The following is a 54,529-nucleotide window of genomic DNA, read 5'->3' on the forward strand; positions in this document are numbered from 1 at the left end:
AGAGGGGGGCCAGATTTCGTGTCGCATCTGGGCCAGTTTTCGCTGTCGCCTGACACTGCCAATTCACCTCTGGAAACTTTGTGGCCCGGCTGCAGGCTAAGGAGATCAAGATCAGCTGGTCGGGCCGAAAGCGCTGTTACGACAACATCCTGGTGGAGAGGCTGTGGCGAACGGTCAAGTATGAGGAGGTGTACCTGCGTGCCTACAGCGACGGCTGGGACGCTGAAATCAGCCTGGCCCGCTTCCTATGGAGGTATTGCCATGGAAGACCCCACAGTGCACTGGGAGGCAGAACTCCCCATGAGGTCTACACTGAGACCGAACCCTGTTCCTCCCGCCCAGGGTTAACGATGACAGGGGCCCAGGATGTCCAATAAAAGGCACCCACCTCATACTTCTCTCCATCTCTAAATCTTGTGAGTACTAGGATCTAGTACAGCTCTCCTCTCTGTTTATTTCGCGCCACAACTCAATTTTTGCCCTGAGCTGCTGGCCTTTGCAGAACTTTCCGCAACACCTGGAAAGCCCTCTAACAATGTTATCTATCGGCCTGTCCTCTTCAAATCCACAGTCACAACGGCAAACATATCGAGTCATCGTCATTCCCTTTCCTGGTGTGGTGCATTGCAAGAATGTCCAGGAATTGAACCTGGCCCCTGAGAGATCAACGATTGGATGGACAGGCGGACGACCCAAGTCGCGGCCATGCAACTTGTCTCACAATAGCTAATCAACGATGATGGAACTGTTCTACAGGTAAAAACAAGATTGAAAGAAATAGGAAATCCCGACCGGCCAAAGATTTCTAGTGGACTGCTCCGTGGAACCATGGCCCCCCCCCCTGCGGCCCCAAGGCGGCTCTGACGGCGGGCGCCTCGGACAGGCTCAGCGGATACAACATCTGTGCCCCTCGGCCCTCAGGGCAGATAACGGCGGGCATTGCACGTCTTGTAAGCGGTGGCCTGAGCGCTATCAGGCCAGTCCCGTCCGAATGCCAAGGTGGCGATGGCGGAATTAACCGGCTCGGAAGCCCAGATACCGCCGTTGGCTTTTAGACCAGCCCGGCAGAGAGTCCGCAAAACGCTCTCTTCATCAACGGTCAGAGCTTGGGCTGGCGAGATGAGGACTGCAGTCATCGACAGGGCCATGGCGACGACACCAACAGCAACCGAGCGACAATCCTGGTCAGATTTAGCGGTCACATTCAGCACAGATCAGCAACAGGGCAGTGGGAATAGCGCCGGCCCAAGACGGCTCTGATAGTGGGACCCATGCTGCTACTGGCTTCTCCCACATAAGAATAAGGTCATCTGCTCATGAAACGCTAGGAGCAATTCTAGAAAATAAGTCGTTTCATGAAAAATTGGCTCAGCCATGGCTTTGGTAAATCCTCCCCAAGAACAGTTCAGGCCAGTCCCAGGCGCTGCAGCTTCAGGGCGACGGTGGAAGGGCTCAGCGGCTTGCCGTTACGGGTGGTGCAGCCGGCGCCAGCCAGCGCAGCTGCCATTGCTCGCAAGCTGGCCCCCTGAGCTTTCAGTGCCGCCAGGAGCGGGCGCAGCTGCTCAGCTGCCGCCGTGGCCTGATCCCTCGCCGCATCGTTACGGGTGATGGTGTTGGGCCTGGCTGACTGGCACGCGGTCCAGGACGGTCTCGGACATGGAGGCGGGGTGCGTGTAGTTGGGACGGGAGGGGTCTATCGAGTATCAGAGCTGGGGTCTTGGCTTTGCTACCCGCTTAGACCAGGTGCGTCTGGTAAATACAACGCGCACTACGTCAGTATTGCGATTGACCACGCTAACTTCGGTTTCGCTATTTCCGTCGGAGCTACACGTTTTCTCTTTGAGCTCCTTGGGCTCGGTGCTGGTGCCAAGCAGCGAGTTCAGACTGAATATCTTACCCCTCTTATCAATCAACGTATAGCTGTCATCAGGAGGCGTCCTTTTTGCTTGGATGCGCCTCAATACACCTAGCAACCCAAGCCTGTCAATCTTCAGCTTTAATGTGCCACAACTGTAGATCTCGGTGTAGGTGGAGCCAGAGAGCGGCTCACCGCTAGAGCTAGAAAGTCTGCACGGGATTTCTGGGCCATTATCTACTTTAATCCCAGCTGTTGACCTAACTATGGACATCTCCGTGCCTGGTAGGTAAGGACACTCTCCAGCAAAGGACGCGGCAGGGGTGGCGAGAAGAAGGAGTGCAGCAGCAGCAGCAACCATGGGACGGGGGAGGGAAGGCCTCATGGGGTGGCGTGCGGTGGTTTAGGTGGACGTCGATGGACGTCCGGGGACATCCAGGAAAGGGTTGTGGCGCACGGAAAGCTCAATTTCCGCTCGCCCCCTTTGGCCCATGCCTCCCGCACATCTTGCGACGTCCTCGGACATCCGCCACCCCACGCTGGCCCCCGTTCCCTCCACCGACTGGCAGGCGTCTGCCCTGGCCCTGCGGTGGGCCGCCCAGGGGGGTGTGGACCCTTTGGCTGCTGCTCTCCAGGCCCAGCTGGGCGCCGAGACCCGCGCTGCCTACCGGAAGGACTGGCGCACCTTCACCGCCTGGCTGTCCACCAGGGCCTGGTGGACTGGATGCAGCTGTGGGACACGCCAGCCCGCGCCCTGCTCACCTAGTGGATTGCAGACCAGAGGCGTCAGGGCCTCAGCAGCAGACAGACGGGCGCCGTGGGCGTGTGCGTCGAGGGTTGGCCAAGGGGTGGTGCGGCAAGCCTTGACCAACCTCATTGCCAACCTTGCGCCAACCCAATAATCCTAGTCATAACAATGGATCTCGGGCGAGGTTGGTCAGAAGAAGAGGGGTTCGGATCTTTCTGCACGCCCTCGACCATCTCTCCGCCACCGCCTTGGGGCAGCGATGCGGAGAGATGCGGGCGGAGGTCCATCCCGACCAACCTTGGGGTTCAGGGGGGCAGGGTTGGTCCAAAGAACCTAGAGAGAGAGGGAGATTTAACCCTCTCTCTCTAGATTCCCGACCAACCCTCCATGGTTGGTCACGTGGTTGGCCACTGGGTTGATCGAAGGTTGGCCAACCTCCACCTCAACCAACCTTGGCCAACCCTGGACGAGGAATGGCAAGCCCCCAGATCGCAGTCACAAGTTGCGATCTGGGGGCTTGCTCCCGACGTGGCGCAGCGGCGGGTCAGCCGCGACGATCAGACGCAGAAAGCGGCCGCCAGCCCTGGTACTGCCACCCGCGCCCGTTGACGGTTGGTGTGACGACCCCGTACCCCCTAGAGGTCAGGGCCTGGGCGATTACCAGCGCCTGCTGGCCACTGGGGCGCGTACGGGACGGATGGCTCGTCCGCAGTCTCCCTAGCGGGATCGCCTCCCCCTCGCTGGCCAGCGCCCGCGACTGGAACGCCGCGACCATGGCCGCGTTCGGATCACTCACCTCCACCCGCGAGGCGCTGGTGTCGCTACTCACCACCTGCAGCAAGGCCCAGCCCCGCTGGACCGTTTCAACCTGCACGACCGGGGGGATGCGCGGCCGAACAATCGCCCTGTCGCCCTTGTCGCGTGGCGGGGTGTCGTCCAGGGCCTCCAAAACATGAAGGAGGCCGACGAAGCGCCCAAGCCGGCCGGCGTCCTTGCTGATCACCTTCCGATGGGCGCTGCCCGGCGGGTGCAGGAGACGGGCCTTCTCGATCTCAACCCGCAGGCTGCTGAACAGACGAAAGGCATCGTCGGAGAGTGTCAATCGGAAGTCGTTGCAAACGGCGGCGAGCGACAGCAGTTCGCAGAAGAAGGCATTGGCCTCCTCGGTGCGCTGAATTGCGGCGGGATCGCGTTCCTGGGGTGGGCTGTTGCGCACCTCGTTTTGGGTGACGATGCAGAACCGGGAGGCGAAGCCGACGCCGTCAGCGTCCGAGGTGGACTCCTTGTAGACCTCCGACTGAACGCAGACCAGCAGAGCTAGGCGGGAGGCGCCGTAGGAGTGGTTGCAGTCGTCCGTGGCTTTGCCGTCGACGGAACCGCCGCCGTCGTAGCTAGAGAGAAAGCAGCCACGAAGGGCCTTGCCTTCCTTGCTGTTTGCAGCGCTCAGGAGGGCATCCCCCTCGTCCTGAAAGACCATGGTGCTGCGGTTTGCCCACTTGTGCTGGAACATGGCCGCCGCGTTCTTCTTGACGCCCTGGTGCGTCAGATCCCCGCTGATGATGGTCTTTGGCTCGGACGGCATGGGGCCGGGGTGAGTGTTGCGGTTGCGATCCTGCTCCCAGGCGTCCATGGCCGTGCGCCACTCCTGCAGCGGCCCGTCCTCATAGGCGTTCTTCAGACGCTGCTGGACAGCCGTCTGCCAGTGCTTGAGGAACAGCCGCCCCATCAAAGAGGACTTGTTCTCGCCGGAGTGCATGACAACCAGCAGCCAAAGCGCCAGCGGCTGAGAGAACTCCTCCTCCTCCGAAAGGTGGATGGAACTCTCCAGGGGCAGCGCACCGGAGAAGGCGGTGGCGAACGTCAGGAACTTGAGCAGGGGCCTGTAGCTCTGGCGGGTGCTGACGGCGGAGAGGTGGCGGTAGAGGTTGGGGGGGATGATCGAGGCCAAGTCAACGTCAGCACCGCCGCAGGCTGCCGCGAGGGCGTCAATGCCCGCGAGGAAGGGGCAATCCTCGCCATCGGCGGGCGCAGCACCAGCACCGCCCCCCCAATCCCCGCCGTCCCCGCAGCTGGAGACGGTGGGCAGTGGAGCGGTTGCGGAATTACTGCTTCCGTTCCCGCCCCCCCCTCCACCCTCGCTGGCTGATCGGGCAGCTTGCGCACCGCGGCGGGTGTGCTCCGGTTTCTGCCGCTGTTGCTCAAAGGCGGCGGCATTGGTGGAGTGCCCCACCACATGGCCCCTCGGCGGTGTGTGTGGCTCCGCTGGCGGGGTTCCCTTGCCGTTACCGCTGGGCCTGCCGCCTCGGGTGTGGAACTGCAGGCGATCCAGCAGTTTGCCCTCGGGGGTCGAAGTGGTCGGGTTCCTGCCGGCCGCACCTTCGAATCTTTGCCATGCCTTGCCGTGGTCGAAGGGTTCCCCCTTGATCGTCTCGGGGCAGTTGCTTAGGTAGGCGGCATAGGCTTCTCTTGCGGTTTCGTCGGGCCTGGCACCCTGCTGGCGCAGCCAGGCTTCCACCGCCACCAGCTCAAGGCTGAGCCTCATGCCGTCGTCGTTGCAGTTGCCGGCGGTGCTGCCCTTGTCGATTAGATCGGCGGTCTCCCTCGACAGGAAGGAGCGGAAGGGCACGGCTACCCCCATCCCCATAACCTGGGGCTGGGCCTCCAGGGGCAACGTGGGGGCTGGTGCCCCGGTCTTGCGTGGCATCCGGTCCAGCAGCCAATCAGGGGCCTCGGCCAGCTCCACCCCCCACGGGTCCACCTCCAAAGGGGCGCAGCCCTCGACCCAGCGGTAGCCGCTCGTCTCGGGGTGGGCGCCGAGGATGACTGACTGCTGGCCAGTCCAGCGGATCTCCAGCGCGCCGTCCTTTGCCTGGCGGCGGTCAAGGTCGGCCCAGCGGTTGCCTGGCACCTTGAACGCGATCTGCCGGCGATGCGGCTTCCCGCTGGTCCAGCTGATCGAAGGCGGAAGGTCGGCGCTGGGTCTGCCGAACAGGTCCAGGAAGGTGGTTTCAGCCTCTGGGCCGTCGAAGTCGAGGGCCAGGGTTCCACCACTGATCGGGCCCAGCCGTAGGCCGATGGCGGGGGCCAGGGCGAGTGCCTCGGTGGTGAAGGCAGGCCAGTGGTTCCAGCCTTTGCCGCTCCCTGTAGCGGGGTCCCGGGGTCGTTTGTTGGTGCCGATTGGCAGCAAGGCTGGAAGCCAGGAAGATGGCAGAAGAGCCAGATCCGAAGCCGTAAACTGAGGGGTGGTTTTTTGTTGAACTCCCCCCGCCACAAACGAGGGGTTTTTCATGCTTCGAGCCCCGCCATGTCGTAGGTCTCGGCAGCGCGCTCAGCCTTCGCAGAAGCTGGCATCCCCTTGGTGGGGGTCCGCTCGATTAGGGTGGAGAGAACCGCTTCAGGATTCCAGCGGATGCGGTTAAGCGCTGGCTTGAAGTAGTGGAGCCCGACGATCAACTCGCCGCGATCGCGCATCCCCAACAATGAACTTCGCCCAATCCGCAGAAGGGCACATGTTTCGGCCGTTGTGGCCCATCTAGTAGTCGTGGACATTGAACCTTTTGGGTTCAGCAGCTGACCGGGAGTCCTTGCTCCCCCGCCCGCCTATGCCTCCGGTCGGATCTTCTCTCCCCTGGCAGCTGTTCCAGGCTGCGAATCGGGCCTTTGCGGAAAGATGAGAACTCCCTTTTGAAGGGTCAGATCTCTGTTTTCCGCTGGTTCCTCGATCAGGTGACGGGTGCTTCGCTATTACCTGCCATCAGTCAGGAGCCCCCGCTGGCTGCACCGCCATGGGCTTTTGGTTACCACCCCGCGTCTCTGATGAACTAATGGCGCGGGACAGCCGCAAGAAGATCCCCGGAGGCATCCGCTCTGCTCAACTCACACCATACACGTGGGGGCGAACCCTGGCAAACCCTACCGGTGGTGGTGCCCCACGCAGCTGGCCCAGAAGCTGGGAAGGCCGCCCCCCAGGGCGATGGTTCACACACATCTCACACGGGCCTGATTTGAGTGGTGAGTCTCAGGTCCTGTCTCAAGGTTGGAAAGCCTTGTGCTGGAATGGATTTGAGTCAATCGGGGCGACAGGATTCGAACCTGCGACCTAGTGCTCCCAAAGCACCCGCGCTACCAAGCTGCGCCACGCCCCGTTGGCCGCACTTTACCTGTCGGGGGACGTGGGCCTCAGCCCACACAGCCGGGCCAGCCGCCTGGATAGCGCAGGGTGCGCCAGTCACCGTGGGCGGTGCTCACCTCCACACCGATGCCGATCGGCTCTTCCCCGCTTCGGGTCTGTTCCTTCCACCAGGCAAGGGCCGCCTCCCAGGCGGCTTCCATCGAATCGAAGTGGTCATCGAGCACCGGGTGCGGCGAGCATTGCTGATCCACCAGCCGGTAGAGACGCTGGGACCCGGCGCGCTGGGCGGCGGAAGCCGGATGTAGGGAGGAGAACGCCATCGAGCGTACGCATGCACCATTCCATCCTGGAGCCTGTGCCAGCTGGTGACTGTCACCTTCATTACCGGACATGGTGGTGGGTGCCGCGGGACCCACCACCATGTCCTGGGGGCGTCAGTCGCTGACGGCGATGCAGTCGATTTCCACCCGGGCTCCCTTCGGCAGGGCCGCCACCTGCACGCAGGCCCGGGCCGGGGACACCCCGGCGCCGAAGGTCCCGGCGTAGAGCGCGTTCACCAGGGCGAAATCGGCGAGGTCGGTGAGGAACACCGTGGTGCGCACCACCTGCTGGGGGGAGCACCCCGCCGCTGCCAGCACCGCGCACAGATTGGCCAGCACCTGCACGGTTTCCGCCTCCACGTCCCCCCTTCCCACCAGCTCACCGGTGCTGGGGTCCAGGGCGATCTGTCCGGAGCAGAACAACAGCCCGCCGGCGCGCACCGCCTGGTTGTAGGGACCCACCGGTGCCGGAGCGGCGGCGGTGGTGATCGCCTCGGCGGTGCTGGCGCTGGCCATGGCGGGGCAGGATGGTGGGCTGAGCTTACGGTCCCCCTCCATCGTCAGACCCCCTTCGCACCCCTCGCTGGACGCTTCGGATCGCCCCCCGGTCACGGGGCCGCCGGCGCCCGCGGCAGGGGTCCTGCAGCGGTCGGGCGGGCACGCCCCCCTGGAGCGGGCCCGGCTGGAGGGGGTCTGGCACCGCTATGGCGGAGCTGGACGGGACTGGACCCTGCAGGGGGTCGACCTCACCCTGGGTGAGGGGGATCTGGTGGGTCTGCTCGGACCGTCCGGCTGCGGTAAGACGACCCTGCTGCGGCTGATCGCCGGCTTCGAGCGCCCCGAGCGGGGCCGGGTGCTGATCGACGGGCGCGAGGTGGCCGGTCCCCACGGCTGGCAACCCCCTGAGCGCCGGGGCGTCGGCATGTTGTTCCAGGACTACGCCCTGTTCCCGCATCTGGATGCCTGGGGCAACGTCGGCTTCGGACTGCGGCCCCGCCAGGACCGCCGCCGGGCCGCCTGGCTCCTGGATCTGCTCGGCCTCGCCGGGCTGGAGCGGCGCTATCCCCATGAGCTCTCCGGCGGCCAGCGTCAGCGCCTGGCCCTGGCCCGGGCCCTGGCGCCCGGGCCATCCCTGCTCCTGCTCGATGAACCCTTCTCCAACCTGGATGTGGAGGTACGTCAGCGCCTGCGCGCTGAACTGCCGGACGTGCTCAGCCGCTGCGGCGCCAGCGGGCTGATCGTCACCCACGACCCGGAGGAAGCCCTGGCGATCTGCGATCGCGTCGGCGTGCTGCAGGCTGGCCGGCTGCACCAGTGCGCCAGCCCCCGCGATCTGGTCACCGCCCCGGCGAGCGCTTTCGTCGGTCGGTTCGTGCTGCAGGCCAACCTGCTGCCGGCCAGCCGCTCGGGCGGCTGCATCCACACCGCCCTCGGCAGGCTGGAGCCCGCCGAACCTCAGCGGGCCCCGGCGGGTCAGCGGGATGAGCGGGCGCGGCCGGCCGGCCACGAGGACCCTTCTCCCCCCGACGCCCCCTGGCAGGAGAGCCCCCTGGAGGTGCTGGTGGGCCAGGACGCCCTCGAACTCGTGCCCGATCCCTCGGGGTCCGCCACGGTGACGGCCCGGGAATTTCTCGGTCGGGAATGGCTCTATCGGGTGCGGCTGGGGGGCGAGGCCGCCCCACTGCCCCCCCTGCGGCTGCGCCTGCCCCTGGAGCAGGACCATGGGATCGGTCTGCGCTGTCGCCTGCGGATCCGCCCGGGGGAGCAGCCGATCCTCTTCCCGTCCCGCCAGGCCCTGCGCCCCCTGCGGACGGATACCGGTGCCTGGGGCGGGTGTGGGGGGTCATGACCACTGGTCCTTGCTGCGGCGCAGCAGGGCGAGCCGGCCGGCGTCGGGGGCGGCCAGAAACAGGTTGGTGGCCTTCTCCAGCGCGATCGTGCTGGGGATCGTGGGGCGGCCTGAGCGCCTGAGCGCCTCCACGGCGAACAGGCGCTCGCGGATGGCCGTCCCCATCCCGGAGACCGCCCCGCTCGCCGCCGCCCAGCGCAGGTTGGCCAGGGTGTACTCGTGGGCGCACCAGACCCGGGTCTCCTCCGGCAGGGCCGCGAACCGCTGCAGCGACTGGTGCATCTGGGCGGGGGTGCCCTCGAACAGGCGCCCGCAGCCGCCGGCGAAGAGGGTGTCGCCGCAGAACAGCTCCGCCCCAGCCTCCCCGGTGGCCGGCAGATGAAAGGCCAGATGGGTGCGGGTGTGGCCCGGCACGGCGATCACCTCCACCGAGCGGCCCAGCAGGGTGAGGCGATCGCCCCCCGCCACCGGTTGGGTCTGGAACGGGATGCGGTCACGGTCGGCGGCGGCGGCGATCACGGCCGCAGCGGGCCAGCGGCGCAGCAGGGCGGGAGTGCCGCCGATGTGGTCGCTGTGGTGATGGGTCTGGAGCACCGCCACCAGTTCCAGTCCCCGCTGCTCCAGCCAGTCGATCACCGGATCGGCGACCGCCGGATCCACCACCACCGCCTCCGCTCCGTCGGAGAGCACGAAGATGTAATTGTCGCGGAGCACCGGAATCAGGTCCACCTGCCGCGCCGGTGCCCGCTGGCCGGTCTCGCTCCTCGACACTCCCATCGGTACAGTCCACGTTGCGGTGTACGCCCATGATCACCGTCGCGCTGGCCAAGGGAGCACTGCTCAAGGATTCGGTGCGGCGCTTCGCCGCCGCCGGTCTTGATTTCCGTGCCCTGCTCGACCCCGACAACCGCCAGTTGATGGTCCCCAGCCCCTGTGGCACCGCCCGGGCCCTGCTGGTGCGCAACGCCGATGTGCCGGTGTACGTGGCCTACGGCCAGGCCCAGCTGGGTGTGGTGGGGGACGACGTGCTGCGCGAACACCAGCTGCCGGTGGCCCCCCTGCTCGACCTCGGCTTCGGAGGCTGCCGCATGGCCGTGGCCGTCCGGAGCGACAGCGGCTACCGCCGGGTCGCCGACCTGCCCGCCCATTGCCGGGTAGCCAGCAAATTCGTGCGCTGCGCCGAAACCTTCTTCGACGCGCTGGACCTGCCGGTGGACCTGATCCATCTCACCGGGTCGGTGGAGCTCGGCCCGATCACCGGCATGTCGGAGGCGATCGTGGACCTGGTGGCCACTGGCCGCACTCTCCGGGAGAACGGCCTGGTGGCGATCGAGGATCTCTTCCACAGCACCGCTCGCCTGGTGGGCCATCCCCTCGCCCTGCGTCTTGATGGGGGCGCCCTGCAGGCCATCGTCGATCGCATCGCGGCCGCCGATCCGGCCTCCCGGCTGCTCACCCCGGCCGCCCCCCTGCACTGATGGCCGCCCTTGACCGCCAGCGCCTGCTGCGTCTGCTGCCCTATCTCCGCCGGGACCGGCGCCGCCTGACGCTGGTGCTGGTGCTGCTGGTGCCGGTGGCCCTGGCTGGTGCCATCCAGCCCCTGCTGGTGGGCCAGGCCATCTCCGTCCTGCGGGGGGAGCCCACCGTCTCCTGGCTGAGTGGCCTGAGTGTGTCCGCCGCGATGCGCACCCTGGTGCTGCTGCTGTTCGGGGCGGTCCTGGTGCGGCTGGCCTTGCAGGGGGCCCAGAGCTACAGCGTCCAGGCGGTCGGGCAGCGGCTCACCGCCAGCATCCGGGCCGATCTGTTCCGCCATGCGCTGGAGCTCTCCCTCCGCTTCCATGACCGCACCCCGGTCGGCAAGCTGCTCACCCGTCTCACCAGTGATGTCGATGCCCTCGCCGAGGTGTTCGGCAGCGGGGCCGTCGGGGTGATCGCCGATCTGGTCACCCTGCTGGTGATCGGTGTCACGATGGTCAGCATCGAGCCCCGCCTCGGCGCCCTGCTGCTGGTCAGCCAGGTGCCGGTGACCCTGGTGATCCTCTGGCTGCAGGGCCGGTTCCGCCGCTCCAACTACCGGGTGCGCGAGGAACTCAGCCAGCTCAATGCCGATCTGCAGGAGAACCTGCAGGGCCTCGAGGTGGTCCAGATGTTCCGCCGCGAGCGGACCAACAGCGATCGCTTCGCCGTCACCACCAACGCCTACCGCCAGGCCGTGGGGGGGACGATCTTCTTCGACAGCGCCATTTCCGCCTTCCTGGAGTGGGTGTCGCTCACCGCCGTGGCTGTGGTGCTGGCCCTCGGGGGCTGGATGGTCACCAGCGGCTCGATGGGGCTGGGTACCCTCACCACCTTCATCCTCTTCTCCCAGCGCCTGTTCGATCCCCTGCGCCAGTTGGCGGAACGCTTCACCCAGATCCAGGGGGGCCTCACCGCCCTCGAGCGGATCGGCGAGCTGCTGGAGCAGCCGATCGAGATCCAGGATCTGGAACCCTCCCGGCGCAGCCGGGCGGCCCTGCTCTCGGGAGAGCAGCGCGCCAGCGCCGGAGAGGTGATCTTCGAGAACGTCAGCTTCGCCTACCGGCCCGATGACCCGATCCTCACGGACCTGAGCTTCCGGATCCGCCCGGGCGAGCACGTCGCCCTGGTTGGCCCCACCGGCTCCGGCAAGACCACCGTGATCCGGCTGCTCTGCCGCCTCTACGAGCCGCAGCAGGGCCGGATCCTGCTCGATGGTGTCGACATCCGGGAGCTGCCCAGCCTCACCCTGCGCCAGAGGCTCGGGGTGGTTCTGCAGGACACCTTCCTGTTCAGCGGCAACGTGGCCGACAACCTGCGGCTCGATGCGGCGATCGAGCCGGCCGAGCTGGAGCGGCTCTGCCGTGAGCTGGGCCTGGAGCCCCTGCTGAGTCGCCTGCCCGACGGCCTCGACACCGAACTGCGGGAGCGGGGCGGCAACCTTTCCTCCGGAGAGCGGCAGCTGCTGGCGGTGGCCCGCGTCGCGATCCGCAATCCCTCGGTGCTGGTGATGGATGAGGCCACCGCCTTCCTGGATCCCTCCACCGAAGCCACGCTGCAGCGTGACCTCGACCGGCTGCTGCGGGCCCGCACGGCCATCGTGATCGCCCACCGCCTCGCCACCGTGGAGGCCGCTGACCGGATCCTGGTGCTGCGGCGGGGCCGGCTGATCGAGCAGGGCACCCATGGGGAACTGCGGCTCTCCGGCGGCCTCTACGCCCAGCTGGCCGAGCTGCAGGAGCAGGGCCTGGCCCGGCTCTGAGTCATCCTGCCCCGGGTGTCCCCCCGCCCCGGGCCACAAGCTGCTCCAGCCACCGATCGATCAGGGCCGCCAGGGGGCGGGGGGCTTCGAGCATCGGCAGATGTCCGCAGCCGTCAAGCACCGTCAGTTGATGGTCCGGCGCGTAGCCGGCCAGGTGGCGCACGTAGCGGAGTTCCATCACCCGGTCGCGGCTGCCGGCAATCCAGAGACTCGGCACCCGCAGCTGGGCCGTCAGGGACGGCAACTGCCGCACCGCCCCCCGGTTGGTGCTGCAGGCCAGCAGGCCGAGTGCCGCCCGGCGGTCCGCCAGCAGCGGGCTGCGGATCGCCCCGGTGCCCGGCAACCCCGCCAGCCAGCCCGGTCGAAGCCGCAGCAGGAGCGATCCCCCCTGCCGCAGCCGGGCGAAGGCCCGGGGCTGATACACGCCGCCGCCGGCCGCGATCTGGATCATCCCCAGCAGCCGCTGGCCCAGCAGGGCCGCCGCATGGAGGGCCACGCTACCGCCCAGGGAGTGCCCGATCAGCACCAGCGGCCGGTCCTGGGCCGCGGCCAGCCCATGGCCGGCCACCCAGCGTCCGTAGCTGGCCAGGCTCGGCTGCAGGCCCCGGGGGCGTGGCGTCTCCCCGAACCCCGGCAGATCCGGTGACCAGGTGCTCCAGCGGGGGCTCAGCTCGGCGACCAGGGGAGCCCAGAGCAGCCCCGAGAGCAGCCAGCCGTGCAGGCAGACCAGCAGCGGGGCCGGGCTGCCGACCGGCAGATCCCCGGCCCGCCTGGAGGCCTGGCAGCGGTCGAGGCGGAGCGCGTCCGGGATCACTCCCATCCGGGGGACTGCGCTCCAGCCTGCTATGGAACGGCCGGGATCGGGCAGGATCGTGCCATTGCGTTGCCTCGGCCGTCTGGTTTGGACTGCGACCCCCTCCTCGACAGTGTCTACGGCCCCGGCTGTCGCCTCTGCCCGAGCCCCAACCCCCAGCTGCAGCTCGTTCTCAGCCTGGATCGGGAGATCGATCTGATCGAGCTCGAGAAGCTCTGCGACGCGGTGGGCTGGAGCCGCCGGCCCCTGCGTCGGGTGCGCAAGGCGCTCCAGCACAGCCTGCTGCGGGTTGGCCTCTGGCGCCACGATCCGCGGCTGCCGCGCCTGGTGGGCTTCGCACGCTGCACCGGCGATGGCGTGCTGGAGGCCACGGTCTGGGACGTGGCGGTCCATCCGCTGTACCAGGGGGCCGGGCTGGGTCGTCAGCTGATGGCCTTTGTGCTCGACCGGCTCCGCCAGATGGAGGTGGAGCGGGTCAGCCTCTTCGCTGACCCCGATGTGGTGGGCTTCTACGAGTCCCAGGGCTGGGAACTGGAGCCGCGGCAGCGCCGCTGCGCCTTCTGGTATGCCCCCTGAATCCCCTCAGGGCTGCTTCGGCAGCTCCGCCGGCTTGAGGGAGATCTCCTGGTTCTGCTCGCCCCGGCGGATCCGGATGGTGAGCGGATCGCCCACCTTTCCCTGATCCACGGCCAGCTGCACCTCCGACGGATTCTTCACCGCCTTCCCTCCCACCGCCTCGATCAGGTCGCAGGGTTGGAGCCCCGCCTGGGAGGCCGGGCTGCCCTTGAGCACCTCCACCACCACCACACCCTCGATTTCCGGCAGTCGGCACTCCGCCGACGTGGCGTTGATCTCCCGCGCCAGCTGGGGGGTGAGCGCCTGCAGCCGCACACCGATGTAGGGATGGGAGGCGCGGCCCTTCTCGAGGATCTGCGCGGCGATCTGCTTGACCAGGTTGATCGGGATCGCGAAGCTCAGGCCGGCGCCGGGCGCCTGGCGGATGGCGGTGTTCACGCCGATCACCTGACCGCGGTCATTGATCAGGGGGCCGCCGCTGTTGCCCGGATTGACGGCGGCGTCGGTCTGGATGTAGGGAACCCGCTGGCCTTCCCCGATGGCATTGGTGCGCTGGATCGCGCTGATGATCCCGGCGGTCACGGTGTTGTCGAGTCCGAGGGGGTTGCCGATGGCGATCGCCCATTCCCCCGGGCGCACCCGGGCGGAGTTCCCCAGCGGAGCCACCGGCAGTCCCTCCGCCACCACCTTCACCACGGCAATGTCGGTGAGGGGGTCGCTGCCGAGCACCTTGCCGGTGAAGCTGCGGCCGTTGGAGAGGGTGACGCTCACCTCGTTGGCGCCCTCCACCACGTGGGCGTTGGTGAGCACCACCCCATCGGAGCGGGTGATGAAGCCGGAACCCTGACCCTGCTGCTGCTGGATTGACGGACCGCCGCCGAACAGGCCGCCCAGCGGGTTGATCACCCGTTTGACGGTGTCGATGCGGACCACGGCCGGCCCCACCTTGTTGACGGCGTTGACGATGAAATTGTTGCCGGGCTGCAGCGGGGCCGCCGGGGGCGCGTCGCTCACCTGGGGGCCCGGTTCGCTCGCACTCCGCTCCGGCAGCCCCGGCAGGTTCGGAATGCTGGGCATGTTGGGCAGGTTCACCCCGCAGCCTCCCAGCAGGAGTCCGCTCAGCCCGGCCGCCAGTCGGTGGGAGCGGGAGATCGCGGGTCGGGGCGACCGGTCAGGGTTCATGGGGGAGGTCCTGGATCCAGGCGGGGAGTCGCCTCATTAAAGACGGATGGGGAGGGGAGAGCTGCCTATATTCGGCCCCTGCGAGATGGGCGGACGGTGCAGCAGGGTGAGGAGCTGTGGCACCGGGTCCAGGAGGCACTGCAGGGCAATCTGAGCAAGCCCACCTTCGAGACCTGGATCCGTCCGGCCCGGTGCACCGCCTTCGCCCACGGAGAGCTGAGGCTGGAGGCACCCAACAGTTTTGCCAGTGGCTGGCTGCGCAAGAACTACCTCACCATGATCGCGGCGGTGGCCTCCGAGCTGGCGGGTCAGACGGTGCTGGTCGAGGTGGATACGGCCTCCCTGGCCGAGCTGCCCGCCCCCCTGGCCGCCGGCCTGGCCGGTGGCGGAACCGGGCCCGCCCCGTCGCCGGGCGCGGCTGCCGGAGGGCACCGGGTGACCGCGGCCACCGCCAGCGGGGAGACCCCCCGCCGGCCCGCCCCGGGCCTCAATCCCCGCTACGTGTTCAACCGTTTCGTGGTGGGGCCCAACAGCCGCATGGCCCACGCCGCCGCCCTGGCCGTGGCCGAAGCGCCGGGGCGGGAATTCAACCCGCTCTTCCTCTGCGGCGGGGTGGGTCTGGGCAAGACCCACCTGATGCAGGCGATCGGCCACTACCGCGTTGAGATCGATCCGGACGCCCGGGTCTTCTACGTCTCCACCGAGACCTTCACCAACGATCTGATCCAGGCGATCCGCAAGGACGGCATGCAGGCCTTCCGCGACCGCTACCGGGCCGCCGATCTGATCCTGGTGGACGACATCCAGTTCATCGAGGGCAAGGAATATACCCAGGAGGAGTTCTTCCACACCTTCAACGCCCTGCATGAGGCGGGTCGTCAGATCGTGATCGCCAGCGATCGCCCCCCCAGCCAGATCCCGCGGCTGCAGGAGCGGCTGATCTCGCGCTTCTCGATGGGACTGATCGCCGACATCCAGGCGCCGGACCTGGAGACGCGCATGGCGATCCTTCACAAGAAGGCCGAACAGGAGCGGATGGCCCTGCCCCGCGACCTGATCCAGTACCTGGCCGGCCGCTTCACCTCCAACATCCGGGAGCTGGAGGGGGCCCTAACCCGGGCCGTGGCCTTCGCCTCGATCACCGGCCTGCCGATGACGGTGGAATCGGTGGCGCCGATGCTCGATCCGGTCGGCAATGAGGTGGAGGTCACCCCTCAGCAGGTGGTCGAGAAGGTGTCCGAGGTGTTCGGCGTCGGGATCGAGGACATGCGCAGCAGCAGCCGCAAACGGGCCGTGAGCCAGGCGCGGCAGGTGGGCATGTATCTGATTCGCCAGAGCACGGATCTGAGCCTGCCCCGCATCGGCGATGTGTTCGGGGGCAAGGACCACAGCACGGTGATGTATGCGGTCGAGCAGGTGGAGAAGAAACTGGCGGTGGATCCCTCCCTGGCCCGCCAGATCCAGCAGGTGCGGGACCTGCTTCAGATCGACAGCCGCCGTCGCCGTTGAGCGGATCGGGCCCGCTCAGGTCAGGGGGAGGCTGGGGTCGAGCCCTTCCACCTCCCCCTGGAACACCCGGCTGGCGGTGATGTCCTCGGCCTGGATCGTGATCAGATCCCCCTTGGTGAGCCCACGTCCGTGGTGGTTGAACAGCCGGTTGGCCTGACGCATGCGGGCCCGGTCGATCGCGTTGCGGATCGAGCGGGCGTTGGCGAAGAAGGGCAACTGCATGCGCCGCTGGATGTACTCGAAGAAGGCGATGGTGGCCTCTTCGCTGAAGCGGTAGCTCTCGGCCGCCAGGATCAGCTTGGCGATGGCCAGCAGTTCCGTGGCGGTGTAATCGGGAAAGTCGATGTGGTTGGCCACCCGGGAGGAGAGGCCAGGGTTGGACTGGTAGAACACGTCCATCTTGTCCTTGTAGCCGGCAAAGATCACCACCAGATCGTCCCGGTTGTTCTCCATGACCTGAAGCAGGATCTCGATCGCTTCGGCTCCGTAATCCCGCTCGTTCTCCGGTTTATAGAGGTAGTAGGCCTCATCGATGAACAGCACGCCCCCCATCGCCTTCTTGAGGATCTCCCGGGTCTTGGGAGCCGTGTGGCCGATGTACTGACCGACCAGATCGTCCCGGTTTGCGGTGACCAGGTGACCTTTGCGCACGTAGCCCAGCCGGTGCAGGATGTCCGAGATGCGTTCGGCCACGGTGGTCTTGCCGGTGCCCGGGTGGCCGGTGAATGACATATGCAGACTCGGGGCCGCGGTGGCCAGCCCCACCTGCTTGCGCGCCCGCTCCACCACCAGCAGGGCAGCGATCTCCCGGATGCGGGTTTTCACCGGCCGCAGGCCGACCAGTTCCCGGTCGAGTTGCTCGAGCACCTCGCTCACACCGGTGCCGTCGTAGGCGGCCCGCAGATCCACCGGAGTGTCGTCGCCGATCGACTCCGGCGCGGAAGGGCCGTTCGGCTCGGTCACGGCAGCAGGGCGTCGATGCAGGCGGCGAAGCCGTGGTCCGGCTCCCCGATCGGGTCGTCTTCCGCTTCGGCCCGCAGGGTGAGATTCACGTAGGTGCGGCCGAAACTGATGTCCGGATAACGCCGTTCCCGTTCCGAGAGTTCACCGAGGCGCTCGAGAAACAGGCGGGTGGTGTCGTAGTCGTCGAATTCGATCCGGCGCTCCAGCCGCTCGGGCCGCTGTCGGTGGGTCCAGGGCTGCTCCATGGTCGAAAACCTAGCCCGGCAGACAATCGATCCTGGCGAGGCTGAGCCGATCGACCCAGGCCTGGGCATAGCGGCGGTTGGCCTCGCGCTCCTGGGGCTGGTCACTCGTGAGCGGGTGGGGAAAGGTCTCGGCGATGGCGGCGTTGGTGACGCAGAACATCGCTTTCTGGAAGCTGGTGCAGATCTTGACGTACAGATCCCCCAGCCCGCGGCCGCTGGCCGCATAGTGACGCTCCAGCGCCTGGGGCAGATGGCGGCGCATGTCCTGCATCAGCAGGCTGGGAGGGATGCCTGCCCCCATGGTGGGGAGAGGATCGGCGTAGAGCGCCCCGTAGGTGAACCGGCTCAGGTCGTGGGGGATCTGGTGGGCCTGGGCATTGAACGAGACCGTGCCCAGGAACGGGGTACCCCGCAGGAACACCGCCTCCACGTAGGGCACGGCCACATCGGCCAGGAAGCTCAGGCCGGCCTCCGGCGGCAGGATCCAGATGGGCCCACCCTCCAGCTCCACCCGGTAGGTGATCGGTTCGGCCGCCGCCGCCACCAGCCCCCGCTGGATGAACGCCACCACCGCCCCGATTGAACCCACCCGGCCGGCGGCATGGCGGCTGGCCAGCTCGAGGAACAGGTCACTCATCACCCGCCAGAACTGCCCCAGGGCGCTGGTGGTGGCCGAGGAGCGGATCTGCTCGGGCAGAAAGGCGGGAAAGCCCCGATCGAGCAGCAGCAGCAGCGGGTCCCGCCGACAGCGGCTCCGGATCACCTGCCGGCAGGTGGCGGTGAAGGGGGCGCCATCGAGGTAGCCGTCGAGGCCACCGGTGCCGTGCCAGAGCATGGTGCGCTGGCAATACTCCGCGTATTCGTAGTTGAGCCGGTCGTGGATCAGATGGCGCCAGAGCCGCCCGGCGCTCAGCTGGCCATTGAAGAAGCGCAGCACCGGGAAGGGATTGAGAAACTGGCGCTGGGCCTGGTCGATCAGATTCGTGCTGTAGGCATCGAGCACGCGGCCGTAGCTCTCCAGCACCGCCACCACCTCCAACCGATGGGTGGCCGAGTCGTCCAGCAGGGTCCGGCCGCCCAGCAGCCGCTCCAGCAGATCGGTGGGGGTGGGGGCCTCCGGGCCGTTGCCGATCATCCCGGACCTCCGCGGGAGGCCACCATGGGCCTGGCTGGGCGGCTGAGGACGGCGCTGCTGGTTGCCGTGATCCGCCCCAGCCCCTGGGGCAGCAGCCCGATGGCCAGGATGGCCGCCGTGAGCAGCAGGGCGGGAACCTGCCGGCCCAGGGGAACCACCGGCAGGATCCCCGCCGCCGGAGCGGCCAGGCGCCCGAAGAACACCCGGTTCAGCAGCAGCAGAAAGTAGACGGCCGTCAGGCCCGAGCCCACCATGCAGAGCAGGGTCTGGAGCGGGAAGGTCACCAGGCTGCCGCGGAAGATCAGGAACTCGGCGATGAACCCCGCCATCCCGGGGATCCCGGCGCTGGCCATCACGCCCACCACCATCAGGGAGCCGGTCAGCGGCAGGCCCCGTTGCGGGTTGAGCAGCCCCTGCAGCACCGTCATGTCACGGCTGCCGGTGCTGGCATACACCACCCCCACCAGCAGGAAGAGCAGGGCGGAGATGAGGCCGTGGCTGATCATCTGGAACAGGGCTCCCTGCAGGCTCACCGGCGTGGCCGCCGCCGCCGCCAGCAGCACGTAGCCCATGTGGCCCACGGAGCTGTAAGCCACCATCCGTTTCATGTCCTGTTGCTGGATCGCGGCCAGGGAGCCGAACAGCACCGACACCGCCGCCCAGCCCGCCAGTGCGGGGGCGAGCAGGGACCAGGCCTGGGGAAACAGGCCGAGGCCGAAGCGCAGCAGGCCGTAGGTGCCCAGTTTGAGCAGCACGCCGGCCAGCAGCACGGACACCGGCGTCGAGGCCTCGGTGTGGGCATCGGGCAGCCAGGTGTGGAAGGGAACGAGGGGAATCTTGATTCCGAAGCCCACCAGCAGGGTTCCGAGCAGCAGCAGCTGCAGCTTCAGGTCCAGCCCCTGGGCCAGCTGGGGGTTGAAGCTGAAGTCGACGCCGCCGCCGGCCAGGGCCAGCCCGAAGAACGCCACCAGGATCAGCACTCCGGAGAGGGCGGTGACGATCAGGAATTTGGTGGCCGCGTAGGCGCGGTTGCTGCCCCCCCAGATCGCGATCAGCAACCAGAGGGGGATCAGCTCAAGCTCATAGAACAACACGAACAGCAGGGTGTTCTGGGCCAGAAAGGCCCCGTTCACCGCCCCGGTGATCAGCAGCAGCAGGGCGTAATAGAGGCGGGGACGGTGCACTCCGGCGGCCGTGGCGATCGCCGCCACCAGCGTCAGCGCGGCGTTGATCAGCACCAGGGGCAGCGAGAGCCCATCAAGCCCCAGCCAGTACTCCAGACCCAGGCTCCCCACCCAGGGGGCGAACTCCTGCAGTTGCGGTGCCGCACCGGCGGGATCGAAGCCCACCAGGAGCCCCAGGGACCAGAGCAGTTGCAGCGTCAGCAGGGCCAGGGCGGCCCGGCGCAGCCGCCCCCCGTCAGGATCCCCCGGCCAGAGCAGCAGCCCCAGGGCACCCAGCAACGGGATGAGCAGCAGGGCGCTCAGCATCGGGGCCACGGCGACGGGCAGGGGCGGCTCATCGCCCCATCCAGGAGAGTGAGCTGAGGAGCAGCACGATCGCCACCATCCCCGTGAGCACATAGGTCTGCATCTGGCCGCTGACGCTCAGCCGCAGGCCATCGGCGCTGGCCAGGGTCAGGCGGCCCAGCCGGTTGACGGCACCGTCGACCACCTGCCGGTCGAACCTGGCGGCCAGCCGCGCCAGGGCCGCCACCAGGGCCACCACCGTGACCCGGTAGATCCGATCGGTGTAGAAATCGAAGGCCAGCAGATCCTGGAGCCGGCGCAATGGCGTCAGCAGGGAGCGCGACGAGGCCTTGTTCAGGGGGATCCGGGCACCGATCAGCAGCCCGGCGGCGCCGCTGGCCACCAGGGTGACCAGCACCGGCAGGGAGAAAGAGGCCAGGCCGGGGACCGGATCGATCCGCACCAGGATCAGCGGCGTGAGCAGCACCAGCACGGTGAGGCTCACCATCGGCAGGGCCATCGGCCAGTTCACCTCCGGCGCCCGGCGCGTCTTGGCCTGGGGGGGGCCCAGGAACACCAGCCGGAAGACCCGGGTGAGATTCACCAGGGTGAGGCCGTTGGTGAGCAGCACCACCGCCGCCAGCAGCGGCGAGGTGCGAGCCAGGGCCTCCACCTCCAGTCCGAAGGCCCAGAAGCAGCCCAGCGGGGCGAGGGCGGTGCTGCCGGCGGCTCCCACCAGGAAGGCCGTGGTGGTGGCGGGCATCCGCTGGGCCAGTCCCCCCAGCTCGGTGATGTCCTGGCAGTTGGTGGTGGCGATCACCCCTCCCACGCTCATGAACAGCAGGGCCTTGGCCACGGCATGGGCGAAGAGCAGCAGCAGGGCGATCGCGGGCTGCTGCAGGGCGATGGCCACGAAGACCAGGCCCATGTAGGCACTGGTGGTGTAAGAGAGGGTCCGCTTGATGTCCACCTGGGCGATCGCCACCAGGGACCCCCCCACCGCCGTGAGTGAGCCCAGCACCACCAGCACCCCCAGGCTCAGGGGGGAGAGCTGCAGGATCGGCATCAGCCGCAGCAGCACCAGCGCGCCGCAGGTCACCACCACCGAGTTGCGCAGGATCGAGGCGGGGTTGGGGCCCTCCATGGCCTCATCGAGCCAGAGGTGCATCGGAAACTGGGCACATTTGCCCAGGGGACCGGCGATCAGCCCCAGTCCCAGCAGGTTCCCGGCCAGGGGAGACAGGCCGGCCTGGGGGACCCAGCTGTAGAGATCCTCGAAGGTCATCACCCCCGCCCAGGCCGAGAGGGCCACCACCCCCATCAGCAGCAGCACATCGCCGACCCGTTTGGTCAGGAAGGCGTCCCGGGCAGCGGTAACCACCAGGGGCTGGGCATACCAGAACCCCACCAACAGATAGGTGGAGAGCGTCAGCATCTCCAGCAGGAAGTAGGTCAGGAACAGGGAGCTGCTCAGTACCACCCCCGCCATCGCGCCCTCGAAGAAGCCGATCAGGGCAAAGAAGCGGGCCAGGGACCACTCCTTGTCCAGGTAGCCCAGGGCGAAGACCTGGGCCAGCAGGCTCAGGGCGATCACCAGCTCCAGGCAGGCCAGGCTGGTGGCCGAGAGTTCGAAGCTCAGCCGCAGCTGCAGGTCCGCCGTCTCGAACCAGTCGTGGCTGAGGCTGAAGGGCCCGTCCCGGAGCACGGTGGCCAGCAGCACGCTGCCGTGCAGAAGGGCCAGCAGCGTCACCAGGATGTTGAGATAGGCGGCCGGCCGCGGTCCGGTCAGGGGGGACCGGCCGCAGGCCCAGGGAAGGGACAGCAGAACCCCGCCGAATCCGTAGAGCGGAATCAGCCAGGCCAGTTGAACGGAGAGAGGCGGGACCGGGGACACGGCGGACTCAGGAGCGCAGCGGTGCCAGGGATCTGGACCGTCAGGGACTCAGAAGGTGGCCCGTTGCGGCAGCTGGCGGTCACGGGCCCCGTCGAGCTTCAGGAGCCAGGCGTCGAGCTCCTGGCCATGCTGCCGTTCCTCCTCCCAGAGGGCCTGGAAGAAGGTGGCGTCGTCCGGATCACCGATCTGGACGCAGAAACGGGTGGCCTCCGCGTAGTGCTGGATAAGACCGTCCTCCAGGAGGGCGTTCTGGCGCAGCAGGCCCACCAGGTCGGCGGCGGTGCTGACTGGACGCAGCTGGGAGGCCGACGGGGCCACCCCCAGCCGCAGCATCTGCTGCACGATGCGTTCGGCGTGCTGCAGTTCCTCGACGGTTTCGTGACGGAACCGCTCGGCCGCGGTGGTGTCCCCCCAGAGGGAGAGGAGGGAGGCCTGGGTCATGTACTGCTGCACGGCCGAGAGCTCCAGGCTGAGGGCACGGCCCAGGTAGCCCAGCACCCTGGGATGCACGCTCACCATCGCGCTCAGCTCCTGCGGTCAGCGCCGCTGTAGCCGATGGCGGGTTCCACTTCGCTGTGGGGACGAGCGATGATGTGGGCGGCCACCAGGCCGTCACCGACCCGCTCGCAGGCATCGGCCCCGGCTCGCACGGCGGCGTTCACGGCGCCGGTTTCGCCCCGCACCATCACGGTGACGTAGCCGCCCCCCACGAACTCTCGCGAGACCAGGGTGACTTCGGCGGCCTTGGTCATGGCGTCGGCGGCCTCGATGGCGGGCACGAGGCCACGGGTCTCGATCATGCCCAGGGCGATGCCGTGCGGGGTCGGGTCCATGGCGGTAGGGGAGGGTGAAGAAGGGGATGGAGCGGCGCCGCCGGAGCGACGCCCGGATCCGGCCGATCGGCTGGAGGCGGGCGCCGAGCGGCGGCTCGGGCTGGAACTGGAGGCGCTGGAGGGGGCTGGTGGTTCCGCGGCCGCCGCGGACTCGGAGGCCGGGACGGGGGGCTCCGGACTGGCGGCCGGCAGGGCCTTGGGGGAGACCGGTGAATTGGCTGCGGCGGGTTCTGAGGCAGCGGTGGCGGTGGTTCGGCTCACACCCCGGCTGGAGCTGGTACGCCGGGAGGTCGGTTGGCGGGAGGAGGGTGTGGCCATGGATGGATCAGCTCGGACAGGGGGGGAGAGGTGCGGCGGGGGGGAGTCACCCGTCCGGGTCCCAGAAGTCGATGATGCCGGCGATGGTGAGGTCGGTCTGGGTGTCGGGATCCTCGCAGGCGAAGCGGGCGGCGGAGCCGCTGGCGGTGAACACCCAGTTGCCGGGGGAGGCCCCGACCTGATCCACCGCGACGCTGAGTTTTCCCTTGCCGGAGCGGAGCACCCGCAGATTGCAATGCCTCAGTCCGTCCACCCGCTGGGTGCAGATCAGGGAGCCGGTCACCTGCATGATCTCCATCAGGGCGCCACCGCCGGGGGGGAGGTGCCGGCCTCGGGATCCCAGTGATCGATGATTCCCACGATCGTCAGATCACTGGGATACGACTTGCTGCCGGCCGCTTCCCGGGCGGCCGAACTGCCCACGCAGATCACCCAGTCGCCCGGGATGCAGCCCACGGCGTCGACCGCCACTTTCTGGGTGCTGCCATCCAGCACCACCTGCAGATGCCGGTGTTCGAATCCGGGGATGCGGTTGGTGGACACCAGGGGTTTGATCACCTTGCAGATCAGCATCTCAGTGACCCCCCGCCTGTTGGAGCACGATCGAGGAGCCGATCGCTTCGGCCGGGGCATGTCGGTCGCGGTCGTGCACGGTGAGCAGCGTGTGCAGCAGGCCCTCCCGGCAGAGATCGGCGTAACGGCTGCGCAGGGCGTCATCCGTGCGGCGGCAGTGGAACACGGCCCGCTCCCGGGCACCGGGAACGGTGCCGTGGTAGTCGAAGCGCACCACCACCGGGATCGGCAGCCCCCGGGAGACGTTGAGCCCCTGAAAGATCATCACCCCCACGTCCAGGTCGGCGGAGCCTTCCTCCACCGTGTCCATGTGGGCGAAATAGGTGAGGTTGCGCAGATGGATCTCCTTGAAGCCGATGCCCACGCCGATGAACCGCTCGGCGTGGCCGGCATCGGCATAGGTGCCGGTCTGGGTCGTGCGCACGTAATCGATCTGGGAGAGGTTGTGCTCGATCAGTCGGGCGATCAGGCGCACCATGCCCGAACTCCCCGCGCCGTCGCCGGCCGCCTCCTGCACCAGGCTCAGGAGCCGGTCGCGGGCCGCCTCGGCGCCCAGGGTCGCGGTGGCGGCATGGACGTCGCGGGCATCCAGCCAGCGCTCCAGATCGGTGCTGCCGTCGCCCGCGGGCACATGCACGCGGATCGCGTCGGTGTCGGTGTCGAGTCCGATCAGCAGCAGATCGACCGAGGCTCCGCAGCAGAAGCTGTTCTCCACCGCCTGCTGGAAGTCCTGGAGGCGGGCCAGCCCGGCGGCCGCCGCCAGGGCGTCATCGGAGCCATGGGCGGCGCAACCCTGGTGCGTCGGATCGCGGGAACTGAAGTGATAGATCACCACCTTCAGGTAGCGGGTGGGATCGTGGGCCGGATTCGGCCGTGCTTCCCGGAAGCGCAGATGTTCGGTGCGGACCCAGCGATCGACGGTGTTTTCCACGTCGAAGAGGGCCCCCGCATGGGGGCGGCGGCGAACGGAGCTGTAGGGCAGCCGCAGGACATAGCTGATCGCGTGGGCAAGCCGGCCGTCGGCGCAGGGGCTCACATCCAGCAGGTGGAAGCCGCAGGAGAGCAGAAAGGCATTGAAGCTCTCGGCGGCGGGGCTTCCCTCCTGGCCCTCCAGTGGATCCTCGCGGAAGAAGGCGGCGCTCACCTGTTCATAGGTTTCGAAGACGCACCAGGCGAACAGACTGCGCATGTCGAGCTGGCTGACCCAGGCTTTCTCCAGGATCTGGATCGGCAGGTCGAAGCCCAGCTCGGAGCGGGCCTGGGCCTGGGCCCGGGCGACGAAATCGTCGTCGTGCTGCAGGGCCGACAGGCGTTTGAGCACGGGCACGATCCGATCGAACGCTCCCTTGACCGCCGTCTCGTACTGCTCCAACCGGCCGTTGGCGGCGCGGTCGGTGAGCGGATGGAGGGCGATCGGCGGGCGTTGGCGTGCCCCGCTGGCCGGGGGGAAGCTCCCGCCGGCCGGTGAGGGCATCAGGCTGTCCGGTTGTCCGGGGCGCCGGGGGGGGGCGGTGGGGGCCAGGGGGCGCTCGGTGAAGCCATGGCGGCGAGGACGGGGCACGATCTAGCGCGGCGACAGGGCGGGAGAGGGGGTGGTGCTCAACCGCGGGCGCCCCCGGAGACGGTGATGAGCGACCCCTTGTCGGTGTTGCCGCTGGATCCGGTCACCCGGCTGACGGGCTGGGTCACCTCCTCGTTGCGCTTGGGCAGGACTCCGGCCATGGCATGCATGGGCCCGCTGCGGGTCGGGTTCCGACGCCGGGCCGAGACGCCCTCGGTGCCGGTCACATGCTTGCCCCGGTCCCAGTCGTCGCCGGTGATCTTCAGGCCGGCGGAATTGCCCTCCCCGGTCACCCGGCTGACTGGTCGTGCGTCCTCATCGACACTCACGGGAGCGGCGAGGGGAGGGGCGACGGTGGCGGGAGCCGGTGAGTACGGACGCATGACCGAACCCATCGCCCGCAGGGGAACCTCCTCCTGGGGCGGGCGGCGGTCGAAGCGGAACTGCTCGGTGCCGGTGACCCTGTCACCGGCCAGGTCAAAAGGGCCGGTGACTCGGGCGCTGGTTTCGTATCGGGTGCCGGTGACGGCATTGCTGCGCTCGCGCTGCTGATGGGCGGCCCGGGCCGGGGATTGCACGCTGAATCGCTGCCAGGGCTGCTCCTCCAGGGGTTGGGGGAAATCGGCGTCGTGGCCCTGGGCGGCGCCGCAGGCCTCGTTGTACTGATCGACCCCCACATAGGGGGTGCCGGACACCGGCTCGCAGGCGCCTTTGCCGGCGCCGGTCATCACTCCGCCGATCCCCGGCTGGAGACCACTCAGCCGGGGGCCCGGGGTGCCGGCCCGCACGGGGGTGCGCTGGCGGATGGTGCGCACCGATTCGGGAGCGCACCATTCACCGGCCTGCTCGAGGCCGGCATAGGGGGTGCCCGTCACGGCCTTGCAGGTGCCCGGTTCATCCCCGGTGACCCGGGGCGAGCGGCCGGTGCTGGTGCCCGAGACCACCAGTTGCTTGTTGGTGAGGCTTAGGTTCACCTTGGCCGCCTCCGCTTCGGGGCGGGCGCCGCAGAAGCTGTCGTACTGCTGGCTGCCGATGTACTCGTCTCCGGTGACGCGCTTGCAGGTGCCGGGCTCATTGCCGGTGACCTTCTCACTGCGCCCCACCAGGGTGCCCGTGATGCCGGTGCCCCGCAGGGTCTGGACCGACCCCACCTTCGGAGGGGCCTGACCGGCCGTGGCGATCGAGTCCTGCCCCACGTACTGGGTGCCGGTGGTCCGTAGACGGGAACCGTGCTCGTCGCCGGTGACCTTCTCGGAGCGGCCCACCATGACGCCGGAGACGGGACGGCCGCCGACGGTCTGGCCGAGCCCGACCTTGCGCGGGGTCTGGGGAGCCACACCGCAATAGGCGGCGGACTGGTTGGAGGAGATGTATTCGGTGCCGGTGACGCTCTTGCAGGTGCCGGGCTCATCTCCGGTAACCTTTTCGGAACGGCCCACCTCGTTGCCGGTGACCCGGTTGCCGTGGCTGGTGGCTGTGACGGCCACCTTGGCGGGCTGCAGGGGCTGAGGGTCGCTCTGGCAGAAGGAGCGGAAGATCTCGGCACCCATGTACTCCGTGCCGGTGATCGGCCGGCAGGTGCTGGCCTCGTTGCCGGTGGTCTTCTCGGAGCGGTTGGCCTGGGTGCCGGTGACCACCTGCCCGCGGATCGTTTCGCTGGCCCCCACTTTCCAGTTGGCGTCCTCGGCGCCGGCCACCTTGTTGATGCCCCGGCGGGGCCCCGTGGGGCGGGTGCCGCCGGAGCGGCAGACGCCGGCGGAGCCGTTCTTGCTCTTCAGATCACGGATGCGGTGGGCCAGCTCCCGGCTGCTGATGTCGGGATGGAACTGACGCACCACCGCCGCGGTGCCGCCGGTGCTGGCGGAACTGGCGGATTTCCCCCGCTTGGAGAGGGCCTCACGCCGGGCCATCACGATCGCCCGGCTGGGGTTGAACTGGGCGGAGCGCTTGGGGCCGCCCCGGGGACCCTGGGCGCGGCGATCGGAGCCGGCGGCAGGAACCTCCAGGGAGAAACCGGGGCCACGGCTGGGCTGGGCGCCCTGGGCGGCGGGGGCGGCAGCGGCCGGACTACCCGCCGGAGTGGCTACGGGCCTGATCGGGGCGACGCGGGTCCTGTCCCGGCTGGTGTCGGCGCGCTTGCCCCGCTTGCTCAGGGCTTCGCGGCGGGCGAGCACCAGGTCACGACTGGGATTGCTGATGGCGCTCCGGTTGATGGATCGGGGGAGTGAGGCCGGGGCGCTCCCCCAGGCGGGTGCAGCGGCCGGTGGTGCCGGCTCGGCCCGCACCACGGCGGCGGGCACCGTGGTGCGGCTGGGTCTCGTCTCATGAGCGCCGCGCACCCGGTTGGCACTGGTGGCATAGCGCTTCTCAGCCGTCTTGCCTGCCGTGGAGAGCGCCTTCCGGCGTGCTAGGGCCGCGTCGCGACTGGATTGAGTTGCCATGTCCGCCCGGGGATAAACGACCTGATGGGAGAACGGCCGGTCCGGATCGGACCCCTGGCCGTTGCTGGGTGAAGAGCGTGATGGGGTCCCGGCGTCAGGCGGGACCCCGGCGATCAGCGGGCTTCGAAGACCACGAAGCAGGAGCCCTGGCTCTGGGTGTAGGCGTCGTAGCCGACCAGACGCACGTGGTGGTCGGGGTAGGCACGGTGGCATGCCTCCAGTTCACTGACGATCACGCCCAGATCCTTCTCACCGAAGAAGGGCAGCTTCCAGAACGACCAGTAGGTGGCCATGGAGCGGCTGGGGTGCACGTGCTCGACCAGGGGGCTCCAGCCCTGGGCGATGATGTAGGCGATCTGGTCGTAGATCTCGTCCTGGGACATCGGCGGGAGGAAGCCGAAGGTCTCCAGGGTGGCGACTGTTTGGTAGTCACCCACGGTGCTCTTGAAGGGCATGGGGATCCTTGGATGGAACGGATGGATGCGGGGGAACCGGCTGGGGTTCCGGGGAGGCGGGAGGGCCTTCCCCGGAGGACATCAGCCGCGGTCAGCTGACGTCGAGCTTGTCGACGGTGTCGAACTCGAACTTGATCTCCTTCCAGGTCTCGAGGGCGATGGCCAGCTCGGGGCTGTGCTTGGCGGCTTCCAGGAGGATGTCGCGGCTTTCCTTCTCGATCTCGCGACCGGCGTTGCGCGCTTTGACGCAGGCTTCGAGGGCCACCCGGTTGGCGGCGGCGCCGGCGGCCGAACCCCAGGGGTGGCCGTGGGTGCCACCACCGAACTGCAGCACGGAATCATCGCCGAAGATCGCCACTAGGGCGGGCATGTGCCAGACGTGGATGCCACCGGAGGCCACGGCGAAGACGCCGGGCATGGAGCCCCAGTCCTGGTCGAAGAAGTTGCCGCGGCTGCGGTCTTCGGGGATGAAGGATTCCCGCAGCTGGTCGATGAAGCCGAGGGTGGTCTGACGGTCGCCCTCGAGCTTGCCCACCACGGTGCCGGTGTGCAGCTGGTCGCCGCCGGAGAGGCGCAGGCACTTGGCCAGCACCCGGAAGTGGATGCCGTGCTTGGGATGGCGGTCGATCACCGCGTGCATGGCACGGTGGATGTGCAGCAGCATGCCGTTCTTGCGGCACCACTTCGACAGACCGGTGTTGGCGGTGAAGCCCCCGGTGATGTAGTCGTGCATGATGATCGGCTGCCCGAGTTCCTTGGCGAACTCAGCCCGCTCATACATCTCCTCAGGAGTGGCGGCGGTGCAGTTGAGGTAATGGCCCTTCTTCTCACCGGTTTCCTGCTGGGCCGATTCCACGGCTTCGGCCACGAACTCGAAGCGGTTCTGCCAACGCTGGAAGGGCTGGGAGTTGATGTTCTCGTCGTCCTTGGTGAAATCGAGGCCACCGCGCAGGCATTCGTAGACCACCCGGCCGTAGTTCTTGCCGGAGAGGCCAAGCTTCGGCTTGATCGTGCAGCCCAGCAGCGGACGGCCGTACTTGTTCATCCGGTCGCGCTCGACGCAGATGCCGTTCGGCGGGCCGGGGCAGGTCTTGATGAAGGCCATCGGGAAGCGGATGTCTTCCAGACGGAGGTGGCGCAGGGCCTTGAAGCCAAATACGTTGCCCACCAGGGAGGTGAGCACGTTGGTGACGGAACCTTCCTCGAACAGATCGAGGGGATAGGCGACGAAGGCGTAGAACGATTCCTTGTCACCGGGGACGTCTTCGATCCGGTAGCAGCGACCCTTGTAGAAATCGAGGTCGGTGAGAAGCTCGGACCAGACGGTGGACCAGGTGCCGGTGGAGGACTCGGCGGCCACGGCGGCGGCCACTTCTTCCTTGGGAACTCCTTCCTGACCGGTGACCTTGAAACAGGCCAGCAGGTCGGTGTCGAGGGGGACGTAATCAGGAGTCCAGTAGGTGTCTCTGTACTCCTTGACCCCGGCGTCGTACTTCTTGCTCATGGGGGAAATCTCCTGTGGGTCGGGTGGGAAAGACGGGATCGCCGCGCTCCATCAGGGCGCTTCGGATCTCAGTCCTTGGAGCCCAGACCGAAGTTGCTGTTCAGCGCCGGCTCGACTTCACGGTGGGGACGGGCGATGATGTGGGCGGCCACCAGGCCGTCACCCACGCGCTCACAGGCATCGGCACCGGCGCGGACGGCGGCGTTCACGGCACCGGTTTCGCCCCGGACCAGCACGGTCACGTAGCCGCCACCAACGAATTCACGGCCGATCAGGCGCACTTCGGCAGCTTTGGTCATGGCGTCTGCGGCCTCGATGGCGGGCACGAGGCCCCGCGTTTCGATCATGCCGAGGGCGATGCCCATGGTTTCATTCGCCATTGCCTACTCCAGAAAGGTTGGGGGAAGGTTCGATTAGGACCATGCTCGGCGGCCTACCCCGCCGTCAAGCGATTTGGGTGCTTTGGCCCATCACGGTCTCTCGTGGCAGCCATCAGCGTTGCTGATCAGTTCCCTCCGAAAGTTAAGTCCTGTTAAGAACTGAATCGCCCGTGGACGTGGGGTGGGAAGGAGGCTCGCCCGGTCCGAGCGGGGTCGCCACGGCCCTGTTCCCGAAGACTTGTCAACAGCGCGGGGTTTGGCCGCCGGTCCTGGCTAGTCCGGTGTCGATCCAACGGTGTGAGTCCATGGCCCAGACGTCCAGCCTGCCGCCGGTGCTGAAGGAGAGCGGCCAGCGGGAAGTGTTCTGTGGCCTCACATCGATCGTCTGGCTGCATCGGCGCATGCCCGATGCCTTCTTCCTGGTGGTCGGCTCGCGCACCTGCGCCCACCTGATTCAGTCGGCGGCCGGCGTGATGATCTTCGCCGAACCCCGTTTCGGCACGGCGATCCTCGGCGAGCGGGATCTGGCCGGCCTGGCCGATGCCAACGAGGAACTCGACCGGGTCGTGGCCGATCTGCTGGCCCGTCGCCCCGAGATCCGAACCCTCTTCCTGGTGGGCTCCTGCCCCTCGGAGGTGATCAAGCTCGACCTGGCCAAGGCCGCCGAGCGGATCTCCGAGCGGATGCGGGGCCGGGTGCGGGTGGTGAACTACTCCGGCAGTGGCATCGAAACCACCTTCACCCAGGGGGAGGACGGTGCCCTCAGCGCCCTGGCCCCCCTGCTCCCGGCCAGCGACGCCCCCCAGCTGCTGCTGGTGGGCACCTTGGCCGATGGGGTGGAGGAACGCTTCCTGGCGCTGTTCGAGCGGATGGGCCTCGACGGGGTGCGCAGTCTCCCTCCGCGTCAGTCATCCGACCTGCCTCCGGTGGGCGCCCAGACCCGCCTGCTGGTGACCCAGCCCTTCCTGAGCGATACGGTGCGGGCGCTGGAGCGCCGCGGTGCCCGCCGCATCGCGGCCCCCTATCCCCTCGGAGTGGAGGGGAGCTGCGCCTGGATGGCGGCGGCCGCCGCCGCCTTCGGCCTTGATCCGGAGCGGGTGGCTGCGGTGCTCGATCCCCTGGCCGAGCGGGGTCGTCGGGCCCTGGCCCCCTTCCGTGCCCGGCTGGAGGGCAAGCGCCTGTTCCTGCTGCCCGATTCCCAGCTGGAGATTCCCCTGGCCCGTTTCCTCAGCCGGGAGTGCGGCATGGAACTGGTGGAAGTGGGCACCCCGTACCTTGACCGCCAGCTGATGGCCGAGGAGCTGCCGCTACTGCCGGATGGCACCCAGATCAGTGAGGGTCAGGATGTGGAGCGCCAGCTGGAGCGCGTGCGCGCCAGCCGTCCCGATCTGGTGGTCTGTGGCATGGGTCTGGCCAACCCGCTCGAGGCCGAGGGCTTCGCCACCAAATGGTCGATCGAGCTGGTGTTCAGCCCCATCCACGGCTGTGACCAGGCCGCCGACCTGGCCGAACTGTTCGCCCGCCCCCTCAACCGCCGCGACCTGCTGCAATGGAACTGACCCTCTGGACCTACGAAGGCCCCCCCCACGTGGGCGCCATGCGGATCGCCACCTCCATGGAGGGGGTGCACTACGTGCTGCATGCCCCCCAGGGGGACACCTACGCCGATCTGCTGTTCACGATGATCGAGCGGCGCGATCGACGCCCCCCCGTCACCTACACCACCTTTCAGGCCAGGGATCTGGGCGGTGACACGGCCGAACTGGTCAAGACCTCGATCCGGCAGGCGGTGGAACGGTTCCGGCCCGAGGCCCTGCTGGTGGGGGAGAGTTGCACGGCCGAACTGATCCAGGATCAGCCGGGCTCCCTGGCCGCCACCATGGATCTGGGCGTTCCTGTGGTGAGCCTGGAGCTTCCCGCCTACTCCAAGAAGGAGAACTGGGGGGCGGCCGAAACGCTCTATCAGCTCTGCCGGGGTCTGCTCCGGGAGAGCCTTCCCGCCCCGGGCACCCCCAAGCCCAGAGCCGATCGCTGGCGGGAGGAGGGCCGGCGGCCCCGGGTGAATCTGCTGGGCCCGAGCCTGCTCGGCTTCCGTTGCCGCGATGACGTGCGCGAACTGCGCAGCCTGCTGGACGAGCACGGCATCGATGTGAACGTGGTGGCCCCGTTGGGGGCCCGGCCCGCCGATCTGATCCGCCTGCCCCTGGCGGACGCCAACCTCTGCCTCTATCCAGAGGTGGCAGCCCCCCTGTGCGGCTGGCTGGAGCGCAGTTTCGGCACTCCGGTGGTGCGTACGGTCCCCATCGGCATCGGCGCCACCGGCCGCTTCCTCGAGGAGCTCCACACCGTGCTTGGGCTGGAGTCCCCCTCCCGCGGCGAGGCCGACCGGCGCTCCCGGCTGCCGTGGTATTCCAAATCGGTCGATTCCACCTACCTCACCGGCAAGCGGGTGTTCATCTTCGGCGATGCCACCCACGCCATCGCCGCCGCCCGGATCGCGGCCCATGAGCTGGGGTTCAGCGTGGTGGGGCTGGGCACCTACAGCCGCGAGCAGGCCCGGGAGGTCCGCGCCGCGGCGGCCGAGCTGGGGCTGGAGGCCCTCATCTCCGATGACTATCTCGCGGTGGAGCAGGCCATGGCCGAAGCCGCGCCCGAGCTCGTGCTCGGCACCCAGATGGAGCGCCACAGCGCCAAGCGGCTCGGAATTCCCTGCGCGGTGATCAGCACGCCGCTGCACGTCCAGGACGTGCCGGCCCGGTACTCCCCCCAGATGGGCTGGGAGGGGGCGAACGTGATCTTCGATGCCTGGGTCCATCCGCTGATGATGGGACTGGAGGAGCATCTGATCGGCATGTTCCGCCATGACTTCGAATTCGTGGACGGCCACCTCAGCCACCTGGAGGGGGCCTCGGCCCCATCGCCCCAGCCCGTCAGCGCGGCGGCCGCCCCTGGGGACACTCTCCCCGTTGCAACCGGGCAGGAGGCTGCTGGGGTCATCCCGCTGAGCGCCCCACCCGAAGGGGCCGAGCTGCGCTGGGCGCCGTCGGGGGAAGCGGAACTCTCCCGCATTCCCTTTTTCGTGCGGGGCAAGGTGCGTCGCAACACCGAGGCCTACGCCCAGGAGCACGGCGTGGCGGAGATCACCGATGAAACGTTGTATGAAGCCAAGGCCCACTTCAGCCGTTGACGCGGGCTTCTGGCGATCGGCCCCAGGCCGGTCGGGTGTGCGTCTCCACACGGGAATCCGCTGATGTTTCGGATTATCCAGGAGCTCACAGGTGTTCCCCGCCCTGCTCTTTGATGTCTGCACTGCCGATCCTCACTCGGTCACGCACTTCCCATGACAACAACCCTGCCGCCCAAGCAGACCCCAGCGTCCTCCCCCTCCATCCGGTCTGCCGCCGGTTCGTCCGGAGCCCGAGGCCGTGCCGACGGGGAGGGCAGTCTGCAGGTGCATCAGGACGCCTCGATGCACATCGAGGAAGGAGCCCTGGTGATCGCCGTCTACGGCAAAGGGGGCATCGGCAAATCCACCACCTCGTCGAACCTGTCGGCCGCCTTCTCGAAGCTGGGCAAGCGGGTCCTGCAGATCGGATGCGATCCCAAACACGACAGCACCTTCACCCTGACGCACCGGATGGTGCCCACCGTGATCGACATCCTCGAAACGGTGGACTTCCACACCGAGGAACTGCGCCCCGATGACTTCGTCTTCGAGGGCTACAACGGGGTGATGTGCGTCGAATCCGGTGGACCACCGGCGGGCACCGGCTGCGGTGGCTACGTCACCGGTCAGACCGTGAAGCTGCTCAAGGAGCACCATCTGCTCGAAGACACTGACGTGGTGATCTTCGATGTGCTGGGAGATGTGGTCTGCGGAGGCTTTGCCGCCCCACTCCAGCATGCCCACTATTGCCTGATCGTGACCGCGAACGATTTCGACTCGATCTTCGCGATGAATCGGATCATGCAGGCGATCAACGCCAAGGCCAAGAACTACAAGGTGCGTCTTGGCGGTGTGATCGCCAACCGCTCAGAGGAGACCGACCAGATCGATCGCTTCAACGAGCGCACGGGTCTCCGCACCATGGCCCACTTCAAGACCGTGGATGCCATCCGCCGCTCACGCCTGAAGAAATGCACCATCTTCGAGATGGAGGAGGACACCCCCGAGGTGCTCGCCGTTCAGCAGGAGTACCTGAATCTGGCCCGACGCATGCTCGAGGATGTGGAGCCCCTGGAGGCCGAACCCCTCAAGGATCGGGAGATCTTCGACCTGCTCGGGTTCGATTGATCGCTGTGGTTGGGGTCGCTCCTCTGGAGCCACGCTGCCTGCGGCCTCAGATCTCGGCGGTGGCCCGCTCCACCAGTCGGCGGGCCACCGCCTGCACGCCGGTGTGGGCGTAGGTGTCGGTGAAAGCATCCAGGAAGCTGGCGAACTGATCGAGGCGTCCCTGCCAGGGCCCCATGGTGCCCTCCACCGCCTGCACAGCCTTCCGGGTGCTGAGGCCCAGTTCCGTGGCGAACCCTCCGGCCCAGTCGAGCCACTGCTCCACCCCCCGGCGCAGGAAGCTGAGGTGGGCCTGGTCCCCACGTCCCGGGATCAGGCCCGCCATCTTCCGGTAGGCGGGCAACCGGTGGAGATCCCGCTGACTGGCCGAGCCCAGCAGGCCGTCCAGCGTCTGAAGGGCCTGGTCGCCCAGGGGGAGCAGCGCGTCGAAACAGATCAGCGCCGCCATCCGCACCCGGGCCTCGCCGGCGTAGTCCCCCAGGGCGGAGCCGAATGCGGCGAGGCTGTCGCCGGGCAGGCCGTTCACCTGGGTGAAGGCCAGCAGTTCGGCCCCCACCTTCAGACTCAGATCCACCGCCTGGAGCTTCCGGGCAGGAGGGGTGAGTCTGGCGATCCGCTGCAGCAGGGGCAGCCCCGCACCGAGGCTGCCCAGCAGCCGCAGGCCTCCGGTGGCGTGCTGGGAGCGGTTCACGGCGTCGTAGAGGCTGAGGGCACGGCCGTAGCCTTCCTGGCGCGCGGCGCTGAGCGTCTCGGCCCGGCCCCGCACCTGGCTGATCAGCACCGGGTCGTCGCTGCCCAGCACCTCCCGGATCAGGGTGTCGGCGCTGGTGATGTTGCTCCAGCCCCCCGGCACCAGGGTGGCGATCCCCTGCAGGGCCAGCACGGTGAGTCCCCGTCGCGGCAGCCGTTCCAGCCGTTCCAGCACGCTGCGGCTCATGCGGAGGGGGCGAAGTCCGGCCGCAGGGCCGCCAGCCCCTCCAGATCAAAGGCGGCCAGCAGGTCATGACGGCGGCCGGGGTCCATCGGCTCGCCCTGGCCGATCACCTTCAACTGGAAGCGTTGAGCCACCAGGAGGGCGCTGGCCTGGTCGCCCTGGTCCACCACCGGCCAGCCCCCGATCCGCTCCTGGCTGGCATCGAATTTGCCGAGGGCCTCCGGGGCCCTGCTGGTGTCGGAGATGGCGAGCAGGGCCAGCACCCGGCCGTCCCGCTTGAGCTTCGCCTCGCTGAAGCCCCGCTTCTCCTGGGTGAAGATCACTTCCTCGCCCGGACCGGCAGCTGGAAAGAGGCGGTTGAAGGCCGTGCCGTTGACCGCTTCCTGCCGGGCCGGATCGGCCCCGGTGCCCCCGGGCAGCCAGTCGGCGAAGGGCAGCAGCACCACACCCGCCAGCAGCACCGCCCCCGCCAGCAGCACCGCCAGACTCCATCGGATCGTCGCTTTCATGGATCGGCTCAGCTCAGCCCGACCAGGTGCATCGAAAGGTCCCAGGTTCGGGCGGCCGTGGCCGGATCGCTGGCTTTCTCCGAGAGCTCCTGCACGAACTGCTTCCCCCCCTGCTTCTGGCGGTTGCCCCAGCTCCAGTGGGCCCCCGACTGGGCGAAGCCGGGGTCGGCCACCACATCGGCCACCCGCTCACCGGCCAGCTCCTGGGTCACGTAGCCGCCGGTGATCGCTTTCTGGAACCAGGGGAAGATCGTCTGGAACGCCTTTGGGGTGTGCCGGAAGAGCGGGGTGTCGGCAACGCAACCGGGGTAGAGCGAGGTGAACACGATGCCGCTGCTGGCGTGCAGACGCCGGTGCAGTTCCTGGGTCGTGATCATGTTGCAGAGCTTGCTGTCCTTGTAGGCCTTGCCGGGTTTGAATCGCTTCCCGTCAGCCATTGCGATCGGGGCCTGGAAGCCTGCGGCGAGCCCGCTCAGATCCCCCAGATCGGCTGGGGCGGGAATCGGGATCTTGCCGCCGAGTTCCTTCGAGTTGGCTGTCACCGTGCCCAGAATCACCAACCGGCGGGAGGCATGGGTCGAGCGCTGCAGGTCGTTGAGCAGCAGCTGAATCAGCAGGAAATGGCCCAGGTGGTTGGTGGCCATCGACAGTTCGTAGCCCTGGGGCGATCGCTCCGGCTGCTTCAGACGGGGCTTGTAGACCGCGGCATTGCAGACGAGTGCATCAAGGGGGCGCCCGGTGGCGTGAAAGGCCACCACCAGTTGCCGCACGCTGTCAAGATCGCCCAGATCCACCTGCAGATGCGTCATCGAGGCCTCCGGAATGGCCAGGGACGCCGCCGCTGCGCGGGCCTTGGCCAGGTCACGGCAGGCCAGCACGACGTGCCAGCCCCGGGCAGTGAGGGCCTTGGCGGCATAGAGACCCACCCCCGAGGATGCACCGGTGATCATCACGGTGCCGGCCGAAGCGGCGGATCCTGACGGGACCGGGTTTGAGCCGGCTGCGTCGGCCGGAACTGCGGAGGGATCGGACGCCATCGGCGCAGGTCGGTTCAAGGCGTTTCAACCTAGGGATGACCCGCCGGATCCATGCCCGGGATCAGCCGAAGATTCAACACACGGACACGAACAAGAGGGGTCCGGCCGGGGCCTTCAGTCCTGCGGCGCCGACGGGCTGGCGGTCGCACTGACCAGGTTGGGACGGGGGGTCTTCACCGGATCGTTCCAGACGATCCGCAGCCGATTGGGAGCGATCCATTGATCCTGTTCCCGGATCAGCCGCCGTTCTCCGTCAGTGGTGAACAGTTGGTCGAACCGCTCCTGGGCCTTGCGAAGTTTCGCCTGTTCAATATCGAGAATGGCACTGAGTTCCCCATGGCGATCCAGGCGCTGCTGGTAGGCCCCGGCCAAGTGCATGAGGCTGAGGCCGGCGAGAATCGAAAGCCCGAGTTTGACACTCAGGCCAATCACACTGCAGAGCAACTCCTGCCGTTCGCTTGAGGGGATGAGCCCTGGGGCCGGGTTGATTCGCTCCGCCCCGTTGGCGGAGGTCCGCCGACTCTGGCGCTGGCGCCCTGGGGAGGCGGAGCGCCGCTCGTCCGGCGGGAACGGACAGACCTGCTGGGCGACGGCCAAGGGGAGCACGGGGGGAATGGCCTGCTTCTAGCAGCTTCCGGCCATGCTGCCAAGGGCTCCCCCGGGGTTCAGGCCCGGTAGAGACTGACGCAGAGGCGCACGGCCAAGATGCCGGCGTGGGCGGCGACGACCAGAGCGATCAGCACCTCTGCCTGGCTGAGTGTTGTGACCATGACCGGCGACGGGAAGCGGATGTCGCCACCATTGTTCGGCTCGATCAGGTCCCTGGCCGTGTCCCGGCTGCGGGCTGTCACAGCTCTTGATGCCCACCCCCCCCCTGTCGCTCCACCTCGACGCCGCCGCGATCCGTGCGCTGGACCTGGCCCCGCTGCTCCCCTGGGGCGCCCTGCCGGCCGCCGCCCTGCTGGAGCACTGCGGCCAGCTGAACCTTGCGTTCGACTGGCCCCGGGCGGCCGACGATCCGCGGGAGCTCTCCGAACTGCCCGAACTGCGGCTCTGGAGCCTGCGGGCGGATGCCCTGCACCCCTGGCTGCCGCTCCTGCTCGATCGCAGCAGCGGCCAGCTCTGCCGCCACGTGGCGATGCTGCTCCCCCATGGCTTCAGCCGCAATGAGGGAATCCGCTTCGCTCCCGAGAGCCTGGAGCTCTGGATCACCCATCGCTGCTTCCTGCTCGATGCCTGGAGCCGGCGGGAGGGTCTGGGGTGCCGGGAAGGACTGGGCCAGATGGCCGCCGTGCTCGGCTTCGAGCTCGATCCGTCCTTCTGGAGCCCGCTCAGCCCACCAGCAGGCTGAGTGCCCTCCGGCCGCTGTCGATGGCCAGGACGGCGGTCAGCACCCGCAGCAGCCCGACCAGGACGGTGTCGCTGACCCGCTCCAGCCGGGCCGCCGACCACCGGGCCGCCAGGGCCGCGCTCCCCCCCAGCAGCAGTGCCATCCCCCCCCGGGCCCGTCCATCGCCCAGAAACTCCAGTGAGGCCGCCGCGGAGGAGCAGAGCACAGCCAAGGTGCTCAGGCGGATGGCCTGGCGGATCGGCAGCCGTAGCCCCCGGATCATCAACGGCACCATCAGCAGGCCGCCACCGACCCCCAGCAGGCCTCCCGCCAGGCCGGCCACGCCGCCCACCCCGGCCAGTCCTCGCAAGGGAGTGGCCGGGGGATCCACCTCCTCGCTCACCTGCGGTGGGTCCGTGATCGAGACGGTCAGGCTCGCGTAGAGCACCGCCTGCAGCGCCAGCAGCTGCCATCCGGCCAGGTGGTGCCCCAGCCGGCTGAACAGCAGGCCGCTGAGGGCGGCGCTGAGGCCGATGGCCAGGATGGGGCCACGCCGGATCCGGCCCTGCCGCAGGTGCACCCAGCTGCCGCCGAAGCTGGTGGGCACGATCGCCACCGTGCTCGTGGCCAGGGCGTCGTGCGGGGCCAGCCCCAGCAGCAGCAGCATCGGCGCGAACACCAGTCCCCCCCCGATGCCCAGCAGTCCGGAGAGCAGGCCCGCCAGCAGGCCGAGCGGTACCAGCGTCAGCAGCTCGCCCACCATGGTCCGGGTCCGTGCCCTTGAGGCTTGAGCGCTCCAGCATCCCCCAGGGCCCCCCTTTATCCGCCGCACTGGCGCTGGATTCCGCCGCTGCGTCTCGCCGGCGACTGGCAGATGGCGATCGACGACTGGCTGCTCGACCAGCTGGTGGCCGGGCGGAGGGAGCCGGTGCTGCGGCTCTACGACTGGTCGGTGCCCACCTTGTCGCTGGGATTCCACCAGCGCCGGATCCCCCACTCCTGGCGCCGCGCCGGGGCCGAGGGGCGTCTGGCCCTGGTGCGGCGCCCCAGCGGTGGCCGCGCCGTTCTGCATGCCGGCACGCTCACCTATGCCCTGCTCTGGCCCGAGGCCCCCCGGGAGCGCTCCCGGGCCTACCGGATGGCCAGCGGCTGGCTGGTGGAGGCGTTGGCACCCCTGGCCCCCCCCCTCGGCTACGGCCAGGCTGGGCCCGCCCTGGAGCGGCAGAGCTGTTTCGCCACCAGCACCCCGGCCGATCTGATGGAGCCCGGCGGGGCGAAACGGATCGGCAGTGCCCAGCTCTGGCGCCGGGGGCATCTGCTTCAGCACGGCTGCCTGCTGCTCGATCCCCCCGAGCCGCTCTGGCGGGAATTGTTCGGTGCGCCGCCCCCGGCCCTGGCGCCGCTCCAGATGGCCCTCGCCGAACTGGTGCCTCGGCTGCGCCGCTCGGCCGGGAGGGCCCTGGGGGGCGGACCCCTGATGCACCGCCCGCTTGCGGCCTGGGAGTGGGAGGCGATCGATCGCCGCCGTCACCGCTTCCGGCTCCAGCCCTAGCTCTCGCCGGCATCAGCCATGGCGCGGGCCACCTGCCCCAGGGCCAGACCGAGGGGATAGCTGCGCTGGCGTCGGGCGGCCTCCACCAGGGGCGGCGGCAGCCGCAGGCCCAGCCGGGACAGCACCGCTTCGGAGAGTTCGGGACGCTCGATCGTGCCACTGGGCAGGCCGGCCGAGCCCAGGACCAGGAGGCGATCGACGCCGGGCTCATCGAGCTGGAGGGCCGCTTTCCAGAGGGGGGCCTCGTCCTCGATGGTGGGCAGGCTGCTTAGGGGCCTGAGGTGATCCCCCACCCGTTCCGTCTCCCAGCGCTGCACCGGCAGGGTGGTGAGGGGCTCGTCATCGATGACGCCTTTCCAGCGGCCCCCGTCACAGACCAGGATCCAGTCGGCGGGGGCCGTGTCCTCGCCCCGCCGGACTCGGCTGAGCTCCTGCAGGCTGGTGCCGGCCTCGAGCACCCGGAAGCGGCGGCGGGCGGCGTCGGCCACCCGCAGGTCCCGCAGGGCCTTCTGGAGGGCCAGCAGCTGGGTCTGGTTACGGGAGGAGCCCAGGCCGAACCAGCCCAGCAGAATCAGCCAGATGGCCCCGACGCCGGCCCCCCGCAGCAGCAGAAGGGCGCCCATGGCCACGGCCATCAGGGAGAGAAACCGGCCAATGGCCGCCGCCACCTGAATGCCTCGCCGCTGGCTGCCCGTCCACTGCCAGACCAGCGCCTTGACGATCAGACCCCCATCAAGGGGCAGACCCGGCAGCAGATTGAACAGGGCCAGCACCAGGTTGAGACTGCCGAGCTGGCCCACCATCACCCCCAGCAGTGGAGACAGATGGGTGACGGCATGGCCACTGCCCAGCAACAGGGCCGCCAGCAGCAGGCTCACCAGGGGACCGGCGGCGGCCACCTGCAGGGCGCCCATGGCCGTGCTGCATTCGCGCTCGACGCTCGCCACTCCCCCCAGCAGGAAGAGAGTGATGCTCCGCACCTTGACCCCATGGGCGATCGCCACCAGGGAATGGCCCAGCTCATGCAGCAACACCGAGACGAACAGCAGCAGGGCGGTGCCGAGGGAGAGCGCCCAGAGGCCGGCGGCGGAGGCCTGGCCGGCCAGCTGGAGGCCGTACTGCTGCTGGAAGGCGAGCGTGGCGAGGATCAGGATCACAAACCAGCTGGGGTGGATCCTCAGGGGGATGCCTCGGATCTTCAACAGCTGCCACCCGTCACCCACGCGCCCTGGTTCCGCGATGCCCCAGGAGTGCCCGAGGACGTGTGAGTCGATCCTAGAAACAGTGAGCCTCCCCCTTCGCCGTGCCCACTCCCAAGCTGAAGATCTGTGGTCTGCGCACCCTCCGCCAGGCCAAGGCCGTGGCCAGCCTGGGGGTGGATGCCATCGGCGTGATCGCGGTGCGCTCCTCCCCCCGCTGGCTCGAGCCCTCCCGTCGCCCGGCCCTGTTCGGGGCCGTCGGCGCGGCCCGCCGCGCCTGTCGGGGAGTGCTGGTGGTGGCGGATCCCGGGGATGACGATTGGCCGGAGCTGGGACCCGAGCAGGGCCATCAGGTGCTCCAGCTGCATGGGTCGGAAAGCCCCTCGCGCTGCTCGGCCCTGGGTCTGGACCTGGGTTGTGCCATCTGGAAAGCCCTGCGCATCCGCACCGCCAGCGACCTCGACCTGGTCGAGCGCTATGCCGGTGCAGTGGAGGCCGTGCTGCTCGACGCCTGGGTTCCCGACCAACTGGGGGGCAGTGGTCGGCGGATTCCGCTCGAATGGCTCGATGGTTTCGCCCCCTCCATGCCCTGGTGGCTGGCGGGGGGGATGGGGCCGGAGTCGGCGGCCGCCGTGCTGAAGCGGGTACGACCCCATGGGCTGGATGTGTCCAGCGCAGTGGAGGTGTCCCCCGGGATCAAGGACCTGGGCCAGGTCTCAGCCATGCTGCGGGCCGTGCACGGTGCCGCACCGGATTCCGGCTGGACGGCGGCTGAGCCGATGGGGTGATCGGGGAAGGCCAAGCCCGGCGCCGGAGGGGCGGAGAGGACCTCAGGTGGAGAGCAGGGCTTCCTGCTGGCGCACCAGTTCGAAGAACTCCTGTTTGAGGCTGGGATCGTGGCGGAAGTCACCCCGCATCACGGAATTAACCATGCTGGTCTGGGGTTCCTTCACGCCGCGCCACTTCATGCAGTAGTGCTGTGCCTTCACCAGAATCGCCAGCCCCTGGGGCATGCAGAGCCGCTCGATCTCGTCGGCGAGAATCATCACGGCCTCTTCTTGAATGTGGGGGCGAGAGAACACCCAATCGGCCACGCGGGCGAACTTGGAGAGGCCAATCACCCGATCGCCAGGCTTGATGCCGATCCAGCAATTTCCCAGGATCGGCACCAGATGGTGGGAGCAGGCGGAGCGCACACTGATCGGGCCGACGGTGTAGATCTCGTCGAGTTTCTTGACGTTGGGGAAACTGGCGATCTTGGGTTGTTTGTGATACCGACCTTTGAAGACCTCATGCAGATACATGCGGGAGACGCGCTCGGCCGTCTCCTCGGTGTTGTGGTCGTTGTCGATATCGATGACGAGGCTGCGGAGCATCTCACGCACCTTGCCGGCCACTTCAATCTCCAGCTGCTCCAGTTCACCGTCGAGAAGGTGGTCCGCCACGTTGTCGTTGGCGAAGAAGGACACGCCCGCGGCCTGCAGACGGTTGCGGATGCGCAGGCTCACCGGGCTCGGACCTGCCTCCGGCGCGATGGATCGGGTCAGGGGGCTGGTGGGGAGGGTGGAGGTCATGGATGACTTCAGAAAGCGCCAGAGGCGGGCATGAGGGTCAGATCCTCCACCACCTGGGACGGAGGCTGCTGAGCAAGGAACAGCAAGGCTTCCGCGGCTTGAGCGGGGTCAAGCATGGCACGGCGATCGAAGGAACTGTGGACGGTTTCCGTCACCCAGAGCGGCGTATTGACGGCGCCCAGGGTGAGCGTGCAGACACGGATGCCGTGGGATCGTTCCTCCGCTGCCAGGCAGCGGCTGAACGAGGCCAGGGCGGCCTTGGTGGTGCAGTAGGCCCCCCAGTCGGGGAAGGCGTTGTGAGCGGCATGGCTGCTCACGTTGATGAGCAGCCCCGCTTGGGAGTGGCGCAGGATGGGCAGAACGGCCTGGCAGACCTGGAAGATGCTGGTGAGATTCAGCTGGATCAGCCATTGCCACCGGCTCAGCTCCATCGCGGCCAGCGGGCCGGTGTAGGCCGCGCCCGCGTTGTTGATGACCACCGTGGGCTCGAGCCCACGACCGAACAGCTCCTGCAGGGCGGGAGCGATGGCTGAGGGATCACTGAAATCAATGGTGGCGGTTTCCACCCGTCGCCCCTCGGCCCGGGGGCCGGCGGCGACGGTGTCCAGATCCGAGGCGGTGCGGGCGACCAGGAGAAGATCCCAGCCCGCTGATGCGAAGCACCGAGCGGTGGCCGCACCAATGCCCCGTGAGGCACCCGTGATCAAGACTGCGGCCAAGCGAAGCGTGTGTCGAAACGAACCTTAAGAGCTGAACGAGGATTCTGTGGCCCCGTCCCCCTCCAGCACCCGTCCCATGCGGCGGAACTTGCTGTACCGCTGGTCGATCAGCTCGGTGATGGGCAGGCGCCCCAGCTCCTCAAGCTGGCTTTGCAGCGCCGCCCGGAGGGTCTCCGCCGCTTGCAGAGGTGCCCAGTGGTTGCCGCCGGAGGGCTCGGGCAGCACGGTGTCGATCACTCCGAGCTGGAGCAGATCGGTGGCGGTGATGCGCAGGGCCGCCGCCGCCGCCGGGGCCTGGGCCGCATCCCTCCAGAGGATTGAGGCGCAGGCCTCCGGGCTCGCCACGGTGTAGACGCTGTGCTCGAACATCAGCAGTCGGTCGGCCACCCCGATCCCCAGGGCTCCGCCGGAGCCTCCCTCCCCGATCACCGTGGCGATGATCGGCACCCGCAGGCGGAACATCTCCCGCAGGTTGACCGCGATGGCCTCCCCCTGGCCCTGCTCCTCGGCCAGCAAACCGGCATAGGCCCCCGGAGTGTCGATGAAGCTGAGGATCGGCAGGCGGAAACGGTCGGCGTGATCCATCAGCCGCATCGCCTTGCGATAGCCGCCCGGTGAGGCCATGCCGAAGTTGCGGGCCACGTTCTCCTTCGTGTCCCGGCCTTTCTGGTGTCCGAGCAGCACCACTCCCTGGTCGCCGATCCGTCCGATGCCACCCACCAGGGCCTGGTCGTCGGAGCCGCGCCGATCCCCGTGCAGCTCAAACCACTCCTCGGTGATCACCTGGATGTAATCGAGCGTGCTGGGCCGTTGGGGATGGCGGGCCACCTGGATCTTCTGGGCCGGAGTCAGGGACTGGAAGATCTCCTCACGGCGCCGGGCCGCCAGGGTTTCGAGCTGGAGCAGCTGCTGGCTGACGTCAACCTCGGAATCCCTGGCCAGCTGGCGGATCTGCTCGATCTGCTGCTCCAGCTCCACCAGGGGTTTTTCGAAATCGAGCAGGGGACGGCGGGCCATGGGTGGAGCGGCGCGTGGCGGGGGGCGAGGCGGGAGGGGGCGCGGGCCCGTTGGGGGTCTGCTCAGGCCACGGCGGCGAGCGGGCTGAGGCGGGAGGGATCGAGCCCCAGCACTTCAAAGCCGTGACGGACGGAGGCGGCGCCGATGCGTTCCATCCGCTCAATCGTGATGTTGTTGCGGCCCCAGCTGAAGTTGGTGTGAAGTCCTTCGAACTCGAGCAGGATCGCCTCGGCGAAACAGGCGAACATCTGCCGGCGTGGATTCTCCATGTCGGCCACCTCCATCATCTGCCAGTCGATGTCACTGCCGAAGGCGACGATGCCTCCCTTGAGCACATGCACGCCGTTGCCGGCGACCTTGGTGTCGAGATTCTTCGGATAGCCGCCGTCAATCATCAGGCAGGGATGGCGCAGGCTCCGCCCATCGATGCTCAGGGTCTGGGGGAGGCTCGCGACCCACACCACCACATCGGCCTCGGGAAGGGCCTCCTCCAGGGAGAGGATCCGACCGCCGCCCAGTTCGCTCTGAAGGTCGAGCAGGCGCTGACGCTGGCGAGCCACCAGCAACAGCTCGGCCACCCCGGTGCGCTGGATCAGCCAGCGGCAGACGGCGCTGCCGATGTCGCCGGTGGCGCCCACCACGGCCACCTTCGCCCGGGCCAGATCGAGGCCCAGCAACGGGGCGTTCTGCTCCACCTGGCGGCAGATCACCCAGGCGGTGTGGGTGTTGCCGGTGGTGAAGCGATCCCATTCCAGCGTGGTGGAGCGGATCTGCTGGAACTTGGAGAGGTCGAAGTTCTCGAAGATGATCGAAGTGAATCCCCCCAGGGCCGTAATGGCGATCCCGTTCTTCTGGGCCAGCTCCATGGCGTTCTGCACCTTGCGGGTGGCTGTCTTGAACCGGGAGAGCATCTCCGGCACGAAGCAGGAGTCGATGTAGGCCCCTTGGATGGTGGCGCCGGTCGGGCTGGTGATGCTGACGGTTTCCAGCAGCTGGGGCGGAGCACTGCACCAGACATCAAGGTCTCCGGTGGCGAACTCCTCGAACCCCAGGGTGAGAGCCTTGCGGCGTGCCTCGTCAAAACTGCTGGAGTGACCGATCAGACCAAACATGGAGAAGCGACCCGTTGCAGACCGAATGGGAGGACGTGTGCCACCGGGTAGCGCACGCTACATGCTCCGGCCTGGCGAGGGACCCGTGGCCGGCCCATCGCCAGAGGGGAGCCGGAATGCCGGCCTCAGCCCACCAGGGCGGCGGCGGCCATGCGGGCGATCTCCCGGCTGCTGAAGCCGATCTCGGAGAGGGCCTCCTGGTAGGCGATCAGGAAGTCCTCGATCAGACCTTCCTTCTCCATGGCGAGCACCGCGGCGTCGTCGGCGACCCGATCAAGCATGCGGCGCACATGGGGCAGATTGTCGCGGTTGGCCTGCTCCAGCTCGGCCCGGCTCGACTCCAGATTGGCCTTCAGCCATTCCTGCCCGTAGTTGAGATGGGTGTACTCATCCTTGACCACCCCTTCGGTGATCTTCCTGGCGAAGGGATCGGCGACCGGGATATAGATGTGATAAGCGGAGATGGCGAAGGCTTCGATCAGCAGGGCCTGGATCAGCAGGCAGGTCACCACCTTCCCTTCGGCGAGGGCCGCCTGGAAATTGTCGTGAAGGGGGGAGAAGAAGTCCCGGGCGAAGGGCATGTCGGCCTCCACCTCCAGGTTGCGCCCGCAGGCCTGGAAGCCGCGCATGTGCTTGAGCTCCATGCGGGCCAGGCGGGCCAGCTCCTCGGCCTGGTCGGGCAGGAGGCGCCCCAGGGACATGTAGTTATCGTGAGCCTCCTGTTCGCCCTCGATCACGATCGCATTGATCCGGCTGTAGGCGTCCTTGTAGAGGCTGCTGCTGAAATCGGGAAGGCCGGCGATCATGCCGTCGCCGCTGCCGGCGGCCATTGACACCGCTGCCGCCTCGGGGGCAGCGGTTGAGGCCACGGAGCTGTCGAGGGTTGGCATGACTGTCGTTCCTGAGTTCTCGTGAGGGCGACTGTAACCATCTCCGGCCCGAATGGCTCAAGCCACCGGGCTGATCCGGTTCAACCGGGCGCGGGCCAGCGGCCGGACAGCAGAGCCGACAGCAGGTCCACCCAGCCGCTCACCAGCCGCTCGAACAGCTGCTCCCCCAGCTCCGCATCGGCCGCCGTGGTGTCACCCACCACCCCACTGGCGGAGAGATCGGCCGTCAGCCAGGCGTTCGGCACCGCCCCCTCCAGGCTCCATCCGGTCGGCGGCGGAACGGCGCGCTGGCCATCGCGGGGCCGGGCCGGTCCCACCAGCTCGGGGGCCAGATGCAGCATCAGGCTGGTCTCCGCCAGGCCGGCGTGGAGACCCTCGCTCCGCTCGGGCTCCGGCAGCAGGGAGCCGATACCCGGTGGGCCACTCCACAGAAAGCAGGGCAGCACCGCCAGCCGGGGGTGGGCGGCGCGGAGCTGGCGGGCCGCCACCTGCAGCAGGGCGATCTGGCCGCCGTGGGCGTTGAACAGCACCAGCCGCTGGAAGCCGGTGCGGGCCAGATCGGCCCCCACCGCCATCACCAGGGAGAGCATCAGCTCGGCCGGCAGGCTGAGGGTGCCGGGGAAGGCCCCATGCTCCGGAGAGAAGCCGAGGCTGAACAGGGGGAGCCTCCAGATCGGCAGTCCGTCGGGAAGCCGCTCCAGCACCCGTTGCAGCACCCGTTCGGCGAACAGGGCATCGGTGCCGAGCGGCAGCTGGGGACCGTGCTGCTCCACGGCGCCGAAGGGCCAGACCACCGTGCTGCCCTCCCGGGCGGCGGCTGTTCTGGCCTCGGGCCAGCTCAGACACTCCAACGCATGAGCTGGTCGTGAATCCATCGGCTCCGGGGGCTGATCCTTACAGTGTGGGGCTGTCGGTTCCCCTGGGTCATGGCCGGTTCGCAGCGTCCCGTACCCCCGGCCGGTCCCAGATCCCAGCCGACCCCTCCGCAGGCCGCGGCGGCGCCGCGCAAGCCACCCCAGCTGATGTACCTCAGCCGCAAGGAGGAGGAACCGGCCGCGGCTCCGGCCGCCGCCGACCCCTCCCCCAGCCGCCCCTCCCGGGCTCCCGAGCCGGGAGCACCCCGTTCCCCCGCGGTGTCGCCCTCCTCCCCCCTGGCCCCCGACGAGGACCGCTTCGAGACGGCCAGCCTGGAGGGGATGAGCATGGCCGATCTGCTCGGCCCCGCCCGGGGGCGCGGAGCCGCCGCGGCGCCGGCAGCGGCCCCGGCACCCAGGACCGAGCGCACCGTCGACGACTTTGATTTCGATGAGGACGCCTTCCTCGCCGCCCTCGAGGAGAACGAGCCGGTGGGCGCCACCGGCGAGGTGGTGCGCGGCATCGTGATCGGGGCCGAGAGCGATGGGGTCTACGTGGACATCGGCGGCAAGGCTCCGGGGTTCATGCCCAAGAAGGAGGCCGGCCTCGGGGTGATCATCAACCTCAAGGAGCGGTTTCCGAAGGGACTGCCGGTGGAGGTGCTGGTCACCCGCGAGCAGAACGCCGACGGCATGGTCACCGTGAGCGCCCGGGCCCTGGCCCTGCGCCACAGCTGGGACAAGGTGAAACAGCTCGAATCCACCGCCGCGGTGGTGCAGGTCACGGTGAGTGGTTTCAACCGTGGGGGCGTCACCTGCGAGCTCGAGGGTCTGCGGGGCTTCATCCCCCGCTCCCAGCTCCAGGAGGGTGAGAACCATGAGGCCCTCGTCGGCAAGAGCCTGGGCGTCACCTTCCTGGAGGTGAACCCCGAGACGCGCAAGCTGGTGCTGTCCGAGAAGCGGGCCGCCTCGGCGGCGCTCTTCTCCCGGCTGGAGGTGGGGCAGCTCGTGGACGGCCAGGTGGCGGCGGTCAAGCCCTATGGCTATTTCATCGATCTGGGCGGTGTCAGCGGCCTGCTGCACCACTCCAGCGTCACCGGCGGCCCGCTGCGGGATCTGCGCGAGCTGTTCGCCCCGGGTGATCGGGTTCGGGCACTCGTCACCCGGATCGACCCGGGCCGCGGACGCATCGGACTCAACACCGCCCTGCTGGAGCGGGAGGCCGGCGAGCTGCTGATCGCCCGGGACACCGTGTTCGCCCAGGCGGAGGAACGCGCCGAGAAGGCCCGCGTCGTCCTGCGCCAGCAGGAGCAGGAGGCCGGATGAGCCAGGCCGCCCCCCCCCGCCGTGGCGCCGAACGGGCGGCCGACTGGGAGCTCGACTACTTCTCCCGCCCCGTCCTGGAGGACGACGGCAAGAAGCGCTGGGAGCTGTTGATCTGCTCCACCCCACCCTTCGAACCCGGCGCCGCCTCCTTCCGCTGGGCCCGCACCTGCCCGGCCACGAGCGTCAATTCCGTCTGGCTCCAGGGTGCCCTCGGCGAGGCCCTCGAGGCGGCGGCCAGCCAGGGGTTCGCCCCCCCCCGCCGCCTGCGCTGCTGGCGGGCCACGATGCGCGCGATGGTACAGCGCGCCGCCGAGGCGATCGGCCTGGAGGTGGTGCCGAGCCGCCGGTGCTACGCCCTGGCCGAGTGGCTCCAGGAGCGGGAGCGGGAGGTGTATCCCGCGGAAGCCGGATACCTGGCCGGTCCGCTGGCGCCGCCCCCCCAGCCCCTGCAGGCGCTGGCGGTCCCCCTTCCCGAGGCGGCCCGGGGCGACCGCTGGAGCTGGGCCTCCCTGCCGATCGCGGCCCTGGCCGAGGCGGCTGACTGGGAGATCGGCTTTGAGGGTCTGGTGCCGATCCCGCCCGGGCTGGCTCCGGATCTGCTCGTCCCCGGCCTCCGTCTGTTCGGCGGCCCCCGGGCCCTGGCGATCGCCGGCTGGATGGCTGGCCTTGAACCCACCCGCCTGCGGATCGAGGCCGCTGCCCTGGTGCTGGAGGCCGGGCTGGAGGATCGCTGGCTGCTGGCGAATCTCGAGCCAGCCGAGGCGGCCGGCGTCTCCGAGGCTTTCACGGCGGCCCGGCAGCTGGGTGCGGGGCTCCAGTTCCTGGCGATCAGCGCCGATGAAGACTCGGAGCGTTTCGACGGCTTCTGGCTGCTGCGCGATCTGCCGGACGCCTGAGCCCCGACCCCTCCCCATGGCCGACGCCGTCGATCCCCCCTTCGATCGCCCCGATCTGGGCTTCAATCACCTCGAAGGGTGGACCTGGATCGGGAGCTACGGGGGGTACCACCTGCAGGCCGACCTGCTGGAAGGCTTCGAGCACGGGTTCTTCACTCGGCAGTGGAGTGGCCGCGGACCTGAGCAGCTGGCCGGGACCCTGAGCGCCGGGGTCTCGGTCCATCGCACCCGGCAGGTCCACAGCTCCCGGGTGATCGCGGCGGGGGCGGCGGCGGAGCCCTGGCCGGAGGCCGATGGCCTCGTCAGCGATGCGGGGGGACAGTCCCTCTGGGTCTGCGGTGCCGACTGCACGCCCGTTCTGATCGCCGATCCGGCCAGCGGCCGGGCGGCGGCCTGCCATGCCGGCTGGCGTGGGGTGGCGGGGCGGATCGTGCCGGCGGCGATTCGGCGGATGGAGCGGGCCGGCTGCCGCCGGGCCGATCTGCGCCTGGCGCTCGGCCCGGCCGTGGCGGGTGCCGCCTATCCAGTGGGGGCCCAGGTGGCGCTCCAGGTGGCGGCCAGCCTGGGTGGCGAGGCCGCCGCCGATCCCCTGGATCCGCTCCGCCGTCGCGGCGCCCTGCTGGAGGATCCCCTGCCCGGGCGCCACCGCCTCGACATCCGGCTCGCCACCCGACTGCAGCTGGAGAACGAGGGTCTCGCCGCCGAGCAGATCAGCGTCTGTCCCCTCTGCACAGTGGCCGAACCCCTGCTGTTTCACTCCTGGCGCCGCGATCAGGTGAAGGCGGTCCAGTGGAGCGGCATCGTGGCTCAGGCCTGAGCCGGTTCACGCCAGCGCCGCCAGGGCCACGGCTTCGGCCACCTTGATGCCGTCGATGGCGGCCGAGAGGATGCCGCCGGCATAGCCGGCCCCTTCCCCCGCCGGAAACAGCCCGCGGGTGTTGATGCTCTGCAGGTCGGCGCCGCGGGGCAGGCGTACGGGGGATGAGGTGCGGGTCTCCACACCGGTGAGCAGGGCCTCCGCCAGGGCGAAGCCGGGAATCGAGCCCTCGAAGGCGGGGAGGGCCTCGCGGATCGCCTCGGTGGCAAAGGCCGGCAGGCAGGCGCTCAGATCGGCCGGTCTCACCCCCGGGGCATAGGAGGGCTGGAGGCCGCCCGGCCCGCTGGAGCTGTCGGTGCCCTGGAGGAAGGCCCCGACGCGCTGGACCGGAGCCAGATAGGTGCCGCCACCGAGGGCGAAGGCCTTCGCCTCCCAGTGGCGCTGGAACGCGACCCCGGCCAGCGGATCATCGGGGCCGTCGCCATAGGGGGCCAGATCGGCCGGATCGAGCCCCACCACGATGCCGCTGTTGGCGTTGCGTTCGTTGCGGGAATGCTGGCTCATGCCGTTGGTCACCAGGTGGCCCGCCTCCGAGGCGGCGGCCACCACCAGGCCGCCCGGGCACATGCAGAAGCTGTAGACGGTGCGGCCGTTGCCGGCGTGGTGGACCAGCTTGTACTCGGCGGGTCCCAGCCGCGGGTGGCCGGCCTGGGCGCCCCAGCGGGCGCGATCGATCAACACCTGGGGATGCTCGATCCGCAGGCCGATCGAGAACGGCTTCGGCTCGATCGTCACCCCCTGGCGGCGCAGCATGGCGAAGCTGTCCCGGGCGCTGTGGCCCACCGCCAGCACCACCTGCTCGGCGGCGAGCCGGGTTCCGTCGGCCAGGATCACGCCGGTGACGCGCCGCTCCCGGTGAGCGCGATCCGCCTCCCCAGCCCCGTCCGGCCCATGCTCGCCGGGGTCCGGGCCCGCGATCTCCAGGCTCTCGACCTTGCTGTGGAACCGGATCTCGCCCCCCAGGGCTTCGATCCGGGCCCGCAGGCCCCGAACCACCGTGGCCAGCTTGAAGGTGCCGATGTGGGGCCGGTGCAGGGTGAGGATCTCGGGGTTGGCCCCGCAGACCACCAGCTCCTCCAGCACCTTGCGGCCCAGGTGGCGGGGGTCGCGCACCTGGCTGTAGAGCTTGCCGTCGGAGAAGGTGCCGGCACCGCCCTCACCGAACTGCACGTTCGATTCCGGGTCGAAGGGTCGCTGGCCGCGCCAGAAACCGAAGGTGTCGGCGGTGCGCTCCTTCACCGGCTTGCCGCGCTCGAGCAGCAGCGGCCGGAACCCCATCTGGGCCAGGACGAGGGCGGCGAAGTAGCCGCAGGGTCCGGCCCCGACCACGATCGGCCGGGGCCGCACCGCCAGGGCGGCCGGATTCGGCGCCCGGGCCACGAAGCGGTAAGTGGTGTCCGGAGAGGGCCGCAGGTGGGGGTCCTGCCGGAACCGGCGCAGCACGGCGGCTTCATCGCGCAGCTCCAGATCGACCCCGTAGCAGAACACGATCGCGTCCCGGCGGCGGGCGTCGATGCTGCGGCGGGCCACCTCCAGGCCGACCAGGGCCTCGGGCCGGAGCTGGAGGCGCCGCAGCACGGCCTGGCGCAGGTCGTCCGGAGTGTGATCGAGAGGGAGCTTGAGTTCGCTCAGCCGCAGCACGTGCCTGCCTCTCCGCCGCAGCGGGGTGTCGCTTCCGCCTCATTCCAGCAGCCGGCCCCCAGCGGCGGCGCCGGACTGTCAGGCTGGCGGAAGCTGATGCCGCCACGGCACCCCTTCCCATGGGTCTGGCCCACTGCCCTCTCTGCATCGGCCTGGCGGTGCTGAGCGCCGTTCGATCCGGTTCCCTGGCTCTGCTGCTCTGGAGGCTGCTGCGGCCCCGGCCGGATGGGGGCTGCTATGCCCTGACCTGCCGCTCGGCGGTCTGAACACCGGGGCCGGCCTCCGCATCCGTTTCGGCCTCGATCGCCGCGACGGCCAGGCGTGTGGCGATCACGGCATCGGGGTTGAGGCAGATCGAGTCGATCCCTTCGCTCACCAGGAAACGGGCGAAGTCGGGATGGTCGCTCGGGGCCTGACCGCAGAGGCCGATCGGGCGGCCGCAGCGGTGGGCGGTGCGGATCGCCAGCTGGATCATGGCCTTGACGGTGGCATGGCGCTCATCGAACAGCTCCGCCACCAGGGCGGAATCGCGATCGAGACCGAGGGTCAGCTGGGTCAGATCGTTACTGCCGATCGAGAAGCCGTCAAACCGCTGGGCGAAGGCCTCCAGGCCGATCACGTTGCTGGGCAGCTCGCACATGACGTCGACCCGCAGGCCGTTCGCCCCCCGCACCAGCCCCTGGCGGGCCATTTCGGCCAGCACCCGGTCGCCCTCCTCCGGGGTGCGGCAGAAGGGCACCATCGGGATCACGTTGGTGAGCCCCATCGTCTCCCGCACCCGGCGCAGGGCCCGGCATTCCAGGGCGAAGGCGCCGCGGAACTCCGCCGAGGTGTAGCGGGAGGCGCCACGCCAGCCCAGCATCGGGTTCTCCTCCCTGGGCTCGAAGTTCCCCCCCCCCAGCAGCCGGGCGTATTCGTTGCTCTTGAAGTCGGAGAAGCGCAGGGTCACCGGCCGGGGGTAGAAGGCGGCGGCGATCCGCCCCATGCCCTGGGCCAGCAGATCCACGTAGTACTCGGCCGGGTGGGGGTAGGCGGCGGTGAGCGCGGCGATCGCTTCCCGCTCGGCTGGGTCAACGACCCGCTCCGGGTGCAGCAACGCCAGGGGATGGACCTTGATCTGGTTGGCGATGATGAACTCCAGACGGGCCAACCCCACCCCGTCGCAGGGAATGGCGGCCAGCCGGAAGGCTTCCTCCGGCCGGCCCACATGCATCAGGATCCGGGTGCGGGTGGCCGGCAGATCGGCCAGCTCCCGCTCCTCCAGGTGGAAGGGGAGCAGCCCCCGGTAGACCCGCCCTTCATCGCCTTCGCAGCAGCTGGCGGTGATCGGTTCCCCGTCGCTCAGGCGGCCGGTGGCGTCCCCGCAGCCCACGATCGCGGTGAGCCCCATCTCGCGGGCGATGATCGCCGCGTGGCAGGTGCGACCCCCCTGGTCGGTGATCACCCCGCGGGCCTTCTTCAGGATCGGCTCCCAGTCGGGATCGGTGCGTTCGGTCACGAGCAGATCCCCGTTCTCGAAGCGGTCGATCTCGGCGGCTGAGGCGATCACCCGGGCCCGTCCGCTGCACACCGAGGCGCCGACGGCCCGGCCGCGCAGGATCGGCTCCTCGGCAGGGGGGTCCAGATGCCAGCGGCGCAGCACCGTGGCCGAGCGGCGGGATTCCACGGTTTCGGGCCTGGCCTGCAGGATGAACAGCTCGCCGCTGTCGCCGTCGCGGGCCCACTCGATGTCCATCGGGGTGGGGAGGCCCCGCCGGCTGCTCGTGTGCGCTTCGATCCGGCAGGCCCAGCGGGCCAGGGTGAGGGCCTCGTCGTCGCGGAGGGCGAAGCGCCGCCGTTCCTTCTCCGGCACCGGTTCGTTGCGGGTGCCCCCATCGGCATTGACCAGGCGGATCGCCTTGCTGCCCAGGCGACGGCCCACGATCGGCTGGAATCCCTGCAGCAGGGTGGGCTTGAAGACCAGCAGCTCGTCCGGATTCACCACGCCCTGGACCACGTTCTCCCCCAGGCCGTAGGCGGCGGTGATCAGCACGGCGTCGCGGAACCCGCTCTCGGTGTCGAGGGTGAAGATCACCCCCGAGGCGCCGGTGTCGGCGCGGACCATGCGCTGCACCCCGATCGAGAGCGCCACCTCCAGCTGGTCGTAGCCGTGCCGCTGGCGGTAGGAGATGGCCCGGTCAGTGAACAGGGACGCATAACAGTTGCGGCAGGCCTCGAGCAGCGCCGCCTCCCCCCGGACGTTGAGATAGGTCTCCTGCTGTCCGGCGAAGCTGGCCTCGGGGAGGTCCTCGGCGGTGGCGCTCGAGCGCACCGCCACCGCCGGCTCCCCCAGGTTCCGGTAGGCCGTGAGGATGGCCTCCTCCAGCTCCGGGGGCAGGGGGGCGTTCCGCAGCAGCTGGCGCGCCGCCTCTCCCGCCGCCTGCAGGGCCCCCAGATCGGTGCCGTCGAGGCCCTCCAGCAGCTGCCGCAGGGGCCCCTCCAGGGCCTGGCGGCTGAGCAGGAGGCGATAGGCGGCGGCGGTGGTGGCGAATCCACCGGGCACCCGCACCCCGCTGGCGGCCAGCTCCCGGATCATCTCCCCCAGGGAGGCGTTCTTGCCACCCACCACGGCGATGGCTTCCAGCCCGACCGAGTCCAGCGGTCGGACGAGCTCAGCGGGATGGACCGGATCCGGACCCATGCGGGTCGCCGCAACGCCCCCTGCAGCCTAGGGAGCCCCACCGGAGGCGGCCGCCCCC

General features: G+C 68.8%; 54 protein-coding genes and 1 tRNA gene (1 of these 55 cut by a window edge). 16 read left to right on the forward strand and 39 right to left on the reverse strand.

Annotated features, from left to right (window positions below; translation table 11 throughout):
* The first annotated feature begins 152 nt into the window (after positions 1-152).
* Entirely contained in the window at positions 153-377 is a 225-nt protein-coding gene (locus ACWJI7_RS09535; RefSeq protein ID WP_479937655.1) for an integrase core domain-containing protein, read from the forward strand.
* 1,326 nt (positions 378-1,703) lie between these two features.
* On the opposite strand, the gene ACWJI7_RS09540 is transcribed toward ACWJI7_RS09535, so the two are convergent.
* The 6 genes from ACWJI7_RS09540 to ACWJI7_RS09565 all read right to left on the reverse strand — a co-directional run bounded on the left by ACWJI7_RS09540 (position 1,704) and on the right by ACWJI7_RS09565 (position 7,571).
* Positions 1,704-2,216, reverse strand: coding sequence for a hypothetical protein (locus ACWJI7_RS09540; RefSeq protein ID WP_479937459.1), 513 nt, complete (start codon positions 2,214-2,216; stop codon positions 1,704-1,706).
* A 931-nt stretch (positions 2,217-3,147) separates the two neighbouring features.
* A complete protein-coding gene (locus ACWJI7_RS09545; RefSeq protein WP_479937460.1) occupies positions 3,148-5,790 on the reverse strand; it encodes a DUF3987 domain-containing protein in 2,643 nt (880 codons plus the stop codon).
* A gap of 98 nt (positions 5,791-5,888) precedes the next feature.
* The gene (locus ACWJI7_RS09550; protein WP_479937462.1) at positions 5,889-6,074 is read right to left on the reverse strand and encodes a hypothetical protein; all 186 of its coding nucleotides are present in this window, start codon (positions 6,072-6,074) and stop codon (positions 5,889-5,891) included.
* 600 nt (positions 6,075-6,674) lie between these two features.
* Positions 6,675-6,748 (reverse strand) — tRNA-Pro (locus ACWJI7_RS09555).
* A gap of 34 nt (positions 6,749-6,782) precedes the next feature.
* Positions 6,783-7,055 (reverse strand): hypothetical protein, encoded by a 273-nt coding sequence (locus tag ACWJI7_RS09560; protein WP_479937464.1) that lies wholly within the window; start codon positions 7,053-7,055, stop codon positions 6,783-6,785.
* Positions 7,056-7,169: 114 nt separating this feature from the next.
* On the reverse strand, positions 7,170-7,571 hold the full coding sequence (locus ACWJI7_RS09565; RefSeq protein WP_479937466.1) for a Rid family detoxifying hydrolase: 402 nt from the start codon (positions 7,569-7,571) through the stop codon (positions 7,170-7,172).
* Here ACWJI7_RS09565 and ACWJI7_RS09570 point away from each other — a divergent pair.
* The gene (locus ACWJI7_RS09570) at positions 7,537-8,904 is read left to right on the forward strand and encodes an ABC transporter ATP-binding protein (RefSeq protein WP_479937468.1); all 1,368 of its coding nucleotides are present in this window, start codon (positions 7,537-7,539) and stop codon (positions 8,902-8,904) included. The genes ACWJI7_RS09565 and ACWJI7_RS09570 overlap by 35 nt on opposite strands.
* Here ACWJI7_RS09570 and gloB read toward each other — a convergent pair.
* On the reverse strand, positions 8,899-9,681 hold the full coding sequence (gloB, locus tag ACWJI7_RS09575; protein ID WP_479937470.1) for a hydroxyacylglutathione hydrolase: 783 nt from the start codon (positions 9,679-9,681) through the stop codon (positions 8,899-8,901). The two genes, ACWJI7_RS09570 and gloB, sit on opposite strands and share 6 nt — an antisense overlap.
* A 29-nt stretch (positions 9,682-9,710) precedes the next feature.
* Between gloB and hisG the strand changes: the two genes are divergently transcribed.
* Together hisG and ACWJI7_RS09585 are read left to right on the forward strand one after the other, a co-directional pair.
* A complete protein-coding gene (gene hisG / locus ACWJI7_RS09580) occupies positions 9,711-10,382 on the forward strand; it encodes an ATP phosphoribosyltransferase (RefSeq protein ID WP_479937472.1) in 672 nt (223 codons plus the stop codon).
* Positions 10,382-12,181, forward strand: coding sequence for an ABC transporter ATP-binding protein (locus tag ACWJI7_RS09585; protein ID WP_479937474.1), 1,800 nt, complete (start codon positions 10,382-10,384; stop codon positions 12,179-12,181). The genes hisG and ACWJI7_RS09585 overlap by 1 nt, the downstream gene beginning before the upstream one ends.
* A gap of 1 nt (position 12,182) precedes the next feature.
* Here ACWJI7_RS09585 and ACWJI7_RS09590 read toward each other — a convergent pair whose 3' ends face one another.
* Positions 12,183-13,001: an alpha/beta fold hydrolase gene (locus tag ACWJI7_RS09590; protein ID WP_479937476.1), complete on the reverse strand. Its 819-nt coding sequence runs from the start codon at positions 12,999-13,001 to the stop codon at positions 12,183-12,185.
* 81 nt (positions 13,002-13,082) lie between these two features.
* On the opposite strand from ACWJI7_RS09590, the gene ACWJI7_RS09595 reads away from it, so the two are divergent.
* Positions 13,083-13,571: a GNAT family N-acetyltransferase gene (locus ACWJI7_RS09595; RefSeq protein WP_479937477.1), complete on the forward strand. Its 489-nt coding sequence runs from the start codon at positions 13,083-13,085 to the stop codon at positions 13,569-13,571.
* A 6-nt stretch (positions 13,572-13,577) separates the two neighbouring features.
* Here ACWJI7_RS09595 and ACWJI7_RS09600 read toward each other — a convergent pair whose 3' ends face one another.
* Complete coding sequence (locus ACWJI7_RS09600; RefSeq protein ID WP_479937479.1) at positions 13,578-14,753, reverse strand: trypsin-like peptidase domain-containing protein; 1,176 nt, start codon at positions 14,751-14,753, stop codon at positions 13,578-13,580.
* Between the two features lie 96 nt (positions 14,754-14,849).
* On the opposite strand from ACWJI7_RS09600, the gene dnaA reads away from it, so the two are divergent.
* Complete coding sequence (dnaA, locus tag ACWJI7_RS09605; RefSeq protein ID WP_479937481.1) at positions 14,850-16,262, forward strand: chromosomal replication initiator protein DnaA; 1,413 nt, start codon at positions 14,850-14,852, stop codon at positions 16,260-16,262.
* 15 nt (positions 16,263-16,277) lie between these two features.
* On the opposite strand, the gene cbbX is transcribed toward dnaA, so the two are convergent.
* The 14 genes from cbbX to csoS1 (ACWJI7_RS09675) form a co-directional block, all read right to left on the reverse strand.
* The gene (gene cbbX, locus ACWJI7_RS09610; RefSeq protein WP_479937483.1) at positions 16,278-17,225 is read right to left on the reverse strand and encodes a CbbX protein; all 948 of its coding nucleotides are present in this window, start codon (positions 17,223-17,225) and stop codon (positions 16,278-16,280) included.
* Positions 17,222-17,470 (reverse strand): 4a-hydroxytetrahydrobiopterin dehydratase, encoded by a 249-nt coding sequence (locus ACWJI7_RS09615; RefSeq protein WP_479937485.1) that lies wholly within the window; start codon positions 17,468-17,470, stop codon positions 17,222-17,224. The genes cbbX and ACWJI7_RS09615 overlap by 4 nt, the downstream gene beginning before the upstream one ends.
* A 10-nt stretch (positions 17,471-17,480) precedes the next feature.
* The gene (locus tag ACWJI7_RS09620; RefSeq protein ID WP_479937487.1) at positions 17,481-18,605 is read right to left on the reverse strand and encodes a CO2 hydration protein; all 1,125 of its coding nucleotides are present in this window, start codon (positions 18,603-18,605) and stop codon (positions 17,481-17,483) included.
* Positions 18,602-20,095, reverse strand: a complete 1,494-nt coding sequence (locus tag ACWJI7_RS09625) for an NADH-quinone oxidoreductase subunit M (RefSeq protein ID WP_479937657.1) — start codon at positions 20,093-20,095, stop codon at positions 18,602-18,604. The genes ACWJI7_RS09620 and ACWJI7_RS09625 overlap by 4 nt, the downstream gene beginning before the upstream one ends.
* Positions 20,096-20,123: 28 nt before the next feature.
* Positions 20,124-21,968 carry an NAD(P)H-quinone oxidoreductase subunit F gene (locus ACWJI7_RS09630; RefSeq protein WP_479937488.1) on the reverse strand — a complete coding sequence of 615 codons (1,845 nt, stop codon included), beginning with the start codon at positions 21,966-21,968 and terminating at the stop codon, positions 20,124-20,126.
* Between the two features lie 48 nt (positions 21,969-22,016).
* The gene (locus ACWJI7_RS09635; RefSeq protein WP_479937489.1) at positions 22,017-22,487 is read right to left on the reverse strand and encodes a ferritin-like domain-containing protein; all 471 of its coding nucleotides are present in this window, start codon (positions 22,485-22,487) and stop codon (positions 22,017-22,019) included.
* A 5-nt stretch (positions 22,488-22,492) separates the two neighbouring features.
* Positions 22,493-23,119: an alpha-carboxysome major shell protein CsoS1 gene (csoS1, locus tag ACWJI7_RS09640; protein ID WP_479937490.1), complete on the reverse strand. Its 627-nt coding sequence runs from the start codon at positions 23,117-23,119 to the stop codon at positions 22,493-22,495.
* Positions 23,120-23,165: 46 nt separating this feature from the next.
* Positions 23,166-23,417: a carboxysome peptide B gene (locus ACWJI7_RS09645; RefSeq protein WP_479937492.1), complete on the reverse strand. Its 252-nt coding sequence runs from the start codon at positions 23,415-23,417 to the stop codon at positions 23,166-23,168.
* Positions 23,417-23,692 (reverse strand): alpha-carboxysome shell vertex protein CsoS4, encoded by a 276-nt coding sequence (csoS4, locus tag ACWJI7_RS09650; protein ID WP_479937494.1) that lies wholly within the window; start codon positions 23,690-23,692, stop codon positions 23,417-23,419. The genes ACWJI7_RS09645 and csoS4 overlap by 1 nt, the downstream gene beginning before the upstream one ends.
* A 1-nt stretch (position 23,693) precedes the next feature.
* A complete protein-coding gene (locus ACWJI7_RS09655) occupies positions 23,694-25,253 on the reverse strand; it encodes a carboxysome shell carbonic anhydrase (RefSeq protein WP_479937496.1) in 1,560 nt (519 codons plus the stop codon).
* Positions 25,254-25,291: 38 nt separating this feature from the next.
* On the reverse strand, positions 25,292-27,694 hold the full coding sequence (csoS2, locus tag ACWJI7_RS09660) for an alpha-carboxysome scaffolding protein CsoS2 (protein WP_479937498.1): 2,403 nt from the start codon (positions 27,692-27,694) through the stop codon (positions 25,292-25,294).
* A 113-nt stretch (positions 27,695-27,807) separates the two neighbouring features.
* On the reverse strand, positions 27,808-28,149 hold the full coding sequence (locus ACWJI7_RS09665) for a ribulose bisphosphate carboxylase small subunit (RefSeq protein ID WP_479937500.1): 342 nt from the start codon (positions 28,147-28,149) through the stop codon (positions 27,808-27,810).
* 91 nt (positions 28,150-28,240) lie between these two features.
* Positions 28,241-29,653 (reverse strand): form I ribulose bisphosphate carboxylase large subunit, encoded by a 1,413-nt coding sequence (locus ACWJI7_RS09670; protein WP_479937502.1) that lies wholly within the window; start codon positions 29,651-29,653, stop codon positions 28,241-28,243.
* 68 nt (positions 29,654-29,721) lie between these two features.
* Entirely contained in the window at positions 29,722-30,033 is a 312-nt protein-coding gene (gene csoS1, locus ACWJI7_RS09675; RefSeq protein WP_035828781.1) for an alpha-carboxysome major shell protein CsoS1, read from the reverse strand.
* A gap of 305 nt (positions 30,034-30,338) precedes the next feature.
* Here csoS1 (ACWJI7_RS09675) and ACWJI7_RS09680 point away from each other — a divergent pair, with 305 nt between their 5' ends.
* The 3 genes from ACWJI7_RS09680 to bchL all read left to right on the forward strand — a co-directional run bounded on the left by ACWJI7_RS09680 (position 30,339) and on the right by bchL (position 34,327).
* Entirely contained in the window at positions 30,339-31,592 is a 1,254-nt protein-coding gene (locus tag ACWJI7_RS09680; RefSeq protein WP_479937503.1) for a ferredoxin:protochlorophyllide reductase (ATP-dependent) subunit N, read from the forward strand.
* Positions 31,583-33,220 (forward strand): ferredoxin:protochlorophyllide reductase (ATP-dependent) subunit B, encoded by a 1,638-nt coding sequence (locus ACWJI7_RS09685; protein WP_479937505.1) that lies wholly within the window; start codon positions 31,583-31,585, stop codon positions 33,218-33,220. The genes ACWJI7_RS09680 and ACWJI7_RS09685 overlap by 10 nt, the downstream gene beginning before the upstream one ends.
* A 153-nt stretch (positions 33,221-33,373) precedes the next feature.
* A complete protein-coding gene (bchL, locus tag ACWJI7_RS09690) occupies positions 33,374-34,327 on the forward strand; it encodes a ferredoxin:protochlorophyllide reductase (ATP-dependent) iron-sulfur ATP-binding protein (protein ID WP_479937506.1) in 954 nt (317 codons plus the stop codon).
* Positions 34,328-34,373: 46 nt separating this feature from the next.
* Here bchL and ACWJI7_RS09695 read toward each other — a convergent pair whose 3' ends face one another.
* The 5 genes from ACWJI7_RS09695 to psaM form a co-directional block, all read right to left on the reverse strand.
* Entirely contained in the window at positions 34,374-35,261 is an 888-nt protein-coding gene (locus ACWJI7_RS09695; protein ID WP_479937507.1) for a hypothetical protein, read from the reverse strand.
* The gene (locus tag ACWJI7_RS09700) at positions 35,258-35,767 is read right to left on the reverse strand and encodes a hypothetical protein (protein WP_479937508.1); all 510 of its coding nucleotides are present in this window, start codon (positions 35,765-35,767) and stop codon (positions 35,258-35,260) included. Before ACWJI7_RS09700 ends, ACWJI7_RS09695 begins: the two co-directional genes overlap by 4 nt.
* Positions 35,768-35,775: 8 nt before the next feature.
* Positions 35,776-36,717 carry a protochlorophyllide reductase gene (locus ACWJI7_RS09705; protein WP_479937509.1) on the reverse strand — a complete coding sequence of 314 codons (942 nt, stop codon included), beginning with the start codon at positions 36,715-36,717 and terminating at the stop codon, positions 35,776-35,778.
* Between the two features lie 201 nt (positions 36,718-36,918).
* Positions 36,919-37,410, reverse strand: coding sequence for a hypothetical protein (locus tag ACWJI7_RS09710; protein WP_479937510.1), 492 nt, complete (start codon positions 37,408-37,410; stop codon positions 36,919-36,921).
* Between the two features lie 59 nt (positions 37,411-37,469).
* Complete coding sequence (gene psaM / locus ACWJI7_RS09715; protein ID WP_185465391.1) at positions 37,470-37,574, reverse strand: photosystem I reaction center subunit XII; 105 nt, start codon at positions 37,572-37,574, stop codon at positions 37,470-37,472.
* 89 nt (positions 37,575-37,663) lie between these two features.
* Between psaM and ACWJI7_RS09720 the strand changes: the two genes are divergently transcribed.
* On the forward strand, positions 37,664-38,155 hold the full coding sequence (locus ACWJI7_RS09720; protein ID WP_479937511.1) for a CRR6 family NdhI maturation factor: 492 nt from the start codon (positions 37,664-37,666) through the stop codon (positions 38,153-38,155).
* On the opposite strand, the gene ACWJI7_RS09725 is transcribed toward ACWJI7_RS09720, so the two are convergent.
* Positions 38,136-38,897, reverse strand: a complete 762-nt coding sequence (locus ACWJI7_RS09725) for a TSUP family transporter (RefSeq protein WP_479937513.1) — start codon at positions 38,895-38,897, stop codon at positions 38,136-38,138. The genes ACWJI7_RS09720 and ACWJI7_RS09725 overlap by 20 nt on opposite strands.
* Before the next feature lie 24 nt (positions 38,898-38,921).
* Here ACWJI7_RS09725 and ACWJI7_RS09730 point away from each other — a divergent pair, with 24 nt between their 5' ends.
* Positions 38,922-39,686, forward strand: coding sequence for a lipoyl protein ligase domain-containing protein (locus ACWJI7_RS09730; RefSeq protein WP_479937514.1), 765 nt, complete (start codon positions 38,922-38,924; stop codon positions 39,684-39,686).
* Here the strand turns inward: ACWJI7_RS09730 and ACWJI7_RS09735 are convergent.
* A complete protein-coding gene (locus tag ACWJI7_RS09735; protein ID WP_479937516.1) occupies positions 39,683-40,909 on the reverse strand; it encodes a site-2 protease family protein in 1,227 nt (408 codons plus the stop codon). The genes ACWJI7_RS09730 and ACWJI7_RS09735 overlap by 4 nt on opposite strands.
* A gap of 80 nt (positions 40,910-40,989) precedes the next feature.
* Between ACWJI7_RS09735 and ACWJI7_RS09740 the strand changes: the two genes are divergently transcribed.
* Entirely contained in the window at positions 40,990-41,673 is a 684-nt protein-coding gene (locus tag ACWJI7_RS09740; RefSeq protein WP_479937518.1) for a phosphoribosylanthranilate isomerase, read from the forward strand.
* 42 nt (positions 41,674-41,715) lie between these two features.
* On the opposite strand, the gene folE is transcribed toward ACWJI7_RS09740, so the two are convergent.
* The 6 genes from folE to ACWJI7_RS09770 form a co-directional block, all read right to left on the reverse strand.
* Positions 41,716-42,459 carry a GTP cyclohydrolase I gene (gene folE, locus ACWJI7_RS09745; RefSeq protein ID WP_479937519.1) on the reverse strand — a complete coding sequence of 248 codons (744 nt, stop codon included), beginning with the start codon at positions 42,457-42,459 and terminating at the stop codon, positions 41,716-41,718.
* Between the two features lie 8 nt (positions 42,460-42,467).
* Positions 42,468-43,178 carry an SDR family oxidoreductase gene (locus tag ACWJI7_RS09750; RefSeq protein WP_479937521.1) on the reverse strand — a complete coding sequence of 237 codons (711 nt, stop codon included), beginning with the start codon at positions 43,176-43,178 and terminating at the stop codon, positions 42,468-42,470.
* Between the two features lie 24 nt (positions 43,179-43,202).
* A complete protein-coding gene (locus ACWJI7_RS09755; protein WP_479937523.1) occupies positions 43,203-44,195 on the reverse strand; it encodes an acetyl-CoA carboxylase carboxyltransferase subunit alpha in 993 nt (330 codons plus the stop codon).
* A gap of 62 nt (positions 44,196-44,257) precedes the next feature.
* The gene (locus ACWJI7_RS09760; RefSeq protein WP_479937525.1) at positions 44,258-45,307 is read right to left on the reverse strand and encodes a long-chain acyl-[acyl-carrier-protein] reductase; all 1,050 of its coding nucleotides are present in this window, start codon (positions 45,305-45,307) and stop codon (positions 44,258-44,260) included.
* Positions 45,308-45,432: 125 nt separating this feature from the next.
* Positions 45,433-46,137 carry an aldehyde oxygenase (deformylating) gene (locus tag ACWJI7_RS09765; RefSeq protein ID WP_479937658.1) on the reverse strand — a complete coding sequence of 235 codons (705 nt, stop codon included), beginning with the start codon at positions 46,135-46,137 and terminating at the stop codon, positions 45,433-45,435.
* 140 nt (positions 46,138-46,277) lie between these two features.
* A complete protein-coding gene (locus ACWJI7_RS09770; protein WP_479937528.1) occupies positions 46,278-47,072 on the reverse strand; it encodes a creatininase family protein in 795 nt (264 codons plus the stop codon).
* Positions 47,073-47,123: 51 nt separating this feature from the next.
* Between ACWJI7_RS09770 and ACWJI7_RS09775 the strand changes: the two genes are divergently transcribed.
* Genes ACWJI7_RS09775 through pgeF form a run of 3 tightly spaced genes read left to right on the forward strand, consistent with a single transcriptional unit; the run spans position 47,124 to position 50,090 of the window.
* Positions 47,124-48,377, forward strand: coding sequence for a S1 RNA-binding domain-containing protein (locus ACWJI7_RS09775; RefSeq protein WP_479937530.1), 1,254 nt, complete (start codon positions 47,124-47,126; stop codon positions 48,375-48,377).
* Positions 48,374-49,273 (forward strand): Tab2 family RNA-binding protein, encoded by a 900-nt coding sequence (locus tag ACWJI7_RS09780; RefSeq protein ID WP_479937532.1) that lies wholly within the window; start codon positions 48,374-48,376, stop codon positions 49,271-49,273. The genes ACWJI7_RS09775 and ACWJI7_RS09780 overlap by 4 nt, the downstream gene beginning before the upstream one ends.
* Positions 49,274-49,289: 16 nt before the next feature.
* Positions 49,290-50,090 (forward strand): peptidoglycan editing factor PgeF, encoded by an 801-nt coding sequence (pgeF, locus tag ACWJI7_RS09785; protein WP_479937534.1) that lies wholly within the window; start codon positions 49,290-49,292, stop codon positions 50,088-50,090.
* A 6-nt stretch (positions 50,091-50,096) separates the two neighbouring features.
* On the opposite strand, the gene ACWJI7_RS09790 is transcribed toward pgeF, so the two are convergent.
* Entirely contained in the window at positions 50,097-51,791 is a 1,695-nt protein-coding gene (locus tag ACWJI7_RS09790) for an NAD(P)/FAD-dependent oxidoreductase (protein WP_479937535.1), read from the reverse strand.
* A gap of 119 nt (positions 51,792-51,910) precedes the next feature.
* On the opposite strand from ACWJI7_RS09790, the gene ACWJI7_RS09795 reads away from it, so the two are divergent.
* The gene (locus tag ACWJI7_RS09795) at positions 51,911-52,057 is read left to right on the forward strand and encodes a hypothetical protein (RefSeq protein WP_479937536.1); all 147 of its coding nucleotides are present in this window, start codon (positions 51,911-51,913) and stop codon (positions 52,055-52,057) included.
* Here ACWJI7_RS09795 and ppsA read toward each other — a convergent pair.
* Positions 52,027-54,471, reverse strand: coding sequence for a phosphoenolpyruvate synthase (gene ppsA / locus ACWJI7_RS09800; protein WP_479937538.1), 2,445 nt, complete (start codon positions 54,469-54,471; stop codon positions 52,027-52,029). The genes ACWJI7_RS09795 and ppsA overlap by 31 nt on opposite strands.
* A 27-nt stretch (positions 54,472-54,498) precedes the next feature.
* Positions 54,499-54,529: the final stretch of an ABC transporter substrate-binding protein gene (locus ACWJI7_RS09805; protein ID WP_479937539.1), read on the reverse strand. Its footprint extends 1,118 nt past the window's final position; only the last 31 of its 1,149 coding nucleotides appear in the window; the start codon falls outside the window, past its right edge — the gene reads right to left on this strand; it ends in the stop codon at positions 54,499-54,501.

It is taken from the genome of Cryptocyanus atlanticus LEGE 06306 (assembly GCF_056633155.1).

Bases quoted from the DNA above. Each gene is read 5' to 3' on its own strand.
- ACWJI7_RS09540 (WP_479937459.1), bottom strand. From the start codon at position 2,216: ATGGTTGCTGCTGCTGCTGCACTCCTTCTTCTCGCCACCCCTGCCGCG.
- ACWJI7_RS09550 (WP_479937462.1), bottom strand. From the start codon at position 6,074: ATGCGCGATCGCGGCGAGTTGATCGTCGGGCTCCACTACTTCAAGCCA.
- ACWJI7_RS09560 (WP_479937464.1), bottom strand. From the start codon at position 7,055: ATGGCGTTCTCCTCCCTACATCCGGCTTCCGCCGCCCAGCGCGCCGGG.
- ACWJI7_RS09565 (WP_479937466.1), bottom strand. From the start codon at position 7,571: ATGGCCAGCGCCAGCACCGCCGAGGCGATCACCACCGCCGCCGCTCCG.
- gloB (WP_479937470.1), bottom strand. From the start codon at position 9,681: ATGGGAGTGTCGAGGAGCGAGACCGGCCAGCGGGCACCGGCGCGGCAG.
- hisG (WP_479937472.1), top strand. From the start codon at position 9,711: ATGATCACCGTCGCGCTGGCCAAGGGAGCACTGCTCAAGGATTCGGTG.
- ACWJI7_RS09585 (WP_479937474.1), top strand. From the start codon at position 10,382: ATGGCCGCCCTTGACCGCCAGCGCCTGCTGCGTCTGCTGCCCTATCTC.
- ACWJI7_RS09590 (WP_479937476.1), bottom strand. From the start codon at position 13,001: ATGGGAGTGATCCCGGACGCGCTCCGCCTCGACCGCTGCCAGGCCTCC.
- ACWJI7_RS09600 (WP_479937479.1), bottom strand. From the start codon at position 14,753: ATGAACCCTGACCGGTCGCCCCGACCCGCGATCTCCCGCTCCCACCGA.
- ACWJI7_RS09615 (WP_479937485.1), bottom strand. From the start codon at position 17,470: ATGGAGCAGCCCTGGACCCACCGACAGCGGCCCGAGCGGCTGGAGCGC.
- ACWJI7_RS09620 (WP_479937487.1), bottom strand. From the start codon at position 18,605: ATGATCGGCAACGGCCCGGAGGCCCCCACCCCCACCGATCTGCTGGAG.
- ACWJI7_RS09625 (WP_479937657.1), bottom strand. From the start codon at position 20,095: ATGCTGAGCGCCCTGCTGCTCATCCCGTTGCTGGGTGCCCTGGGGCTG.
- ACWJI7_RS09635 (WP_479937489.1), bottom strand. From the start codon at position 22,487: ATGGTGAGCGTGCATCCCAGGGTGCTGGGCTACCTGGGCCGTGCCCTC.
- csoS1 (WP_479937490.1), bottom strand. From the start codon at position 23,119: ATGGCCACACCCTCCTCCCGCCAACCGACCTCCCGGCGTACCAGCTCC.
- ACWJI7_RS09645 (WP_479937492.1), bottom strand. From the start codon at position 23,417: ATGGAGATCATGCAGGTGACCGGCTCCCTGATCTGCACCCAGCGGGTG.
- csoS4 (WP_479937494.1), bottom strand. From the start codon at position 23,692: ATGCTGATCTGCAAGGTGATCAAACCCCTGGTGTCCACCAACCGCATC.
- csoS2 (WP_479937498.1), bottom strand. From the start codon at position 27,694: ATGGCAACTCAATCCAGTCGCGACGCGGCCCTAGCACGCCGGAAGGCG.
- ACWJI7_RS09665 (WP_479937500.1), bottom strand. From the start codon at position 28,149: ATGCCCTTCAAGAGCACCGTGGGTGACTACCAAACAGTCGCCACCCTG.
- ACWJI7_RS09670 (WP_479937502.1), bottom strand. From the start codon at position 29,653: ATGAGCAAGAAGTACGACGCCGGGGTCAAGGAGTACAGAGACACCTAC.
- csoS1 (WP_035828781.1), bottom strand. From the start codon at position 30,033: ATGGCGAATGAAACCATGGGCATCGCCCTCGGCATGATCGAAACGCGG.
- ACWJI7_RS09680 (WP_479937503.1), top strand. From the start codon at position 30,339: ATGGCCCAGACGTCCAGCCTGCCGCCGGTGCTGAAGGAGAGCGGCCAG.
- ACWJI7_RS09685 (WP_479937505.1), top strand. From the start codon at position 31,583: ATGGAACTGACCCTCTGGACCTACGAAGGCCCCCCCCACGTGGGCGCC.
- bchL (WP_479937506.1), top strand. From the start codon at position 33,374: ATGACAACAACCCTGCCGCCCAAGCAGACCCCAGCGTCCTCCCCCTCC.
- ACWJI7_RS09695 (WP_479937507.1), bottom strand. From the start codon at position 35,261: ATGAGCCGCAGCGTGCTGGAACGGCTGGAACGGCTGCCGCGACGGGGA.
- ACWJI7_RS09700 (WP_479937508.1), bottom strand. From the start codon at position 35,767: ATGAAAGCGACGATCCGATGGAGTCTGGCGGTGCTGCTGGCGGGGGCG.
- ACWJI7_RS09705 (WP_479937509.1), bottom strand. From the start codon at position 36,717: ATGATCACCGGTGCATCCTCGGGGGTGGGTCTCTATGCCGCCAAGGCC.
- psaM (WP_185465391.1), bottom strand. From the start codon at position 37,574: ATGGTCACAACACTCAGCCAGGCAGAGGTGCTGATCGCTCTGGTCGTC.
- ACWJI7_RS09720 (WP_479937511.1), top strand. From the start codon at position 37,664: ATGCCCACCCCCCCCCTGTCGCTCCACCTCGACGCCGCCGCGATCCGT.
- ACWJI7_RS09725 (WP_479937513.1), bottom strand. From the start codon at position 38,897: ATGGTGGGCGAGCTGCTGACGCTGGTACCGCTCGGCCTGCTGGCGGGC.
- folE (WP_479937519.1), bottom strand. From the start codon at position 42,459: ATGACCTCCACCCTCCCCACCAGCCCCCTGACCCGATCCATCGCGCCG.
- ACWJI7_RS09755 (WP_479937523.1), bottom strand. From the start codon at position 44,195: ATGGCCCGCCGTCCCCTGCTCGATTTCGAAAAACCCCTGGTGGAGCTG.
- ACWJI7_RS09760 (WP_479937525.1), bottom strand. From the start codon at position 45,307: ATGTTTGGTCTGATCGGTCACTCCAGCAGTTTTGACGAGGCACGCCGC.
- ACWJI7_RS09765 (WP_479937658.1), bottom strand. From the start codon at position 46,137: ATGGCCGCCGGCAGCGGCGACGGCATGATCGCCGGCCTTCCCGATTTC.
- ACWJI7_RS09770 (WP_479937528.1), bottom strand. From the start codon at position 47,072: ATGGATTCACGACCAGCTCATGCGTTGGAGTGTCTGAGCTGGCCCGAG.
- ACWJI7_RS09775 (WP_479937530.1), top strand. From the start codon at position 47,124: ATGGCCGGTTCGCAGCGTCCCGTACCCCCGGCCGGTCCCAGATCCCAG.
- ACWJI7_RS09780 (WP_479937532.1), top strand. From the start codon at position 48,374: ATGAGCCAGGCCGCCCCCCCCCGCCGTGGCGCCGAACGGGCGGCCGAC.
- pgeF (WP_479937534.1), top strand. From the start codon at position 49,290: ATGGCCGACGCCGTCGATCCCCCCTTCGATCGCCCCGATCTGGGCTTC.
- ACWJI7_RS09795 (WP_479937536.1), top strand. From the start codon at position 51,911: ATGGGTCTGGCCCACTGCCCTCTCTGCATCGGCCTGGCGGTGCTGAGC.
- ppsA (WP_479937538.1), bottom strand. From the start codon at position 54,471: ATGGGTCCGGATCCGGTCCATCCCGCTGAGCTCGTCCGACCGCTGGAC.